The 55,382-nt window shown below is 72.5% G+C and carries 54 protein-coding genes and 1 pseudogene (1 of these 55 only partly in view); 29 read left to right on the forward strand and 26 right to left on the reverse strand.

Features of this window, described 5'->3' with window-relative positions:
- Positions 1–1,219 carry the 3' portion of a RelA/SpoT family protein gene (locus LWP59_RS14260; protein ID WP_144634266.1) on the forward strand. The gene continues 1,097 nt to the left of window position 1, outside the view, so only the last 1,219 of its 2,316 coding nucleotides appear in the window; its start codon lies off the left edge, out of view; the stop codon is at positions 1,217–1,219.
- Between the two features lie 85 nt (positions 1,220–1,304).
- The gene (locus LWP59_RS14265) at positions 1,305–2,078 is read left to right on the forward strand and encodes an enoyl-CoA hydratase-related protein (RefSeq protein WP_144634269.1); all 774 of its coding nucleotides are present in this window, start codon (positions 1,305–1,307) and stop codon (positions 2,076–2,078) included.
- A 1-nt stretch (position 2,079) separates the two neighbouring features.
- Here the strand turns inward: LWP59_RS14265 and LWP59_RS14270 are convergent, their stop codons facing one another.
- On the reverse strand, positions 2,080–2,943 hold the full coding sequence (locus LWP59_RS14270; protein WP_144634272.1) for a peptidylprolyl isomerase: 864 nt from the start codon (positions 2,941–2,943) through the stop codon (positions 2,080–2,082).
- Positions 2,944–3,068: 125 nt separating this feature from the next.
- Between LWP59_RS14270 and LWP59_RS14275 the strand changes: the two genes are divergently transcribed.
- Both LWP59_RS14275 and LWP59_RS14280 read left to right on the forward strand, forming a co-directional pair.
- On the forward strand, positions 3,069–3,647 hold the full coding sequence (locus LWP59_RS14275) for an MBL fold metallo-hydrolase (RefSeq protein ID WP_144634275.1): 579 nt from the start codon (positions 3,069–3,071) through the stop codon (positions 3,645–3,647).
- Positions 3,644–4,318, forward strand: coding sequence for a hypothetical protein (locus LWP59_RS14280; protein ID WP_144634278.1), 675 nt, complete (start codon positions 3,644–3,646; stop codon positions 4,316–4,318). The genes LWP59_RS14275 and LWP59_RS14280 overlap by 4 nt, the downstream gene beginning before the upstream one ends.
- Here the strand turns inward: LWP59_RS14280 and LWP59_RS14285 are convergent.
- Positions 4,290–4,610 (reverse strand): hypothetical protein, encoded by a 321-nt coding sequence (locus LWP59_RS14285; RefSeq protein ID WP_144634281.1) that lies wholly within the window; start codon positions 4,608–4,610, stop codon positions 4,290–4,292. The genes LWP59_RS14280 and LWP59_RS14285 overlap by 29 nt on opposite strands.
- Before the next feature lie 37 nt (positions 4,611–4,647).
- A complete protein-coding gene (locus tag LWP59_RS14290) occupies positions 4,648–6,108 on the reverse strand; it encodes a YibE/F family protein (protein WP_186383070.1) in 1,461 nt (486 codons plus the stop codon).
- A gap of 136 nt (positions 6,109–6,244) precedes the next feature.
- Here LWP59_RS14290 and LWP59_RS14295 point away from each other — a divergent pair, with 136 nt between their 5' ends.
- Positions 6,245–6,649 carry an SsgA family sporulation/cell division regulator gene (locus LWP59_RS14295; RefSeq protein WP_144634284.1) on the forward strand — a complete coding sequence of 135 codons (405 nt, stop codon included), beginning with the start codon at positions 6,245–6,247 and terminating at the stop codon, positions 6,647–6,649.
- 42 nt (positions 6,650–6,691) lie between these two features.
- Here LWP59_RS14295 and LWP59_RS14300 read toward each other — a convergent pair whose 3' ends face one another.
- Positions 6,692–8,797, reverse strand: coding sequence for a transglycosylase domain-containing protein (locus LWP59_RS14300; protein WP_186383071.1), 2,106 nt, complete (start codon positions 8,795–8,797; stop codon positions 6,692–6,694).
- A gap of 161 nt (positions 8,798–8,958) precedes the next feature.
- Between LWP59_RS14300 and sthA the strand changes: the two genes are divergently transcribed.
- Positions 8,959–10,371: a Si-specific NAD(P)(+) transhydrogenase gene (sthA, locus tag LWP59_RS14305; RefSeq protein ID WP_186383072.1), complete on the forward strand. Its 1,413-nt coding sequence runs from the start codon at positions 8,959–8,961 to the stop codon at positions 10,369–10,371.
- Between the two features lie 34 nt (positions 10,372–10,405).
- Here the strand turns inward: sthA and LWP59_RS14310 are convergent, their stop codons facing one another.
- The 3 genes from LWP59_RS14310 to LWP59_RS14320 are packed head-to-tail and all read right to left on the reverse strand — an operon-like array spanning position 10,406 to position 12,902.
- Entirely contained in the window at positions 10,406–11,122 is a 717-nt protein-coding gene (locus LWP59_RS14310; RefSeq protein WP_308431699.1) for a WbqC family protein, read from the reverse strand.
- Between the two features lie 13 nt (positions 11,123–11,135).
- Positions 11,136–11,789, reverse strand: a complete 654-nt coding sequence (locus LWP59_RS14315; protein ID WP_144634293.1) for a YdcF family protein — start codon at positions 11,787–11,789, stop codon at positions 11,136–11,138.
- 18 nt (positions 11,790–11,807) lie between these two features.
- Positions 11,808–12,902, reverse strand: a complete 1,095-nt coding sequence (locus LWP59_RS14320; protein ID WP_144634297.1) for a helix-turn-helix domain-containing protein — start codon at positions 12,900–12,902, stop codon at positions 11,808–11,810.
- Between the two features lie 345 nt (positions 12,903–13,247).
- On the opposite strand from LWP59_RS14320, the gene LWP59_RS14325 reads away from it, so the two are divergent.
- From LWP59_RS14325 to LWP59_RS14335, 3 genes are all read left to right on the forward strand, one after another.
- Positions 13,248–13,880 (forward strand): TetR/AcrR family transcriptional regulator, encoded by a 633-nt coding sequence (locus LWP59_RS14325; protein ID WP_229857404.1) that lies wholly within the window; start codon positions 13,248–13,250, stop codon positions 13,878–13,880.
- Entirely contained in the window at positions 13,877–14,791 is a 915-nt protein-coding gene (gene mmuM / locus LWP59_RS14330) for a homocysteine S-methyltransferase (RefSeq protein WP_144634303.1), read from the forward strand. The genes LWP59_RS14325 and mmuM overlap by 4 nt, the downstream gene beginning before the upstream one ends.
- Before the next feature lie 116 nt (positions 14,792–14,907).
- On the forward strand, positions 14,908–15,714 hold the full coding sequence (locus LWP59_RS14335; protein WP_144634306.1) for an SAM-dependent methyltransferase: 807 nt from the start codon (positions 14,908–14,910) through the stop codon (positions 15,712–15,714).
- On the opposite strand, the gene LWP59_RS14340 is transcribed toward LWP59_RS14335, so the two are convergent.
- The 3 genes from LWP59_RS14340 to LWP59_RS14350 are packed head-to-tail and all read right to left on the reverse strand — an operon-like array spanning position 15,711 to position 19,422.
- Positions 15,711–16,625: a UbiA prenyltransferase family protein gene (locus LWP59_RS14340; protein WP_186383073.1), complete on the reverse strand. Its 915-nt coding sequence runs from the start codon at positions 16,623–16,625 to the stop codon at positions 15,711–15,713. The genes LWP59_RS14335 and LWP59_RS14340 overlap by 4 nt on opposite strands.
- A complete protein-coding gene (locus LWP59_RS14345; RefSeq protein WP_144634312.1) occupies positions 16,613–17,857 on the reverse strand; it encodes a cytochrome P450 in 1,245 nt (414 codons plus the stop codon). The genes LWP59_RS14340 and LWP59_RS14345 overlap by 13 nt, the downstream gene beginning before the upstream one ends.
- The gene (locus tag LWP59_RS14350) at positions 17,857–19,422 is read right to left on the reverse strand and encodes a prenyltransferase/squalene oxidase repeat-containing protein (RefSeq protein ID WP_144634314.1); all 1,566 of its coding nucleotides are present in this window, start codon (positions 19,420–19,422) and stop codon (positions 17,857–17,859) included. Before LWP59_RS14350 ends, LWP59_RS14345 begins: the two co-directional genes overlap by 1 nt.
- 242 nt (positions 19,423–19,664) lie before the next feature.
- Here LWP59_RS14350 and LWP59_RS14355 point away from each other — a divergent pair, with 242 nt between their 5' ends.
- Positions 19,665–20,576 carry a proteasome assembly chaperone family protein gene (locus LWP59_RS14355; protein WP_144634317.1) on the forward strand — a complete coding sequence of 304 codons (912 nt, stop codon included), beginning with the start codon at positions 19,665–19,667 and terminating at the stop codon, positions 20,574–20,576.
- Positions 20,577–20,621: 45 nt separating this feature from the next.
- Here LWP59_RS14355 and LWP59_RS14360 read toward each other — a convergent pair whose 3' ends face one another.
- Positions 20,622–21,713 carry a glycoside hydrolase family 3 N-terminal domain-containing protein gene (locus LWP59_RS14360; RefSeq protein ID WP_144634320.1) on the reverse strand — a complete coding sequence of 364 codons (1,092 nt, stop codon included), beginning with the start codon at positions 21,711–21,713 and terminating at the stop codon, positions 20,622–20,624.
- 35 nt (positions 21,714–21,748) lie between these two features.
- Positions 21,749–23,125: a carboxylesterase/lipase family protein gene (locus LWP59_RS14365; protein ID WP_229857405.1), complete on the reverse strand. Its 1,377-nt coding sequence runs from the start codon at positions 23,123–23,125 to the stop codon at positions 21,749–21,751.
- A gap of 83 nt (positions 23,126–23,208) precedes the next feature.
- Here LWP59_RS14365 and hmgA point away from each other — a divergent pair, with 83 nt between their 5' ends.
- Positions 23,209–24,531, forward strand: coding sequence for a homogentisate 1,2-dioxygenase (gene hmgA, locus LWP59_RS14370; protein WP_144634326.1), 1,323 nt, complete (start codon positions 23,209–23,211; stop codon positions 24,529–24,531).
- A 7-nt stretch (positions 24,532–24,538) separates the two neighbouring features.
- Here hmgA and LWP59_RS14375 read toward each other — a convergent pair whose 3' ends face one another.
- Positions 24,539–25,174, reverse strand: a complete 636-nt coding sequence (locus LWP59_RS14375; RefSeq protein ID WP_229857406.1) for a type IV toxin-antitoxin system AbiEi family antitoxin domain-containing protein — start codon at positions 25,172–25,174, stop codon at positions 24,539–24,541.
- A gap of 264 nt (positions 25,175–25,438) precedes the next feature.
- Here LWP59_RS14375 and LWP59_RS14380 point away from each other — a divergent pair, with 264 nt between their 5' ends.
- Both LWP59_RS14380 and LWP59_RS14385 read left to right on the forward strand, forming a co-directional pair.
- The gene (locus LWP59_RS14380) at positions 25,439–26,218 is read left to right on the forward strand and encodes a VOC family protein (RefSeq protein ID WP_144634330.1); all 780 of its coding nucleotides are present in this window, start codon (positions 25,439–25,441) and stop codon (positions 26,216–26,218) included.
- Positions 26,219–26,220: 2 nt separating this feature from the next.
- Positions 26,221–26,730 (forward strand): sigma factor-like helix-turn-helix DNA-binding protein, encoded by a 510-nt coding sequence (locus LWP59_RS14385; RefSeq protein ID WP_229857474.1) that lies wholly within the window; start codon positions 26,221–26,223, stop codon positions 26,728–26,730.
- A 120-nt stretch (positions 26,731–26,850) separates the two neighbouring features.
- On the opposite strand, the gene LWP59_RS14390 is transcribed toward LWP59_RS14385, so the two are convergent.
- Together LWP59_RS14390 and LWP59_RS14395 are read right to left on the reverse strand one after the other, a co-directional pair.
- Positions 26,851–27,039 (reverse strand): hypothetical protein, encoded by a 189-nt coding sequence (locus tag LWP59_RS14390; protein ID WP_144634334.1) that lies wholly within the window; start codon positions 27,037–27,039, stop codon positions 26,851–26,853.
- Positions 27,036–27,326: a hypothetical protein gene (locus LWP59_RS14395; RefSeq protein ID WP_144634339.1), complete on the reverse strand. Its 291-nt coding sequence runs from the start codon at positions 27,324–27,326 to the stop codon at positions 27,036–27,038. The genes LWP59_RS14390 and LWP59_RS14395 overlap by 4 nt, the downstream gene beginning before the upstream one ends.
- 25 nt (positions 27,327–27,351) lie before the next feature.
- Here LWP59_RS14395 and LWP59_RS14400 point away from each other — a divergent pair, with 25 nt between their 5' ends.
- Complete coding sequence (locus LWP59_RS14400; protein ID WP_144634342.1) at positions 27,352–28,398, forward strand: hypothetical protein; 1,047 nt, start codon at positions 27,352–27,354, stop codon at positions 28,396–28,398.
- Here LWP59_RS14400 and LWP59_RS14405 read toward each other — a convergent pair.
- A complete protein-coding gene (locus LWP59_RS14405) occupies positions 28,395–29,156 on the reverse strand; it encodes an SDR family NAD(P)-dependent oxidoreductase (RefSeq protein WP_144634345.1) in 762 nt (253 codons plus the stop codon). The genes LWP59_RS14400 and LWP59_RS14405 overlap by 4 nt on opposite strands.
- Before the next feature lie 10 nt (positions 29,157–29,166).
- Positions 29,167–30,165, reverse strand: coding sequence for an acetamidase/formamidase family protein (locus LWP59_RS14410; RefSeq protein ID WP_144634348.1), 999 nt, complete (start codon positions 30,163–30,165; stop codon positions 29,167–29,169).
- A gap of 56 nt (positions 30,166–30,221) precedes the next feature.
- On the opposite strand from LWP59_RS14410, the gene LWP59_RS14415 reads away from it, so the two are divergent.
- The 13 genes from LWP59_RS14415 (at position 30,222) to LWP59_RS14475 (ending at position 44,637) form a co-directional block, all read left to right on the forward strand.
- Complete coding sequence (locus LWP59_RS14415) at positions 30,222–30,977, forward strand: IclR family transcriptional regulator (RefSeq protein ID WP_144634351.1); 756 nt, start codon at positions 30,222–30,224, stop codon at positions 30,975–30,977.
- Positions 30,978–31,029: 52 nt separating this feature from the next.
- Positions 31,030–31,977: a PDR/VanB family oxidoreductase gene (locus tag LWP59_RS14420; protein ID WP_144634354.1), complete on the forward strand. Its 948-nt coding sequence runs from the start codon at positions 31,030–31,032 to the stop codon at positions 31,975–31,977.
- A gap of 8 nt (positions 31,978–31,985) precedes the next feature.
- Positions 31,986–33,170, forward strand: a complete 1,185-nt coding sequence (locus LWP59_RS14425; protein ID WP_144634357.1) for a cytochrome P450 — start codon at positions 31,986–31,988, stop codon at positions 33,168–33,170.
- 22 nt (positions 33,171–33,192) lie between these two features.
- Positions 33,193–33,918, forward strand: a complete 726-nt coding sequence (locus LWP59_RS14430; protein ID WP_144634360.1) for a (Fe-S)-binding protein — start codon at positions 33,193–33,195, stop codon at positions 33,916–33,918.
- Positions 33,900–35,330 carry a LutB/LldF family L-lactate oxidation iron-sulfur protein gene (locus tag LWP59_RS14435; RefSeq protein WP_144634363.1) on the forward strand — a complete coding sequence of 477 codons (1,431 nt, stop codon included), beginning with the start codon at positions 33,900–33,902 and terminating at the stop codon, positions 35,328–35,330. Before LWP59_RS14430 ends, LWP59_RS14435 begins: the two co-directional genes overlap by 19 nt.
- On the forward strand, positions 35,323–35,937 hold the full coding sequence (locus LWP59_RS14440) for a LutC/YkgG family protein (protein WP_144634366.1): 615 nt from the start codon (positions 35,323–35,325) through the stop codon (positions 35,935–35,937). Before LWP59_RS14435 ends, LWP59_RS14440 begins: the two co-directional genes overlap by 8 nt.
- 151 nt (positions 35,938–36,088) lie before the next feature.
- Entirely contained in the window at positions 36,089–37,387 is a 1,299-nt protein-coding gene (locus LWP59_RS14445; protein ID WP_186383074.1) for a hypothetical protein, read from the forward strand.
- On the forward strand, positions 37,384–38,352 hold the full coding sequence (locus LWP59_RS14450) for a glutamate ABC transporter substrate-binding protein (protein WP_144634369.1): 969 nt from the start codon (positions 37,384–37,386) through the stop codon (positions 38,350–38,352). The genes LWP59_RS14445 and LWP59_RS14450 overlap by 4 nt, the downstream gene beginning before the upstream one ends.
- A complete protein-coding gene (locus tag LWP59_RS14455) occupies positions 38,352–39,548 on the forward strand; it encodes a serine/threonine-protein kinase (RefSeq protein WP_144634372.1) in 1,197 nt (398 codons plus the stop codon). Before LWP59_RS14450 ends, LWP59_RS14455 begins: the two co-directional genes overlap by 1 nt.
- On the forward strand, positions 39,545–41,722 hold the full coding sequence (locus tag LWP59_RS14460; protein ID WP_144634375.1) for a serine/threonine-protein kinase: 2,178 nt from the start codon (positions 39,545–39,547) through the stop codon (positions 41,720–41,722). Before LWP59_RS14455 ends, LWP59_RS14460 begins: the two co-directional genes overlap by 4 nt.
- A complete protein-coding gene (locus LWP59_RS14465) occupies positions 41,722–42,714 on the forward strand; it encodes a PP2C family serine/threonine-protein phosphatase (protein ID WP_144634378.1) in 993 nt (330 codons plus the stop codon). The genes LWP59_RS14460 and LWP59_RS14465 overlap by 1 nt, the downstream gene beginning before the upstream one ends.
- On the forward strand, positions 42,707–44,008 hold the full coding sequence (locus tag LWP59_RS14470; protein WP_144634381.1) for a vWA domain-containing protein: 1,302 nt from the start codon (positions 42,707–42,709) through the stop codon (positions 44,006–44,008). The genes LWP59_RS14465 and LWP59_RS14470 overlap by 8 nt, the downstream gene beginning before the upstream one ends.
- On the forward strand, positions 44,008–44,637 hold the full coding sequence (locus LWP59_RS14475; protein WP_144634384.1) for an FHA domain-containing protein: 630 nt from the start codon (positions 44,008–44,010) through the stop codon (positions 44,635–44,637). The genes LWP59_RS14470 and LWP59_RS14475 overlap by 1 nt, the downstream gene beginning before the upstream one ends.
- Positions 44,638–44,641: 4 nt before the next feature.
- Here the strand turns inward: LWP59_RS14475 and LWP59_RS14480 are convergent, their stop codons facing one another.
- Positions 44,642–45,292 (reverse strand): response regulator transcription factor, encoded by a 651-nt coding sequence (locus LWP59_RS14480; protein ID WP_144634387.1) that lies wholly within the window; start codon positions 45,290–45,292, stop codon positions 44,642–44,644.
- Entirely contained in the window at positions 45,267–46,463 is a 1,197-nt protein-coding gene (locus LWP59_RS14485) for a sensor histidine kinase (protein ID WP_144634390.1), read from the reverse strand. The genes LWP59_RS14480 and LWP59_RS14485 overlap by 26 nt, the downstream gene beginning before the upstream one ends.
- 141 nt (positions 46,464–46,604) lie before the next feature.
- On the opposite strand from LWP59_RS14485, the gene LWP59_RS14490 reads away from it, so the two are divergent.
- Positions 46,605–48,038, forward strand: a complete 1,434-nt coding sequence (locus LWP59_RS14490; RefSeq protein ID WP_144634393.1) for an ArnT family glycosyltransferase — start codon at positions 46,605–46,607, stop codon at positions 48,036–48,038.
- Here the strand turns inward: LWP59_RS14490 and LWP59_RS14495 are convergent.
- Together LWP59_RS14495 and LWP59_RS14500 are read right to left on the reverse strand one after the other, a co-directional pair.
- Positions 48,032–48,724 (reverse strand): MerR family transcriptional regulator, encoded by a 693-nt coding sequence (locus tag LWP59_RS14495; protein WP_222425439.1) that lies wholly within the window; start codon positions 48,722–48,724, stop codon positions 48,032–48,034. The genes LWP59_RS14490 and LWP59_RS14495 overlap by 7 nt on opposite strands.
- A gap of 186 nt (positions 48,725–48,910) precedes the next feature.
- Positions 48,911–49,798 (reverse strand): LysR family transcriptional regulator, encoded by an 888-nt coding sequence (locus LWP59_RS14500; protein WP_229857407.1) that lies wholly within the window; start codon positions 49,796–49,798, stop codon positions 48,911–48,913.
- 368 nt (positions 49,799–50,166) lie between these two features.
- On the opposite strand from LWP59_RS14500, the gene LWP59_RS40985 reads away from it, so the two are divergent.
- Positions 50,167–51,123 (forward strand): MFS transporter, encoded by a 957-nt coding sequence (locus LWP59_RS40985; RefSeq protein WP_373299419.1) that lies wholly within the window; start codon positions 50,167–50,169, stop codon positions 51,121–51,123.
- A 122-nt stretch (positions 51,124–51,245) separates the two neighbouring features.
- Here the strand turns inward: LWP59_RS40985 and LWP59_RS40990 are convergent.
- The 5 genes and pseudogenes from LWP59_RS40990 to LWP59_RS14530 form a co-directional block, all read right to left on the reverse strand.
- A pseudogene (locus LWP59_RS40990) lies at positions 51,246–51,635 on the reverse strand (bifunctional 4-hydroxy-2-oxoglutarate aldolase/2-dehydro-3-deoxy-phosphogluconate aldolase); the annotation flags it as partial.
- 38 nt (positions 51,636–51,673) lie between these two features.
- Positions 51,674–52,555, reverse strand: a complete 882-nt coding sequence (locus tag LWP59_RS14515) for a sugar kinase (protein ID WP_144634399.1) — start codon at positions 52,553–52,555, stop codon at positions 51,674–51,676.
- Complete coding sequence (locus LWP59_RS14520; protein ID WP_144634402.1) at positions 52,552–53,133, reverse strand: SDR family oxidoreductase; 582 nt, start codon at positions 53,131–53,133, stop codon at positions 52,552–52,554. The genes LWP59_RS14515 and LWP59_RS14520 overlap by 4 nt, the downstream gene beginning before the upstream one ends.
- Complete coding sequence (locus LWP59_RS14525) at positions 53,130–54,740, reverse strand: dihydrodipicolinate synthase family protein (RefSeq protein WP_229857409.1); 1,611 nt, start codon at positions 54,738–54,740, stop codon at positions 53,130–53,132. Before LWP59_RS14525 ends, LWP59_RS14520 begins: the two co-directional genes overlap by 4 nt.
- Positions 54,741–54,884: 144 nt before the next feature.
- On the reverse strand, positions 54,885–55,286 hold the full coding sequence (locus tag LWP59_RS14530) for a hypothetical protein (protein WP_186383075.1): 402 nt from the start codon (positions 55,284–55,286) through the stop codon (positions 54,885–54,887).
- Positions 55,287–55,382 lie beyond the last annotated feature (96 nt).

Consider the following 55,382-nt stretch of genomic DNA (forward strand, 5'->3'; position numbering starts at 1 on the left):
CCGCACCTACGAGATGCACCACACCGCCGAGTACGGCATCGCGGCGCACTGGCGTTACAAGGAGACCAAGGGCACGCACACGGGCAACGGCGTCGACATCGACGAGATGGCCTGGATGCGCCAGCTGCTCGACTGGCAGCGTGAGGCGGCGGACCCCGGCGAGTTCCTCGACTCCCTTCGCTACGAGCTCGCCGCACGCGAGATCTTCGTGTTCACGCCCAAGGGCGACGTCGTCACGCTGCCCGTCGGCGGCACCCCGGTGGACTTCGCCTACGCCGTGCACACCGAGGTCGGGCACCGCTGCATCGGCGCCCGCGTCAACGGCAGGCTCGTCGCGCTGGAGCGCAAGCTCGAGAACGGCGACGTGGTGGAGATCTTCACCTCGAAGGCGGAGAGCGCGGGCCCCAGCCGTGACTGGCTGACCTTCGCCCGCTCGCCGAAGGCGCGCGCGAAGATCCGGCAGTGGTTCGCCAAAGAACGCCGTGACGAGGCGATCGAGGCGGGCAAGGAAGCGATCACCAAGGAGATCCGCAAGGTTGGGCTGCCCATGCAGCGCCTGGTCACGGCCGAGTCCATGGGCGCGCTCGCCGCCGAGCTGCGGCATCCGGACATCAGCTCGCTCTACGCGGCGGTGGGGGAGAACCACACCAGCGCCAAGCACGTGGTGCAGCGGCTGGTCGCACTCATCGGCGGGGTCGAGGAGGCCGAGGAGGAGCTGGCCGCTCGCTCCACCCCGTCCACGGTCCACCGGCGGCGCGGCTCGAACGACGTGGGCGTCGTGGTCAAGGGCGCCGGCGACGTGTGGGCCAAGCTCGCGCGCTGCTGCACCCCGGTGCCGGGCGACGAGATCCTCGGTTTCGTGACCCGTGGTGGCGGCGTGAGCGTGCACCGCACGGACTGCACCAACGCCGAGGACCTGCGCAGCCAGCCCGAACGGCTGGTCGAGGTCGAGTGGGCGCCGTCGGAGAACTCGGTGTTCCTGGTCTCGATCCAGGTCGAGGCGCTGGACCGGCACCGGCTGCTCTCGGACGTGACCAAGGTGCTGGCCGACGAGAAGGTCAACATCCTGTCCGCGTCGGTCACCACCTCGCGCGACCGGGTCGCGGTCAGCCGGTTCGCCTTCGAGATGGGCGACCCGAAGCACCTCGGCCACGTGCTGAAGGTGGTGCGCGGCGTCGAGGGCGTCTACGACGTCTACCGGGTCACGTCGGCATCCTGATCGCTTCGTGACGGCGCGGGCCGCCGCCTTCGACGCGATCACAATCATGGGGACGCGGCCGGGACGGCGCTCTAGGGTCGTGTCCATGGCAGCAGGGCTGGAGTTCGCGCGCGACGGTGAGGTCGGCAGGCTGACGTTCGCGCGGCCGGAGAAGAAGAACGCGATCACCTACGACATGTGGTCGGCGATCCCGGAGGTCGTGGCGCAGGTCGAGGCCGACCCCGCGCTGAAGGTCCTCGTGCTCACGGGCGCCGGCGACGACTTCTCGGCCGGCGCCGACATCAGCGAGTTCGGGTCGCTGCGCTCGACCGCGGAGGGGGCGGCGGCCTATGACAAGGCCGTCGTGGGCGCGGTCTCGGCGCTGGAGGCCATGCGGAAGCCGAGCGTCGCGATGATCCGCGGCAACTGCATCGGCGGCGGCTGCGAGATCTCCGTCGCGTGCGACTTCCGTTTCACCGCACCGGAAGCGCGGTTCGGGATCACCCCGGCGAAGCTGGGGATCGTCTACGACTTCCTGTCCACCCGGCAGCTGATGTCGCTGATCGGGCCGGCGCACGCGCGGTACTTCCTGTTGTCCGGCCAGCTGATCGACGCGAGCAGGGCGCGGGAGATCGGCTTGGTCAACGACGTCTTCGGCGCGCTGGAGGACGACGTGGCCGCGTTCGTGGCCACGTTGTGCTCGCGCTCGCAGGCGTCGATCCGGGGGATGAACCGGATCATCGGGAAGATCCTCGCCGGACAGGCCGAAAGCGACGCCGAGATCGACGCGATCCGCTCGGCCGCCATCCACGGGGAGGACTACGCGGAGGGCGTTGCGGCCTTTTTGGAGCGTCGCCCTCCGCGCTTCACGTACCGCTGAACTACGCGTCGACCGTCGCCCCGGTGAACTTCACCGGGGTCTTCGGCGCGCCCGTGCCGTCCTGGCTCTGCGCGGCCGATGCCGGGTCGACGCCGTCGCGCGCGACCTTGTCCAGCACCTGCAGCCCGGTGTCCGAAATGGACCCGAACACGGTGTAGTCGGGGTCGAGCTGCGCGGTGCCGTAGACCATGAAGAACTGGCTGCCACCGCTGTTGGGCTGCGAGGTCTTCGCCATCGCGAGGACGCCGCGGCCGTAGGTCAGCTGGGGGAAGTTCTCGTCCTGCACGGTGTAGCCGGGGCCGCCCATGCCGGTGCCCGTCGGGTCGCCGCACTGCAGCATCTGCAGCCCGTCGGTGCCGAGGCGGTGGCACGCGGTGTCGGTGTAGAAGCCCTGGTTGACCAGGCTGAGGAAGCTGTTCACGGTGCAGGGCGCCAGCGCGCGGTCCAGCGTCACGGGAATGTCGCCCGCGGTGGTCTTGAGCGTGACGTTCACGGTGCCGGTCGACGAGACGTTCTTGCCGTTGGGGGCGGTCGCCTTCTTCGTGCTCTGCTGATCGGTCGAGGCCGGGTAGTCGCACGTCGTCGGGTTCGGCAGCGGGGTGGGCCGCTTGGCCTCGGTGACCCGCTCGGTGGGGATCTGCAGCGGGCTGCTCTCCGGGGTGCTCGCCGGCGCCGCCGCCGAGGTCGAGCTGTCGTCGCTGCTCCTGGTCGCGAAGAACACCACCAGCCCGGCGACCACGACCACCACGCCCACGGTCGCGCCGACGCCGATGATCTTGCGCCGGCGTGCGCGCTCGGCACGGCGGACGAGCTGCCGTTCGAGTTTGCGCTTCGCGGCCTCACGGCGTTGCTGGTTGGTCGCCACCTGCCCCCTCCAGAATCTGCTCGACTTCACCGATCGGGTGGCGGCAGTCTATTGGCACAGCCTGTGAGAACCCCGTACAGGGCCGGTTAGGGTGAATGCGCCGGACTTACTGGAGGTGTCTTTTCGTGCTCGTCGTCGGATTCGCCGCCGGCGCTTTCCGAGCGAACTGCTACCTGCTCGCGTCGGCGGCCGGTGCCCGCTGCGTCGTCGTCGACCCGGGGCAGGACGCCGTCGCGCCGGTGGAGAAAGCCTTGGGGGAGCACGGTTTGACGCCCGAAGCGGTGCTCGTGACGCACGGGCACGCCGATCACGCCGACTCGGCGGGCGCACTCGCGGACACGTACGGCATCCCGGTCTGGCTGCATCCCGCGGATGACGCGCTCGTCCCGATACCCACTTGTGATCTCGCCGATACGACCCTCGAACTCGCCGGGCTCGAGGTCCGTGTCGAGCACACCCCCGGCCACACTCCGGGATCGGTGGTCTTCCGTCTCGACACCCCGGAAGGGGGACGTCTCGTGCTCACCGGTGACACGGTGTTCGCCGGCTCCGTCGGCCGCGGCGACCAGCAGCAGCTGGCCGCCTCGGTGCGCGACACGCTGCTGCCGCTGGCCGACGACACCGTACTGCTGCCCGGGCACGGCGGCGCCACGACCATCGGGCGGGAGCGCGCCTTCCTGGCCGGCGGGGCGGTGGCCCGGTGACCGAGCCGAGCAACGAGTCGAAGAAGCCGACCCGGCCGCCGGAGCCGGAACGCCTGGCGCTGCACCAGGAAGACCCGGCGCTGCGCCGTCGCAGGCTCTTCTCGGGGCTGGCCGGGGTGGCGTTGTTCGCGGCCGCGTTCGGCGGGATCGGCGGGCTGGTCGGCGGCGAGGTCGTCGGCCTGGTCGTGGCCGCGGTGGTCGCGCTGCCGCTGCTGTACGTGGTGCTGTTCGCGGTGCGGCGGCGGATCTGGCTCGAGGGCACCATCGTGCTGGTCCGGACCTGGCGCACGCGGCGGGTGGACATCGTCGCGGCGAGCCGGATCGACCTGCTCGTGACGGATGTGCGGGGCATGCGGACGGTGAGCCTGCTGCTCAACGCCCGTCAGCGCGGCAGGACCGCGAAGCTCGACCTGGCCGTGTACGCCGGGACGGGCGGGCGCGAGCTCGGGGTCCTCGCCCTGCGCAGGCTGGCGAACGCGTTGATGAACAACTTCGAGGCCAACGGGATGGTCTTCTCGGAGCTGCTCGTGGCGCAGCTGCGGTCGGAGGCCCGCGGCGACGGCGCGGCCGACCGGCCGCTCTACCGGCTCGCCTCGGCGGCGCCGGCGGGACGGCTCGCGCAACGCTTCACCATGGACGCCGTCAGCCGCTTCGTGGCCCATCTGGACTGATCCCGCGGTTCACTGGGGTCCGGGGCGAGGCGGGCTCGGGAGCCTGGCCGTTGGCCGAAGCAGGGGCGGCCCCGGCCAGCCGGCGTTCGATCGCCGCGAGCTGCTCGCGGACGCTCTCCAGCTGGTACACGACCTCCGGCAGCTCCTGGGCGGCGAAGGTGGCGAGCCGTTCGATCTGCTTCACCGCGTCCCGCAGCTCCACCAGCACGAGCGTCAGCCGGGGCAGGCTCTGTACCGCCTTGACCGTGGTCCGGGCGGCGCGGGACAGGCGTCGCGGCAGTGCGAGATCCATCGCAAGACCCCTCTGTTCGCTTGCCGGACTTCGTACCTCACCTTCCGCGCGGCGGCGACACCGGGGCTGGAACCTGTGGCTGGTGCTCACTCCTGTGACTGCTGGTGCCGGTGGGGACCTTTTCCCTGCTCGCGATGAGCGCGGCGAGCACCGTGGTGACCGGCACGGCGGCCACGATCCCGACACTGCCGGCGAGCGTGCGGACGATCTCCTCGGCCACGTCCTGCGAGCCGAGGATCGTGCCCAGCCCCACGCCGGACAGCGACGAGTAGAGCATCACCGGCAGCGCGGCGCCCGCGTACGCCATGACGAGGGTGTTCACCGCCGAGCCCACGTGGTCGCGGCCGATGCGCTGGCCCGCCCGGTACAGCTCGCGCCAGCCCAGGTCCGGGTTGGCCCGCCGCAGCTCCCACACCGCGCTGGTCTGGGTGACCGTGACGTCGTCGAGTACGCCCAGCGCGCCGATCACGATCCCGGCGAGCAGCAGGCCGCGGGCGTCGATGCCGTGGCCCAGCGCGCCGATGAGCGTGGAGGTGCTGTCGTCGAGGCCGGTCAGCGACGAGGCGACGGAGAAGATCACCGACAGCAGCCCGATCAGCGCGAGGCTGGCCATCGTGCCCAGTACCGCGACCGAGGTCCGCGCGGAGAGCCCGTGCGTCACGTACAGCGCGACGAACATGATGACGCCCGCGCCCACGATCGCCACCAGCAGCGGGTTCTCCCCGGCGAGGATCGAGGGCAGCACGAACAGCACGAGCACGACGAAGCTCAGCACCAGGGCGCCGAGCGCGGCCACGCCCCGCCACCGCCCGAGCACCACCACGGCGATCGCGAACAAGGCGGCCAGCAGCGCGAGCGGCAGTCCGCGCTGGAAGTCGACGATCTGGTAGGAGCTCGGGTCCTTCGGCTCGCCGCCGTTGTAGGCCAGGACGACCTTGTCCCCGGCGCTGAAGCGCGGGGTGCTGGGCTCGATCGGCACGACGAGCTCGATCCTGCTCCCCGCCGCGGCACCGTCGCTCAGCGCGACGTCCACGGTCAGGCAGGGCTTCTCGTCCGGGGCGGGCTGGTCGCCGACGTGCACCTGGCCGGGCGCGAGGCAGGGGCCGCTCAGCGCGGTGGCGATGGTGCCGTGCACCGGCACGCCCTGCTGGTAGCTGCCGGCGGGTTTCGCCTTGCCCCACGGGTAGAGCACGAGCATGCCCGCCACCGCCGCCACCGCGATCGGCACCAGCAGCCAGATCAGCAGCAGGCGCACCCGCCGCGACGCGGGCTCCGCCGGGCCGTGCCCGTGACCGTGGCCATGACCGGTCACGGGGGCGGGGCGTTTCGCGGACGGCTTTGCCGCCGTCTTTGCCGCCGCCTTTGCGGGCGGCTTCGGGGCGGGCTTCGCGGCCACCGCCGGTTTCCGGCGCGGGGCCTGCGGCCGGGCACGCGCGGGTTCGTCGGTGACCCGGCGGATCGGGCCGGTCTCGGCGTCGGCGAAGTCGTCACGTACCACCGGGCTATCGTGCACAGCCCGCTCGGCGGGGGTGCCGCCGGGGAGGGCGCGCGCGAAATTCGTGTCCCGAACCCCGTAACGTCCGCTTCGCTCAGGCGTCTCTGTCCATGACAGCCCTGTTAACGGGAGGACCGCCGTGCGCACCGACGTCGTGGAACAGCATCAGTTCGTCACCCTCAACGGATGTGAAACCCCGGTGTTCTCCCGGTGGACCTACATCGCGGGCGACCCGTACGTCGTGAACCTCGCGTTCCGCACCGAGCGCGGCCGCTGGATCGAGTGGTGCTTCGCGCGGGACCTGCTCGTCGAGGGCCTGGTGGAGCCCGCCGGGCTGGGCGATGTGCGCGTCCGCCCGGATCTCGCCTTCTCCGGCGAGCTGCTGGTGATCGAGCTCGAGTCGCCCGACGGGTACGCCATCGTCGAGATGCGCCGCGAGGACGTCGAGCAGTTCGTCGACGGCACCCGCGAGGTCGTCCCGCTCGGCGCCGAGAGCGAACTGCTCGACATCGACGCGTTCATCGCGCAGATCATCGAGGTCTGACCGGCATTCATCCCGGCATGATCGGGTTGCATCCCGCCGCCGTCAGCTGCGTGCGTTGAGGTAGGCCGGGTCCGGCTGGGGGAGCTGGACGTCCGGCTTGCCCGCCAGCAGCTGGCTCATCGCGTGGAAGTACGGCGGCGCCGCCACCGTGCCACCGAACGCGCCGTGCCCGCAGTTGCCGAGGTGCACCGGCGTGCCGGGACAGATCTCCGCCGGGTGCGGCCCGTCCGCGAAGACCATCGACGCCACGGCGTAGTCGTCGACGCCACCGACGAACGCGACCGACTCGCTCTGCTGCGTCGTACCGGTCTTGCCGATGTCCGGGTGCGTCCAGCCCGCCGCCCGCGCCGCCGCGGCCGAGGTGCCGCTGATCGTGTCCTGGCTCAGCCCCGCCTCCAGCGTGTTCGCCAGCCCCGGCGGCACGACCTGCTCACACGCCTGCTGCTTGACCGGCACCGGCTTGCCGTCCCGGCCGGTGATGGACAGGATCGGGTTCGGCGGGCACCACATGCCGCCGCTCATCAGCGTCGCCGAGACGTTCGACATCTCCAGCGGGCTCACCGGGCTGTTGCCGAGGGTGAACGACAGCTTGTTCTGGAAGTACTGCGACTGCGGCTCGCTGTACTGCGGGTTCGACGAGCGGGGGTCCGGGATCGCGCCCGCGTCGTTGGTGTTGAGGGTGTTGCGCAGGCCCAGCCGCCGCGCCATGTCGAGCACCGCCGGCATGCCGACCTGCGACTCCAGCCCCACGAAGGCGACGTTCGGCGAGGTGGCCAGCCCGTCGCGCAGGGAGATCGGGTTCGGGTAGTTCGTCCCGTCGTTCTGCACGCAGTAGGGCGGCGTGTACCGGTTGGCGCCGGGCTGGGTGAAGCACTGGCCCGCCTGGTTGGGCAGCGGCGTGTTCAGCCCGGCCTTGCCGGTCTCCAGCGCCGCCGCCGAGGTGAAGATCTTGAACGACGAGCCCGCGCCGAACACGTTGCTGGCGTCGGCGACGATGTTGGTCGAGGTCTCGCCCTTGTCGGGATCGGTGCCGTAGTTGCGGTTCGCGACCATCGCGAGGACCTCGTGGGTGTTCTGGCCCGGCCGGATCACCGCGAACGCGTTCGCCACCCCGTTCTGCGCCGTGGGCACGTTGGCGTTCACGGCGTTCTTGACCGTCTGGGCCACCGCGGGGTCCATCGTGGTCTTGATCGTGTAGCCGCCGGTCTCCAGCTGGTCCGCGGTGAACCCGGCCTGCAGCAGGTAGTTTTCCGCGTAGGCGCAGAAGAACCCGGCGTCGTCCGGCGCGCCGAGGCAGGTGCTGGACGGGATGTCCGGGCCGTTCTCGAGCACGCCGAGCGGGCTCGCCTTGGCGATCTCGGCGTCCTTCTCGGCGAGCATCCGGTTGGTCACCATGTCGTCGATGACCGTGTTGCGCCGGTTCAGCGCCTCCTGCGGATACTTGTACGGGTTGTACGCGTTGGGGTTGTTCACCATGCCCGCGAGCAACGCGGCCTGCTGCACGTTCAGCTTGTCCGGGGTGGTGTGGAAGTAGGCGTGCGCCGCCGCGCCGACGCCGTAGATGTTCCCGGCGAACTCCACCACGTCGAGGTAACCGGTGAGAATGTCCTCTTTGGACTCCGACTGGCCCAGCTGCACCGCGATCTTCGCCTCGCGCAGCTTGCGGGCGAGGGTGTCGGCCTTGTCGGCGTACTGGGCCGCCTTGTCGCCTCGGTCCACCACGTTGATCAGGTAGTTCTTCACGTACTGCTGGGTGATCGTCGAGCCACCCTGGGTGCTGCCGCCCGAGCTGTCGTGCAACGCGGCCCGCACCATGCCCTTGGGGTCGACCCCGCCCTCGGACCAGAACCGCCGGTCCTCCACCGACACGATCGCCGCGGTCATCGTCGGCGCGATCTGGTTGTAGGCCACCGGCACCCGGTACTGGTCGAACAGCGTCGCGATCGGGTTGCCGTCGCGGTCGGTGACCGTCGTGACGAGCGGCTGCTGGCTCGTGGCCAGCGACGCGGAGATGCCGTCGACGGAGTCGCTCACCTGGTTCGACAGCACCCCCGCTCCCATCGCCACCGGCGCCAGTACGCCGGCGACCAGGACACCGGCGAGCGCGCACGAACCGAGGAATCGGGGCACATTACGGGAAAGCTGCACACCGGCGACCATAGTCAGCATTCGGTGAGACCCCTGTTGTGGCCTTTTCCATTACCGGCGCAGGGGCTGCTCTTGAACCTGTGGCCACCATTCCCATGGTTCGGTAAAGTTTCCGCCCGGCGGCCTTGCGCCGGGCGAGGCCGGATGACCAGGCTTGCCCGGTGAGCGAACACGACTACGACCTGATCGTCATCGGCTCCGGCCCGGGCGGGCAGAAGGCGGCCATCGCGGCCGCGAAGCTGGGCAAGCGGGTGGCCGTGGTCGACCGGCAGGACATGGTCGGCGGCGTCTGCGTCAACACCGGCACGATCCCCTCCAAGACCCTGCGCGAGGCGGTGCTGTACCTCACCGGGCTGAACCAGCGCGACCTCTACGGGGCCAGCTACCGGGTGAAGCAGGACATCACGATCGCCGACCTGCTCGCCCGCACCCAGCACGTGATCGGCCGCGAGGTGCAGGTCGTGCGCGCGCAGCTGCTGCGCAACCACGTCGACCTGCTCGCCGGCACCGCCCGGTTCACCGACCCGCACACGATCGCGGTGGAGGGCACCCATCGCGGCGACCGGCACGCGGTGACCGGGGAGAAGATCGTGATCGCCACCGGCACCCGCCCGGCGCGGCCGGACCAGGTCGACTTCGACGCGGCCCGGGTGCTGGACTCCGACGAGATCCTGCGCCTGGAGGAGATCCCGTCCTCGCTGGTCGTCGTCGGCGCCGGGGTGATCGGGATCGAGTACGCCTCGGTGTTCGCCGCCCTCGGCAGCCGCGTCACGGTGGTCGAGCAGCGGGAGCGGATGCTGGACTTCTGCGACCCCGAAATCGTCGAGTCGCTCAAGTTCCACCTGCGCGACCTCGCGGTCACCTTCCGGTTCGGGGAGAAGGTCGCGAACGTCGCCGTCTCCGACAACGCGACCGTGACCGCGCTCGTCAGCGGCAAGCGCATCCCGGCCGACGCGGTGATGTACTCCGCGGGCCGCCAGGGCATGACCGAGGAGCTGGACCTGCCCGCGGCGGGCCTGGCGGCCGACCACCGCGGCCGGCTGTCGGTGGACGAGCACTACCGGACCCCGGTGGAGCACATCTACGCCGTCGGCGACGTGATCGGCTTCCCGGCGCTCGCCGCGACCTCGATGGACCAGGGGCGCCTTGCCGCATACCACGCCTTCGGCGAGCCGGCGCACGAGATGAGCGCGCTGCAGCCGATCGGCATCTACACGATCCCGGAGGTCTCCTACTGCGGCGCGACGGAGGCGGAGCTGACGTCGTCCGCGGTGCCGTACGAGGTCGGCACGGCCCGCTACCGCGAGCTGGCGCGCGGCCAGATCGCGGGCGATTCGTACGGGATGCTCAAGCTCCTGGTGTCCACCACGAACCGGACGCTGCTGGGCGTGCACGTGTTCGGCACCGGCGCGACCGACCTCGTCCACATCGGACAGGCGGTGATGGGCTGCGGGGGCACGGTGGACTACCTGGTGGACGCGGTGTTCAACTACCCGACCCTGTCCGAGGCGTACAAGGTCGCCGCACTCGACGCGACGAACAAGATCCGCGCGCTCGAGCGGTTCGCGACCTGAGGGGCCGCGCGGCGGCGCTGCCGCGCGGTGCGGGCTAGACGGGAACGGCGGCGGTCAGTTCGTCGCGCAGCGCGGCGGAGCCGAGGGCGGCGAAGGCCCACAGCGAACTGAGGGTGCGCATCCCGTCCTTGCCGGCGAGCTCGGGCTGCGGCGGATAGCGCACGGTGAGCCCGCGCGCCGCGAAGGGCGCTTCGTCGAGGTAGCGGGCGCCGCCGCGGCCGCAGAGGTAGGTGTCGGCGCCGACCGCCGCGGCCAGGTCGGCCAGGCGCGCGGAGCGCTCGTCGCTGGAGAGCAGGGCGCTGCTGCGCACGACCTCGCCCCGCCAGCCCAGCTGGGCGAGCAGGGCCCGGGTGGACACCTCGGCCACGTCGGCGACGCGGTCGGTCAGGGCGAGGGCGGCGAGCACCTCGTCGACGGCGTCGCGGACGCAGGCCCAGTGCGGGCCGCGGCCGTAGTACTGCCGCACGAGCTGGGCGACGCGGCGCCGGCTCGTGTCCGGGTCGGCGAGGCGCAGCTCGGCGATCCGGCTGGCACGGCCCTGCGGACGGTGCACCGGCACGGTCAGCCAGCGCTGCGCCGCGGGGTCGTGGAGCGGGGCGAGGCGCGCGCGGTGCTGGTAGTCGCGGGCGTTGAACTGGACGTCGTCCAGCACCACCCACACGTCCGCCTGAAAGAGTTTCGCGAGTGTCGCGGAACGGGGAAAGAAATTCGGTTGATGGACGGCACAGGATCTCGGGTCGGTCACGGCCACGAGGCTTATTCGATCACAGCATCCGGCTCGAGAATCCGGCGGCCACCAGTCGCCGATAGGCGGCGTACACGGACGGGGGAATCTCCTGGGAAATCGCGAATCCCTGACCGGGATACTCGATGATCCGTTGAAGGTCGCCGATCATCATGTCGATCAGCTCCGTGCCGTGGTCACGGGCCTGCACGTACTCCGCCAGCGACAGCGGCACCGACGCGCACACCGGCTCGACGTCCGGCCAGACCTTGCGCGTCGTGGCGTAGGCGCGCCGCTCCATGTACGGCATCGACACGAGCATCACCGAATCGACGGAAATCCCCGCGGCACGCAGGACTTCACGCGAAAGGGTGATGTTCTCGCCGGTGTTCGTGGCACCCGGCTCGACGAGGATCGCGTCCTCGGGCACCCCGAGTTCGAGGGCGTGCTCGCGGTAGTGCACCCCCTCGCCGCGCGGGAACGTGTCGAACGTTTCGCGGCTGTTCGCCCCGCTGAACACCACGACCGGGAAGAGGCCGCGGTGGTACAGCTCGGCCGCGTGCGCCGCGACGCTCAGGTCGTTGCAGCCGAGCGCCACCGCGGCACAGCATTTCTTCAGGCTGTGCCCGAGCCGGTGATATCGCCAGATGGTTTCCGCATCCGTCCAGGTGCGATCGATGACTTCTTTCCGCATTCGTGCCGGTACCGGTTCTCACGCCTGCCGCTCGAAAGCGCGGCGAATTCCGTCGATACTCTGCAATTGGTGCAGCAGACCGAACCTGGTGGAAATGCGGGCGCACCGGTCGAGAATGGTGAGCCCGTTGCCCGCGGTCGCGCGGTCGGACAGCAGGATGTGCGCGTGGGCGGTGTCCAGGCGCACCTTCTGCAGCGGGGTGTCGTTGACGCGGTGGGTCAGCGCGACGTCGATGGCCTGGGCGGCGGCGCCGAGGTCGCCGGCCCCGCGGTGGGCCAGCGCGAGCTTCTGGTGGGCGACCGACCAGTCCTCGGGCTCTTCCATCGTCTCGAAGTCATGGATCGCGGGCACGATGTGCCGGGTCGCCGACTCGTTGAGCCCGCGCTTGCTCAGCGCCGTCCCGATCCACAGCCGGGCGCGGGTGCGGTCGTGCTCGCTCAGCCGCTCGTCGGCGGTGAGCGACTCGTAGTGGCGGGCGGCGGTCTCGAGCCGCCCCGCCATCTCCTCGAGCACGACGAGCTTGAGCTCGATCTGCGCCACCCGGCGCGGGGTGCCCAGCTCGGTGAAGACGCGCAGCGCCTTGCGGTAGGTCTGCTCGGCCGACGCCGGGCCGCGGATGACGCCCTGGTCCTGCTGCACGTCGCCGAGCAGGCGCAGCGAGCGGCCGTAGAGGTACATCCCGCGGGTGTCGTTGCTGTTGGGGTGGTAACGGCGTAGCCAGCGGTCCAGCAGGGTGCGGGCCAGTGGGAACTCCTGGCGGCCCAGCGAGGCCATCGTGCGGTCGAGGTCGTCGGACCAGGCGTCGTAGTCGTAGCCGGTCACCGGGGCCGGGGCGGCGGCGCCCTCGTCCGGCTGCCGGACCAGCACGTCGAACCGCCGCCGGGCGTCGGGGTCGGCGCGGGAGAGCGCGGTGTCGAGGATCGCCTGGGTGTCGGGCCGCGGCACGGTGGCGGTGCCACCGGACTCCCATTTGGCGACCGTCCGGGCCGCGACGCCGAGGTAGCCGGCGAAGGCGCGGACCGACAGGCGCAGGGCATGCCTCAGCAGCCGCGCCTCGCGCCCACTCCAGTGGTGCGCGGTCGCGGCGACCTGGTTGGGGTCCCCGGAGGCCACCCGATGAGGTTAACTCGCCAGAGGCGGTACAAGTACACCGAAAGTGCAACAGCAGTTCGTATGCGTGACGAATTCCATCGTTCAGCCTAGACACAGGCACTCGTCGCCGGGATGACTCCTTGTCCCGGGCCGATCCCCGGCGCCGGGTGCCGCCCCACCGCCGCGCGGCCGGCCGCCGCCGGTGGGGACGAGGTGTGGCCGGTGTGGTGTTGCCGCGGTCTGGTGCTGCGGAGACCGCGCAGGGGCGGCCTCCGCGACCAGGCAGTTCGCCGTCATCGACGTCCACAAAGGATAGAGTTGCCCGTTACCCGGCGGCCGGGTTTTCCCGGCATTACCATGGAACCCGTGACTTCCGGTGCGGTGGCCCCGGCCCGCAACGCCTTCCGCGAGCAGCAGTGGCGCGAGGCGCACGAGCGCTATCTCGTCTGTGCCCGGGCGGTTTTCGAGCGTCTCGGCTACCACGACGCCACCGTGGCGGACATCGTCGAAGCGGCCAACGGCAGCCGCGCGACGTTCTACGCGCACTTCCGGGACAAGGCCGACATCGCGGCCTGCCTGTTCGAGCGGACACTGCCCGCCGGTGCCGCGATCTACCGCCGGGTCACGGAATTCCCCGAGCCGAGCCGCGAGCTCGTGCGCGGGTGGCTGAACGAGCACGTGCTCGGGTTCTGGGTGCACTACCGGGTCGAGGTCGAGGCGGTCAACCACGCGATGGGCGCGGACCCGTCGGTCGCGGCGCGGCACTACCAGTGGATCGTCGGCGCGGCCCGTCAGCTGGAGCCCTTCTTCGTCGCCTGGACCGGGGCGGACGAACAGGTCGGGCTTACCCGCGCGTCGCTGCTGGTGCTCCAGCTCGAACGGCTGTGTTACCACTGGCTCGTGCGCGGCGTCGAGCACGACCGCGAGCGGATGCTCGACATCCTGGCGGACCTGTGGTTCCGGGAGCTCGTCCTGCTGCGCGCGGGCCCGCCGCGATGACCGTGCTGGACGGCGGGCTGGCCACCGAACTCGAAGCCCGTGGTCACGACCTGTCCGACGAGCTGTGGTCGGCGCGGCTGCTGGCCGACGACCCGGAGGAGATCGTCGCGGTGCACGAGGCGTTCTTCCGCGCGGGCGCGCGGATCGCGACGACGGCGAGCTATCAGGCGAGCTTCGCCGGGTTCGCCGCACGCGGCTTCGATGCCCGGCAGACCGTCGCGCTGTTGCACAGAAGTGTCGAGCTGGCCAGGAAAGCGGGCACCAGAGTGGACGGTCCGCGGTGGGTCGCGGCGTCCGTCGGACCATACGGCGCGACGCTCGCGGACGGTTCGGAGTACCGCGGCCGCTACGGGTTGAGCGTCGCCGGGCTCACGGCGTTCCACCGGCCGCGGGCGGCGGCGCTCGCGGAGGCGCGGCCGGACGTGCTCGCGCTCGAGACGGTGCCGGACGTCGACGAAGCGGTCGCGCTGCTGGCGGCGGTCGAGGGGCTCGGCGTGCCGGCGTGGCTGTCCTACACGATCGCCGGGGACCGGACGCGGGCCGGTCAGCCGCTCGCCGAGGCGTTCGCGGTCGCCGCCGGGCGGGACGACGTCGTCGCGGTCGGGGTCAACTGCTGCGACCCGGACGACGCCGCACGGGCCATCCCGGTGGCGCGGGAGGTCAGCGGCAAGCCGGTGATCGCCTACCCGAACAGCGGCGAGGAGTGGGACGCGGCGGGTCGCCGCTGGGCCGGCCGGTCCCGCTTCACGCCCGATCGGGTGGCCGGAGCCGATCTTGCGGGCGGCTGCTGCCGGGTCCGGCCGGTTGATATCGAGGCCCTCGCCGCCACTCGGGTGAGTGAAACGCCTGGTCACGCGCTGTCAGCACCGTTCGGCAGTCGGGGAGCCCCTTTCCCTCGATCGGTCGGTTGAAGAACTCCGACATACTCACCGCGCCATACCGCGGCAGATCGCAGTAGAATCGCTCACCTCGGTGACTGAAGATCAGCCCCGATCGGTGGAGCGGACCTCGAGGAGGCGTACCTGCAGTGGCATCGCCTACCGAAGCACCTGGCTTTGACGGCACCCGGCACCCGAGCATCGCGAGGATCAACGACTGCTGGCTCGAAGGTGCCAACCACGGCCAGGACGACCGGGAGTACGCCGGGCGCATCGAGCTGTGCGCCCCGCACATCCCCTACCTGGTCCGCGCCTCCAGGGCGCTGACCGGGCGGATGACCAAGTACCTTTTCGACCAGGGCGTCCGGCAGTTCGTGGACCTGGGCTCCGGCATCCCGACGCAGCGGCACCTGCACGAGGTCGCGCAGGCGCTCGACCCGCGGTGCCACGTCGTCTACGTCGACCTGGACCCGGCGGTCGTCAGCGACAGCCGGGAGATCCTCGCGGGCAACGACCAGGTCGCGTACCTGCAGGCCGACATCCGCGATCGCGACCTGGTGCTCGGCGAGCCCGCCATGCGCGCGCTGATCGACTTCTCCGAGCCGGTCGGGCTGCTGGCCATCGAGACGTTGCTCTACCTGCCGGACTCCGCCGACCCCGGGGCGCTCGTCGCCGCCTACGCGGACGCGCTGCCCGCGGGTAGTTTCGTCGGCCTGTCGCACTGCGGAGAGGACTCGCAGCTGCGCGAGGGGCTCGACATGTTCAGCCGGATGTTCGGGCAGCCGCCAGCGGTCACGCTGAGGGAGCGCGAGGAGCTCGAAGCGTTCTTCACCGGTCTCGAGCTCGTCGACCCCGGCGTGGTCCCGGTGCTGCTGTGGCATCCGCAGACCCAGGACGAGGTGGGCCGCAACCCCGAACTGGCGCACATGTACGCGGGCCTCGGCCGTAAGCGCTAGGCGACCAGCGGCACGACCGCGATCAGCACTTCGCCCAGGGTGGCCACGGGCAGGGTGCGCCTGAGCATGGTCTTCGCCCGCGGGGGAGTGCCCCGCAGTGCCGATGGCAGCTGTGCCAGTGCGAGCCCCAGGAACGCGGCATGGGCCGCGATGCCGAGCAGGCTCCATGCCCCGTAACGACGCCACAGTCCCCAGCCCAGCAGACCCAGCCCGGCGAGCATGATGGCGCAGGCGAGCGCGAGAGTGGGGGCCTGCCCGTACCGGACGGTCGGTGTGCGGATGCCGGTCGCGGTGTCGGCGGCTTCGTCGGGCAACGCCCACCACGCCGTCCGCCCGGTCGAGAGGACCCCGGCGCCGACGACGATCAGCCACACGGAGGCGGGTACCGCGGCTGTGACGGCCGTGTACCCGAGCAGGCAGGGCAGTCCCATCGACGCCACGCCGAAGGCGATCGAGCCCGCGAGCCCGCGACGTTTGAGCCGGGTGGGCTCGACGTTGTACAGCAGCTGGGCGAGCACGATGGCCTCGGCCGTGGCGAACGGTAGCCACCGCCCCCAGCCCACCCCGATGGCGAGGACCGCGGCCAGCGCCAGGATCATCTCCGCGCCAGCCCAGTTGAGCGCGCGAGAGGGCCCGAACCGTCCTGCCGCACCCGCGAGGTAGCCCTTTTCGGCGTGCTGCCGGTCGGTCGCCATGTCGACGGCGACGTTCAGCGCCAGCGGCGCCACGATGAGCAGCAGGTTCGCCGCGATCGCGAGCAGGGCGGGAGGGGCGAGCAGGCTCGCGAGGGTGGGATCGGCGAAGAGGCAGCCCCAAACGGCGTAGCAGACGTAATTGACCGGCAGCGGGAATTGCAGCCGGTGCAGGACGACGAAATCGCGGCACGCGGGTCGCGTGGCTAATCGCGGCACGAGAGAACCCTCATCCGCAATTTCGGCGAGGGCGCCATGGCGTGTCCCCGTAATTGCGGGACTCCGGCGGAGGGATTCACGCACCGTAATTCCCGCCGGCGCAGCAGCGCGGCCACGAGCATCCGGACCTCGAGCTGCCCGAGCTGGCTGCCCAGGCAGTGCCGGGTGCCGCCGCCGAACGGGAAGTAGCGGTCGGCGGGCACCCGCCCCCGCAGAAACCGGTCCGGGTCGAACCGGTGCGGGTCCGGAAAGGACTCCGCACGGTGATGCGCGAGGTAGATGCTCGGGGTCAGGACGGTGCCGGCGGGGAGCTCGTTCCCGTGGTGCGGACAGCTTTCGGGCAGCACCCGGTTCCCGGCGGCGGGAACCGGAGGGGTTATCCGAAGGGTCTCCTGTACCACCGCGTGCAGCACCGGCACCTGCTCGGCGGAGAACCCGTCGTCGCTCGTGGCCGCCAGCTCGGCGAGCACGCGGTCGCGCAGGGCGTCCTCGCGGTCCAGCCAGAACAGGGCCCACGCCGCCGTGGAAGCGGTCGTCTCGTGTCCGGCGAAGAGCAGGGACACCAGCTGGTCCCGCAACTCACCGTCGTCGAGATCCGGGAACGGGCCGTCGTCGGCGAGGAGCTTTCCGGCCAGTGTCGCGGGATTCTCCCGCGCGGCGGTTCTCGCGGTGGCCACCAGGAGTGCTTCGGTCTCCTTGTCCAGCAGGGGAAGACCGCCGCGAAGGTAGCGATAGGCGAGCGTGCGGTACCGCGAGCCCAGTGCCCGGTCCATCCACCGCGCGAACGGCACCAGCAGTTCGTCGTCCGCGTGTCCGAACACGATGGTGGCCATGATGCGAAGCGCGACCCGCCGGGTCCAGTCGGAGACCCGGATGGTGTCGCCGGGCCGCAGGCCATCGAGCGCCGCGTGCACGGTTCCCGCGATCACGGCGCGGTAGTCCCGCAGCTGGCGGCCGCGCAACGGGGTGCCCAGCACCCGCCGGTACGCCAGGTGCCGCGGGCCTTCCTGCCACAGCAGCGATCGCGGTCCGAGCAGCGGCCGGAACGACCGGCTGCCCGGATGGCCCAGGCGCTGATCGGCCCGGAAGAGCTCGCCGATCGCCGCGGGATCCCAGACCAGGTAACGCTGTTCGGGCTCCGTCCGCTGGGGCAGCGACCCCTGCGGCAGGTCGGCGTGCGCGTCGAGGAAGCGGAGGGTGCGGAAGGCCAGCTGGAACTCCGTGCGGTTCATCATGCCGTCCGTTCCGAGCGTTCGTCGTGCAGGCGGGCGATGCGGGCGGCGAGGAGCGGATGGGTGCCGGCCACGTGCAGCGCCGCGATGCTCTCCGCGCGGATGATCCGCGCGGGGGTGTAGAGATCCTTGTCGTGCCACAGCGGCGGGCACGGGGCGTCGCCGGTTTCGAGCAGGAACGCGCAGCCGCGCGCAGCCGCTTGCCCGATCGCGGGGTCCAGCCGCACCGCCTTGGCGCGCAACAGGATCTGCACCGCGTACGCGGTCTCCTCCCGCGTGCCGTCCCAGAAGCCCCAGGAACCGTTGGCGTGCTGGGTGTCCAGCACCCACCGCACCGCCTTGCGGGCCGCCGCCGTGCTCTCACCGCACGCTGCCAGCCCCACGACACAGGTCACGGTGGCGTAGTACGGCGACGCGTGCCACTTGTCGGTCCAGCTGCCGTCCGCGTGCTGCTGCCCGCACAACCACTCGGTCAGGCCCACCATCGCGTCCGCCGTGCGGCGGTCACCGCCGGGTTGTGCGGCGAGCGCCTGCAGGACGTGGGCGTTCGTCGTCACCGACGGTGTGCGCTCGTCGGGGAAGGTGCTGAAGTGCTGGTCGACGTGGTACCCCCACAGCGAGTCCAATGGATACGGCACGCCGAGGTTCGCCAGCGCGTGCAACGCCGTCGAGGTGTCGTCGGCGTCCGGGGGCAGGCCCGCGCCACCGGCCACACCGGACTCGCCGAACGCGGCACGCAGCCCGTCGACCAGCTCGGGCGCGACCGTGACGGGCAGGCCGACGTCGGTGAACGTGGCCAGCACCCAGGCGCGTTCGAACACGTCGAGCGGCGCGGCGACCGGGACCGGGCCGCCGTGCCGGGCCTGCACGTGCTCGAGGTAGCGCACGCCCGGATGCGGATTTCCTTGCGTCGCCTCGTTTCCGAACCAGGCCGCGGTCGCGGCGGGCGAGCAGCCCACGCCGAACCGGCCGGCCCGCACGAAGGATGCGCCCTGTGCGGCGGGACCCAGCATCTCCAAAGAGTGCCAGAGCTTTTCGGGCAGCGTGGCGCCCTGCTCGACCGCTTCCCGTAGCTGCAGGAGGATTTCGGGATACGTTCCCGGCGGACAGGGTAGCCGTCTTCCGTAACGCCAGATCTCCAATTCTGGCAACGGTTTCATCTCGAGTTCGGCGAGCCGGGTGTTGAGCGCGGCCACCAGCCACGGCACCAGTAGCTCCACGGCCACCGTGTCCGGCAGCGCGACCGGGCGCTCGAGCCGGTCGAACAACGCCTGCAGGCCCCGGGATACCGCTTGTCCCACTTGGGGATCCGCCGTCCGGGACAGCTCGGCGAACAGGGCTTCGGTCGCCGACAGCGTGGGCAGCAGGGCGTACTCGCCCGGCCCGCCCCAGCTTCCGTCGCGTCCCTGCTCGCGGAGGAGGAAGCGAATTCTGCCCTCGTGGCCGGCGAGGCGGGGTGCGAGGACGGCCACCCTGGCCGTTTCGTAGAGTGACGGGGAGAAGTCCCCGAAGGAATCCGCCGCCATCCCGGCGAGGAGTCGCTGAGCCAGATCCGCCAAATTCATTTCGCATCCCCCCGAAATCGCGGCGGCACGCTGTGTGCGGGAACCGCCGCGAACTTGCGGCTGTGTGACAGGGAGAACTTCAAAGTATCATCACAAGGTGCCAATAAGGTCGGGTTTCCTCCTTCCGGCCCAGTGTTTTGGTGCGGTAGGGGGGTTGCCCCTCGGCTGCCCGTCGCGGGATGAATCCGCCGCACCAGTACGTTCATCCTGGAGAAGGACAGCTCGAGGCGACGCAGGAGGCTATGGTGTTCGATCCGGAGGAGCTCTACGAGGTGGACTCGGAGCTTCCCGAGCTCGCGGGTGCGGTGCTGCTGCACCAGCTGGACGGGTTCGTGGACGCCGGCATGGCGGGCAAGTCCGTCTCCGAGCACCTGGAGTCCCGTCTGGAGCACACCGTCGCCGCCCGGTTCGACGTGGACCGGCTGCTCGACTACCGCGCCCGGCGCCCGATGATGACCTTTGCCGCGGACCACTGGGAGAGCTACGAGGACCCGGAGCTGGTGGTACGGCTGTTCCACGACGAGGCAGGCACGCCGTTCCTGCTGCTCACCGGCCCGGAGCCGGACCACGAATGGGAGCGCTACGCCTCGGCGGTGCGCAGTCTCGTCGAGCGGTGGGAGCTGCGGATGGTGGTGAACTTCCACGGCATCCCGATGGGCGCCCCGCACACCCGGCCACTGGGGGTGACCGCACACGCCACGCGGGCCGAGCTGATCGGCGAGTACCAGGTGGTGCTCAACCGGCTGCAGGTGCCGGGCAGCGCGGCCGCGCTGGTGGAGTTGCGGCTCGGGGAGGCAGGGCACGACGCGGCGGGGTTCGCCGCCCACGTGCCGCACTACCTCGCGCAGTCGCGCTACCCGGGCGCGGGCCTGACGCTGCTGGGCTCGATCTCGCGCACGACGGGCCTGTCCATCCCGGACGAGGCGCTCGTGGAGTCCGCCCGCCGCACCGACGCCGAAATCGAGCGCCAGGTGTCCGAGTCGGCGGAGGTCGCCGAGGTCGTGCGGGCGCTGGAACAGCAGTACGACACGTTCGTCGAGGCGATGGACAAGAAGAACCTGCTCGCCGAGGAGGCCGCGCAGATGCCGACGGCGGAGGAGCTGGGCGCGGAGTTCGAGCGGTTCCTGGCCGAGCGCCAGGACCGCGGCGAGTAACGCGGCGTCAGGCAGGAGCCGTCCGGCGCGGGGCCGCTGTGCCGCTCAGAGTCCGTTGCGCAGGGCCGAAACCCGGTCCACCGCTGCGGTGAAGTCCGCCTGGTCCAGCCCACCCGACTGGACCGCGCTCACCAGGGCGTCCGCGGCCTCGTCGCCCTGGGCGACATCGCGGGCGGAGCACAGGATCAGGTCCATCCCGGCCGAGGCGGCGGCCACCGCGCGCTGACCCGTGGTGCCGAACGCCTGCAGCGAGCCCGCTTCGAGCGCGTCGGTGATCGTCACCCCGGCGAAGCCCAGCCGTTGCCGGAGCTCCTGGCGGACCACCGCCGGCGACAGCCCGGCGGGATGGGCGCGGTCGAGCGCCGGATAGGTCGCCCACGACACCATGACCAGCTTGACCCCGGCGGAGAACGCCGCCGGATAAGGCGTTTCGTCGACGTTCCGCAGGGTCTGCAGCGGCACGTCGAGGGTCACCGGCGCGGTGTCGGTGTTCTGGTCCGTGGCCGCGGAACCCAGCCCGGGAAAGTGCTTCGCCGTGGCCGCGACGCCGGTCTGCTGCTGCGCGCGGACGAACGCCTCGCCCAGTGCCGCCACCTCCGCCGGGTTCTTGCTGTACGAGCGGCCGTAATGGTCGTCGAAGTCGCCTTCCTGGCGGTAGACGTCGAGCACCGGGGCGAGGTTGACGTTCATCCCGACGCCCTTGAGGTTCTGCCCGGCGCCCGTGCCCGCCTGCGTCGCGGCGGCGGGCGGGTCGGCCGCCTGCCCGACCTGTTTCTCCGACAGCGTGGGCTCGCCGGGCAGCCGCCGCACCTGGCCACCCTCCTGGTCGGTCATCAGCAGCAACGGCGCGTGCACCGGGCTCTGCGCGTTGGCGTCGTCGAGCTGCTTGATCACGCCCGCGATCTGCGCGCTGCCGGAGATGTTCTCGCCGAAGAAGATCACGCCCGCCGCTTCGCCCGCGCGGATGCGGTCGAGCAGGCTCTGCGGTGGCGTCAGGCCCGGATAGGAGTAGATGACGCGCTGGCCGGCCTGCTGGCGCGGGGAAAGCCCCTGCGCGTGCGGGGTGCCGGTCAGTGCGAACAGCCCGCCGAGCGCGATGGCGAGCACGACTTGCAGCCAGCGGCCGGGAACTCCCATGGCACAACCTTCGGATGTCGGCGGCGGGGCGCCCGTCACCCTACTCCGGCGGTGCGGCCGAGGCGAGACTCTCGGTCCGGACCAATTTCCGCCCAGGTGTACCCGAACGGCGCGCGTGGCGAATGTCGTTGCCAGCCAAGGAAAGGCTCACCGGTCTTCGCGAAGGAGAGCCACGCGCCACGCAATGCGCGCCCGAGTTCGGCCATACCGTCCCATTCCACGCCGGCGAGCATGGGCGCGCCTGCCCACGCTTCGCGGTCGCCCAGCAGGAACGGCAGCTCGATGCAGTGGCAGGCGCCGAACCCGGAAGCCGGCGCGGCCCAGTCGAACCGGTAGGTGAACACGCGCCCGCCCGCCGCGGCGAGTGCGTCGGCGAACCGCCGTGACGGCGCGTCGAACATCCAGCGGGTGATGGCGGTCTTCGCCGCGGCCGTGCCCGCGCCGCCGAGGAACGGGATCGCTTCGAGCTGCGTGACTCCCGGTTTCCCGTTGAGGAACGTGTTCATCTCGGCCCTGGTGGTGCCGATGATGACGTCGACGTCGCGGGCCCGCCGCACCGCGGCCGGAAGCCACCCGGCGACGCCGGGCAGCGGGTCGGTCTCCGCTACCGGGCAGAACGGTGGCACCGAGTACAGCCCGCCGGGGCCCGCCGCGCGGACGATCGCCTGCTGCTGGGCGGCCAGGATCTCCCCGATGCCCGCGGTGCGCGGATCGGTGCGCAGCGCCCGCGTGAAGTACCGGGCGACCCGCCGCGCCCGCGCGGGCTTCGCGATCTTCATCGCCATCGGCGCGCTCTGCAGGATCGCCCGCCGGAACAGCCCGTCGGCCGCGGGCATGGCCATCAGGCAGGCGATCGAGTGCGCTCCCGCCGACTGCCCGAACAGTGTGACCTGCCCGGGATCGCCGCCGAAGCGCTCGATGTTGTCCCGCACCCACCGCAGTGCGGCCAGCTGGTCGAGCAACCCCAGGTTGCCGGGGGACACGCCGTCGAGCTTGAGGTAGCCGAGCGCGCCGAGCCGGTAGTTCACCCCGACGAAGACCACGTCGCCCTCGGCGGCGAGCCGCTGCCCGTCGTAGAAGGCGAGCGACCCGGCGCCGGTGACGTAGGCGCCACCGGGAAGCCACACGAGGACCGGGCGTTTGCGCCCGTCTGCGGCGGGGGTGACGATCGTGAGGTTCAGGCAGTCCTCGCCGTGGCGCAGGCCCTCCTCGGGCATCCCGGTGACCGAGCCGATCCGGAACGGCGGCTGCGGGCTGATCTCGCCGTGCTCGGTCGCGTCCCGGACGCCGGTCCAGGGTTCGACGGGACCGGGCGGGGCGAACCGCGCCGCCCGCGCGTACGGGACGCCGCGGAACACGGTCAGCCCGGACTCCGCGACCGCTCCCCGGAGCTCACCGCTCGAGATCGTCACCACGGCACCACTCTAGATCGACCCGGGTTGACCGGGCCGGGGCCGCGCAGCAGGCTGGAGGCGAGAGGACGGGGGTGTGTGCGATGACCGGCACGATCGAGTCCGGGACCCGGACGGGCAGCAAGCTCGGCTATTCGGCCGGCTTCGGCAACGAGCACCACAGCGAGGCCGTGCCGGGTGCGTTGCCGGTCGGCCGGAACTCGCCGCAGCGCGCGCCGCTCGGGCTCTACGCCGAACAGCACAGCGCGACCGCGTTCACCGAGCCCCGTGCGCACAACCGCCGCAGCTGGGTCTACCGCATCCGCCCGTCCGCGGCGCACCCGCCGTTCCTGCCCCACGCCGACGGGATGCTGCGCAGCGCGCCGGTTGCCGACGGCGTCGCCGACCCGAACCGCCTGCGCTGGAGCGCGCCGCCGCTGCCCGAGGAGCCGACGGACTTCGTCGACGGGCTGTACACCGTCGGCGCCAACGGCGACGTCCTGCAGCGGGCCGGCATCGGCGTGCACTGGTACCTCGCGACGAAGCCGATGGACGACCGCTACTTCGTCGACGCCGACGGCGAGCTGCTGCTGGTCCCGGAGCTGGGCGGCCTGCTGCTGCACACCGAGTACGGCCGGCTGCGGGCCGACCCGGGCGAGGTCGCGGTGATCGGGCGCGGCGTGCGGTTCCGGGTCGAGCTGCCGGACGGGCGGGCGCGCGGGTACGTGTGCGAGAACTACGGCCGGCCGTTCGAGCTGCCGGAGCTGGGCCCGATCGGCGCGAACGGGCTGGCCAACGCGCGCGACTTCCTGTACCCGGTCGCGGCGTTCGAGGACCGCGAGGAGACCGTGCAGGTCGTGCAGAAGTTCGGCGGCAGGCTGTGGGCCGCGGACTACGACCACTCGCCACTGGACGTCGTGGCGTGGCACGGGAACCACGCGGCCTACAAGTACGACACCGCCCGGTTCAACGTCATGGGCACGGTCAGCTTCGACCATCCCGATCCGTCGATCTACACGGTGCTGACCTCGCCGAGCGACACCCCCGGGCAGGCGAACGCGGACTTCGTCATCTTCGCGCCGCGCTGGCTCGTCGGCGAGGACACCTTCCGCCCGCCCTGGTACCACCGCAACGTGATGAGCGAGTTCATGGGCCTGGTCAAGGGGGTCTACGACGCGAAGGCCGAGGGCTTCGAGCCGGGCGGCGCGAGCCTGCACAACATGTGGTCGGCGCACGGGCCGGACGCCGAGACGTTCGCCAGGGCGAGCGCGCAGGAGCTGGTCCCGCAGAAGATCGACGACACGCTCGCCTTCATGTTCGAGACCCGCTGGCCGCTCGTCACCACCGAGCAGGCGCGCTCGGCCGCGCACCGGCAGCCGTACTACGACTCGGTGTGGCGGGACGTCCGCCGGCACTTCGCCCGGTGAGGCTTCCTCAGACCTGCAGCAGGATGCGGTCCAGCGCGCCGAGGCGGCGCTGGGCGCTCGCGAGGCTGTAGAGGATATGCGGGTCGGCCTTGTCGAGCAGCGCGGTGATCCCGTCCTCGGCGAGGTCGGGCCTGCCGCCCAGCTGCGGGTACGCCGCCAGGTCGAGCAGGGTCTGCTCGATCGTGGTCACCCAGCCGGAGCCGAGCGTGCTGGTGTGCCGTTCGATCTTCAGCCGCCGCGGGTCGCGGCGCACGAACGAGACGGTGGCCTCGCGGTCGGCCAGCCGCAGGGACGGCCGGTTGCGGGTGGTGGCGACGACGGCCACGCCGGGCGAGGTCTCGAAGGCGCCGTGCGCGTGTGCCGCGGACAGGCCCATCAGCGCGACCGAGCGCGGCCCGTCGTCCGCGGCGGCGATGCCCCACGCCACGGACTCGAGGTCCGGCTGCCAGGACTGGCCGATCCGGTCGCTGGGCACCACCGCGTAGTAGCCGGCCGCCACCCGGTGCAGCAGGCCGCTTTCGGCCAGCCGGGCGAGCCCGGCGTGCCGCGGTGCGCCGCTGTCCTCGTCCTCCTGCGCGGGAACCACCCGGACCGCGCGGCGCAGCAGGGCGGGCAGCAGGTCGATCATCACTTCGCGTGTCATGTCCATCACCCTCGGTTGAGGGTACGGACGGTCCGGCGGGACTGACAAGTAACCGGATGGACGAACTTCTCGTCACTTCCCGCTGTCGTGCCGCGCTTTCGCGCCACCCCGCCAGTCCACAGTGGAGCAGAACGGGGGTGCCGCGGCCTCGGCCGCCGTCACCGGCGGATCACCGATAGAGGCCTTTAGGCCCTAACCGGAACCCGGGTCGAAAAGCGATTCTCGACGGGGAGGGCGTGGCGTGGAACCGAAAGAGGTGCTGCAGTGGTGGAGAAGACGGGGTACGAGCCCGGCACACCGTGCTGGGTCGACCTGACCACACCGGACGTCGAGGGGGCGGCGCGGTTCTATTCGGGGCTGTTCGGCTGGGAGGTGGTGGACCAGGGGCCCGAGTTCGGCGGGTACCGGATGTGCCACCTCCGGGGCAGGCCGGTGGCCGGACTGGGCCCGGCCCAGGATCCGGGGATACCGCCGAACTGGACGAGCTACGTGTCGGTCACCGACGCCGATGTCGCGACGAAGGCGATCACCGCCGCGGGCGGGCAGGTGTTCGTCGAGCCCATGGACATCCCGGGTTCGGGCCGGATGGCGATCTTCGCCGACCCGGCGGGCGCGGCCTTCGGGGTGTGGCAGGCCGGCGAGTTCGCCGGTGCCGGGCTGGTGACCGAGCCCGGCGCGCTGTGCTGGAACGAGCTGATGACCCGGCATCCGGAGGCGGCGAACAGCTTCTACCAGGCGGTCTTCGGCTGGGAGCCGGAGCGGCAGGCGATGGGCGAGGCCGACTACACGACGTGGAGCCTGGCCGGGCAGCAGATGGCCGGCATGATGCCGATGGACGACAACTGGCCGCCGGAGGTGCCACCGCACTGGCTGGCCTACTTCGCGGTCGAGGACGCCGACGCCACCGTGGCCGACGCCGCCGGGCTCGGCGGGCAGGTGAGCGTGCCGCCGACGGACATCCCGGTGGGCCGGTTCGCCGTGGTCAGCGACCCGGCGGGCGCGGCGTTCGGCATCGTCAGGATGAACCCGACGACCACCGATTGACCGTGGGCAGCCAGGCGACGGGCGATTCGGCGACAGCATCGACCCAGCCGGAGTCCCCGCTGGACCGGCTCGCGCGCGGCGCCGCCACCGGGAACCCGGAGTTCGTCGGCAGGCTGCTGGCGGAGGTCGCGCCCGTGCTGGTCCGCTACTGCCGGGCGCGGCTGGGACGGCGCGGCTCGTCCTATCGCGAGGCGGACGAGGTGGCCGCGGAAGCGGGGCGGGCGGTGCTCGCCGCCGTGCCCGGCTACACCGGCGGGCCGTTCCTGCGCCTGCTGTACTCGGTCGCGACCAGGACCGTCGACGAGCTCGTGCCCGGTGGTCCGCCGGTGGGTGCGGCGTCGGACCTGATGGGCCTGCTGCCGATCCTGTCGCCGCTCGACCGGGACATCGTGCTCCTGCGGGTGGCGACGGGGCTCTCGGCCGCGGAGACCGCGATGGTGCTGGACCTGACGCCGGGGCAGGTGCGGGTCGCACAGCACCGGGCGCTGACGAGGCTGCGCTCGATGCTGTGAGACCCCGCTGCTCGGACGCCGAGGGGGCGTCCGAGCAGGGCCTTGCCGGGTGGCGGCGTGTCACGACACCGGGTGGGGCCGACGCCGTCATCATGACGAGCGCGGGCCCCACCGCCGAGGTCAGCGTCGCGGGTCGCCGGCCTCCGCGTCCGCGGGGTCGTAGGGCAGGAACGACGTGCCCAGCTTGGCGGCCCAGCCGACCGTCAGCAGCTCGCCCTCGGCGCCGGTGGGGGTCCGGGGCAGGAAGCCGATGTCGGCCGGGGTGCCGAACGCGACGGTCAGGAACCGGATGGGCTCTTCGACGCTCATCGGGTCAGCGCCTTCCGCACGGCCTGCTCACCCAGGACCGGGTCGTTCGTCGGGTCGTCGTGCGGGACCACGGTGGGCGCGAGCTTCGGCGCGGCGCCGGGGGCCGGCGCCATCGGGTCGGCTGGCGCGGCCGAGTGGTAGTCGGGGAAGTGGGCCTGGTAGTCGATCATCGACTGGACGATCTCCGGCTCGGAGAACCGCGGCCCCCAGAACTGCGCCGACACCGGCAGCCCCTGCACGGCCGACCCGACCTGCGGTCCGAGCGCGCCGACCACGACCAGGCTCACCGCCGAACAGCAGTACCAGGTCGGCGTGGACTACATCGCGGGCTTCTTCCGGCTGGTGATGGGGCACGAAACGGCGTTCTCGCCCATGTTCGACGGCGGCACCGCGACCGTCGGCACGGCCACGGTGCTGCAGGAGAGCCAGACACCGTCGTCACAGCGCCTCGACGTCGCGCCGCTACAGGCCCCGTCGGCGAACGTGCGGCAGCCGTTCGGCCAGTACTGCGCCAGCATGGGCGGGCGGTCGCCGCAGAGCGGGCGGCCCTCGTGCACCGGTTCCACGGCCACGGCGCACTTCCCGTCGTTCACCCCGGCCAACTACGGGACCAACGTCACCGCGACGCCGTTGCTGCACCTGAGCTGGACGTCACCGGCGACGATGAGCATCGAAGTCCCGAAGGGACAGTCCAATGTGGCCAGGTACGACGCGCTGACGATGCGTGCCGCGCTCGACGACGTCAGTGCTTCGGCGGAGCTGACCCTGACCGTCGTGGACGGCGCCGGGCACACGCGGTCGGCGGCGGTGTCCGGCCTCGGCGATGCGCTGGACCCGTTGCCGGGCAGCGGAACCCTGCTGCCGAAGACGTGGCTGCAGACCGTGCGGTGGCCGGTGTCGCAGCTGAAGCAGGTGAACACCCACGACATCCGGAAGATCCTGGTCTCGACCGCGAGCCCGTCGGGCGGGGTCTTCCTGTCGGACGTGGCGTTCCAGAGCTTCGCGGCCGGCGCCGGCGGACCGAGCCGGCTGCCACGGGTGTCCATTGTGGGCAGTGCGGCCGGCGAGGGCGACGGCACGGCCACGGTCACCCTGCAGCTGTCCGGCCGCAGCCGCGAACCGGTGACGGCCGGCGTGCAGGCGCTGGCCGGAACCGGGACTCAGGTCGCCAACGCCGCCCAGCAGGTGGTCATCCCGCCGGGACGGCTGACCGCGCAGGTGCGGATCCCGCTCATCGACACCGTCACCGAGGCCACGGCCGACACCGTGTACAAGGTGTTCGTGGTCGCGGCGACGAACGCGGTGGTGGGCCAGGACTTCGCCCACCTGACGGTGCACGACGACGAGGCGCGACCCTAGAGCTGGACCCCGCGGGTGAGCGCGCCGTCGACGACCACGTTGGTCCCGGTGACGAAGCTCGCCCGCGGGCTGGCCAGCATCACGATCGGGTAGGCGATCTCCGCGGGCTCGGCCATCCGGCCGGTCGGGTTGAGCGCGAGCGACTCGTCGAACAGGGCCGGGTCGCCGTCCTGGATCTGGTTCCACACGCCGCCCTCGAAGAGGGTGTTGCCGGGGCAGACGCTGTTCACCCGGATTCCCTTGCCCGCCAGCTGATACGCCTGTGCCTGCGCGTAGTGCACCAGTGCGGCCTTCATCGAGCCGTACGCCGCATGGGCGAAGTCGATCTCGCGGGCGGACACGCTCGACACCACCGTGACCGAGGGCGCGGAACTCTGTTCCAGGAACGGCATCGCGGCCTCGACCGTGCGCACGGTGTGCATCATGTCGACCTCGAAGCTCGACCGCCAGTGCTCCTCCGTGGGCCCGATCGCGAGCGCGCTGACGTTGGTCACCACGATGTCCAGCCCGCCGAGCGAATCGGCGGCGTCGGTCACCCAGGCCGCGAGCGACGGCCCGTCGCCGACGTCGACGGCGCCGCCGATGACGTTCGCCCCCTTGGCGGTCAGCTCGGCGACGGCAACCTCCACATCGGACTCGGTGCGCGCGCAGAAAGCGACTGAGGCGCCCTCCGCGGCGAGCCCCTCGACGATCGCGCGGCCGATTCCCCTGGTGCCGCCCGTGACGAGCGCCCGGAGTCCGGCGAGCTGAAGGTCCATGGCGGTCTCCCTAGAGTGTGCCGGCTTGGTCCTTGAGGTAGCGGTGCATCCCGCCGAAGGCCTCGCCCGGTGGCAGCAACCGCTTCGCGACCTTGGTCACGGCGCTGTAGTTCGCGTCGACGACGTTCGCCAGCGGCGCCTCGCTGATCTGCGTGAGCAGCTGGTAGGCGTCGAGGCGGTGCAGGCCGTACAGCTCGTGCAGCCAGTCGATCATGCCGACCTGGCTGGCGCGCCAGGCGTCCTCCAGCGGGCGCGACGAGCCGACCACGACGTAGTGCGAGTCCTGCTCGATCCGGGGCCACAGCGGCGCCCCGCCCTTGATCAGCTCCACGATGAGGGTCACGTTCATCGCGCCCTCGACCGCCGTGCCGCAGGACTCGCCCTCGCCCTGGCGGTAGTGGCCGTCGCCGACGGAGAACAGCGCGCCTTCGACGTTGACCCCGAGGAAGCAGGTGGTGCCCGCGCGCATCTCGGGGGTGTCCATGTTGCCGCCGAACACGTCGGGCACCAGCGACGTGCGCACCTCGCGCCCGGCGGGGGCGACGCCGACGGTGCCGAGCATCGGCTCGACCGGCAGGTCGAGGCGCAGCTCCCCGTGCAGCGCCTCGAACACGACGACCTCGCGCTCCCGGTCGAGCTGGTAGATCCAGGTCAGCTCGGGCAGCGGTTCGTGCAGCAGCGCCGTGCGGTCGGTGGCGGTGAGGCCGCCGAAGAACGGGATGGTCGCCGACGCGGCCCAGTCGCGCGCCGGTTCCAGCTCGACGAAGTGCAGGGCGAGGGTGTCACCGGGCTCGGCGCCCTCCACGTAGAACGGGCCCGTCTGCGGGTTCACCTCCCGCATGTCCAGCTTCTCGCTCGGCCGGTCGTGCGGGCTCTGCAGCCGCCCGCCGAACGCGTCCTCGGTCCACAGCCGCAGCGCGGTGCCGGGCGCGATCCGCATGATGGGGTCGACCCCGCCGAAGGTCCAGGCGTACTGCTCGCGTTCCGGGGTGAACTCGACCACGTCCATGAAACGATCATTCCCGCGGGCGGGGGGCCGCACAAGCCCTGACGCACACTGAGGGCGTGACGAAGGAGTCGGTGCTCGGCCGGATCGTGCGGATCTTCGAGGTGTTCGGGACGGACACCCCGGCGGTGAGCGTGTCGGAGCTGGCCCGGCGGGCCGACCTGCACGTGGCGACCGCGTCGCGGATGGTCGAGCAGCTCGTCGGGCACGGCTGGCTGCAGCGCGACGCCGACCGCAAGGTCCGCATCGGGATGCGGCTGTGGGAGCTGGCCTCGCGCGCCTCGCCGGCGCTCCCGCTGCGCGAGGCGGCCATGCCGTACATGGAGGACCTGCACGCGGTCGTCCGGCACCACACCCAGCTCGGCGTCCTCGAGGGCGACGAGGTGCTGTTCCTGGAGCGGCTGTCCACCCGGCACGCGGTGGTCAACCTGACCCGCATCGCGGGGCGGCTGCCGCTGCACGTGTCGTCCTCGGGCGAGGTCCTGCTCGCCCACGCCCCGGTGGAGCTGCAGGAACGCGTCCTGGCCGGTCCGCTGCGCGGCTACACGCCGAACACGGTCACCGACCCCAAGGTGCTGCGGGCGCGGCTCGCCGACATCCGGCGCGACGGGTTCGCGTGCTGCGCCGGCTACGTCGACGAGCGGGCGACCGGGATCGCCGTGCCCGTCCGCGGGCCGGGCGGGGGCGTCGTCGCCGCGCTGAGCGTCGTCGTGCCCAACGACGCGAACGCGCGCAGCCAGATCCCCGCGCTGCGGGCCGCCGCGCTCGGCATCGGGCGGGCGATGGGTCTCTCACTGAGTGAGAATCGGCTGTAGCCGCCCGGGCCGTCGCCGCATCCTCGGGACATCCCGTTACCGAGGAGCATCGATGACGATGACGACGGTCGACCTCCGGGTCGTCGAGAAGTCCCCGGCCGCCGAGGGGGTCGTGACCCTCACCCTGGCCCATCCGCGGGGACAGCGCCTGCCGGACTGGGCACCCGGCGCGCACGTGGACCTGGTCCTGCCCGGCGGCCTGGTCCGCCAGTACTCGCTGTGCGGGGACCGCTGGGACTCCCGCGCCTACCGCGTGGGCGTGCTGCGGGAACCCGTGAGCCGCGGGGGTTCGGTGTTCGTGCACGACGAGCTGTCACCTGGCGACACCGTGTCGATCGGCGGGCCCCGCAACAACTTCCCGCTGGTCCCGGCCGAGCGCTACCTGTTCGTCGCGGGCGGCATCGGGATCACCCCGCTGCTGCCGATGGTGCACCAGGCCGACCTGCTCGGCGCGGACTGGCGGCTGGTCTACGGCGGGCGGACCCGCCGGTCGATGGCCTTCCTCGACGAGCTGGCCCGTTACGGCGACCGCGTGCACGTGTGCCCGCAGGACGAGTACGGGCTGCTCGACCTCGACCACCGGCTCGGCGAGCCCGACTGGGGCCGGAAGGTCTACTGCTGCGGACCGGAACCGCTGCTCGCCGCGGTGGAGAACCGGTGCGCGCAGTGGCCCGCCGGTCTGCTGCGGACCGAACGGTTCGTGCCGAAGGAGCAGAGCGCGCCCGTGCGCGCCGAGGCGTTCGAGGTCGCCCTCGCCCGCAGCGGCCGCGCGGTCACCGTCCGGCCGGGACAGTCGGTGCTCGACGCGGTCGCCGGGGCCGGCGTGAACGTGCTGTCCTCGTGCCGCCAGGGCACCTGCGGCACCTGCGAAACCGGTGTCGTCGACGGCGTCCCCGACCACCGCGACTCCATCCTCGACGACGCCGAGCGCGCCGCCGGGGACTGCATGTTCCTCTGCGTCTCCCGTTCCCGTTCCGACCGCCTGGTACTCGACCTGTGAGGACAGCCATGATCGACCCGTTCTGCCACGAGGTCCTCGAAGATCCGCTGCCGATGCACGCCGCGCTGCGCGACGCCGGGCCGGTCGTCCATCTGGACCGGTACGACGTCTACGCCATGGCGCGCTACGAGCAGGTGCACGCCGCGCTGACGGACTGGCAGGGCTTCCAGTCCGCGGCCGGGGTCGGCCTGAGCAACTTCCGGGCGGAGAAGCCGTGGCGGCCGCCGAGTCTGCTGCTCGAAGCCGACCCACCGCGGCACGACGCGCCCCGGGTGGTGCTGTCGAAGATCCTCGGCCCGCGTGCGCTGCGGAAGCTGCGGGAGGCGTGGTTCGCCGACGCCGAGGAGCTGGTCGAGAAGGCGCTGGCGGACAGCGAGTTCGACGCGGTGACCGCGCTCGCCGAAGCCTTCCCGCTGCGCGTCTTCCCCGACGCCGTCGGCATTCCGAAGGCCGGTCGCGAGCACCTGCTGCCCTACGGCGACCACGCGTTCAACGCCTTCGGCCCGGCCAACGACCTCGTCGAGAAGGGACAGCCGCGGGTGGCCGAGCTGTCGGGCTGGGTCGACAGTGTCTGTGCCCGCGACGTCCTCGACGGCGAGGGGTTCGGCGCGCAGATCTGGGCCGCGGCCGACCACGGCGACATCACGCACGAACAGGCGCCACTCGTCGTCCGGTCGCTGTTGACGGCCGGGGTCGACACCACGGTGCACGGGCTGGCGGCCGTGCTCTACGCCTTCGCCACCCATCCCGAGCAGTGGGACCGGCTTCGGGAACAGCCCGGCACCCTCGCCCGGGTGGCCTTCGACGAGGCCGTGCGCTGGGAGTCGCCGGTGCAGACGTTCTTCCGCACCGCCACCACGGACATGTCGGTCGGCGGGGTCACGATCCCGGACGGCAAGAAGATCCTGATGTTCCTCGCCGCGGCGAACCGCGACCCGCGCCGCTGGGCGGACCCGGACGCCTTCGACCTGTCCCGCGACCCGTCCGGCCACGTCGGCTTCGGCATGGGCATCCACCAGTGCGCCGGCCAGCACGTGGCGCGCCTGGAGGCCGAGGCCCTGCTCACGGCGCTGGCCGCGCGGGTCGAGCGGTTCGAGCTCGCCGGCCCGGTCCGCCGCCACCACAACAACACCCTGCGCGCGTGGGGTTCGCTGCCGATGCGGGTCTACCGGACCGGCGGTGCCGCTGGTTGAAACCACCACTAGAGTTCCGCGCATGACGGTCAGGGTCGCGCTGTTCGCCACGTGCCTGGGGGACACCCTCTTCCCGGAGACGTGCAAGGCGGTGCTGCGGCTGCTCGAACGGCTCGGCTGCGAGGTGGACTTCCCGCTCTCGCAGACCTGTTGCGGGCAGATGCACTTCAACACCGGCTACCGGGACGAGACGGTGCCGCTGGCGCGGCGGCTGGGGGAGTCCTTCGCCGGGTACGACGCGGTGGTCGCGCCGTCGGGGTCGTGCGCGGCGATGGTGCGCGACATCTACCCGAAGCTGCTGGACTCCGACCTGCCCGGGCGGATGTACGAGCTGTCGGAGTTCCTGGTGGACGTGCTCGGCGTGACCGACGTCGGCGCGTACTTCCCGCACCGCGTGACCTACCACCCGACCTGCCACTCGCTGCGGATGCTCGGCGTCGGCGAGCGGCCGCTGAAGCTGCTGCGCGCGGTCAGGGGGCTGGACCTGGTGGAGCTGCCCGCCGCGGAGTCCTGCTGCGGGTTCGGCGGCACCTTCGCGCTGAAGAACTCCGAGACGTCCACGGCGATGCTCGGCGACAAGATGCGGTACGTGCTCGATACCGGCGCAGAGGTGCTGACGGCGGGCGACAACTCGTGCCTGATGCACATCGGCGGCGGCCTGTCGCGGCTGCGCGCGGGGGTGCGGACCGTGCACCTGGCCGACATCCTGGCCTCGACGGAGGAGGAACCGTGGCTCGCAACCCGGTGACCTGGCTGGGCGTCCCGGCGTTCCCCGAGGCCGCGCACGAGGCGCTCGCGGACTCGCAGCTGCGGCGCAACCTCCGCCACGCCACGCACACCATCCGGGACAAGCGCACCCGTGTCGTGTCCGAGGTGCCGGACTGGGAGGAGCTGCGCCGCGCGGGCGAGGTGATCAAGGACGACGTGCTGGCGAACCTGGACACCTACCTGGAACGGCTCGAGGCGGCGGTGACCGCGCGCGGCGGGGTCGTGCACTGGGCGCGCGACGCCGCGGAGGCCAACGAGATCGTGCTGCGGCTCGTGCGGGAGGCCGGCACGGACGAGGTCGTGAAGGTCAAGTCCATGGCCACCGCGGAGATCGGCCTCAACGAGGCGCTCGAGGCCGGCGGCGTGACCGCGGTCGAGACCGACCTCGCCGAGCTGATCGTGCAGCTGGGCCACGACCGGCCCTCGCACATCCTGGTGCCCGCGATCCACCGCAACCGCGCCGAGATCCGCGACATCTTCCGCCGTGAGATGCCGGGCGCGCCCGCGGACCTGCCCGCCGAGCCGCGGGCGCTGGCCGAAGCGGCGCGCAAGCACCTGCGGCAGAAGTTCCTGACCGCGAAGGTCGCGGTGTCCGGGGCGAACTTCGCCGTCGCCGACACCGGGTCGATCATGGTCGTCGAGTCCGAGGGCAACGGGCGGATGTGCCTGACCCTGCCGGAAACGCTGATCACCGTGATGGGCCTGGAAAAGCTGGTGCCCTCCTGGCGGGACCTCGAGGTCTTCCTGCAGCTGCTGCCCCGGTCCTCGACCGCGGAACGGATGAACCCCTACACCTCGGTGTGGACCGGGGTGACGCCCGGCGACGGGCCGCGCGAGTTCCACCTGGTGCTGCTGGACAACGGCCGCACCCAAACACTCGCGGACCCGGTGGGGCGCCAGGCGTTGCGGTGCATCCGGTGCTCGGCCTGCCTCAACGTGTGCCCGGTGTACGAGCGCACGGGCGGACAGGCCTACGGCTCGGTCTATCCCGGCCCGATCGGCGCGATCCTCACCCCGCAGCTGGTCGCCGACCCGCACGACAAGCAGGCCGCTTCGCTGCCGTACGCGTCTTCGCTGTGCGGGGCCTGCTTCGAGGTCTGCCCGGTGCGCATCGACATCCCCGAGGTGCTGACTCATCTTCGGGCGAAAACCGTTGCGGCGAAACCGAAAACCTCGCCCGAAAAGCTCGCGATGACGGCGCTGGGCAAGGTCTTCCACGACCCGCGCAAGTACGAAGCCGCCCAGAAGGCGGGCTCGCTCGCGCGGTACCTGGTGCCGGGCGGGAAGATCACGAAGCTGCCGTGGCCCGGCTCGCTGTGGACCGACTCGCGGGACGCGCCGCTGCCCGCCCGCGAGAGCTTCCGGACGTGGTGGAGGAACAACCGTGGCTGACGCGCGAGCGGAGATACTGGGGCGCGTGCGCACGGCACTGCGCGACCGTCCCGCGCCCGGGCCGGTGCCGCGGGCGTATGCGACGAGCCGCGACCATCCCGACGTGGTGGGCCTGGCCGCCGAACGCATCGCCGACTACCGCGCGGAAGTGCGCCGGATCAGCGAGGAGCAGCTGCCGGAGTTCGTCGCGGAAACCCTGCGCCGGCGCGAGGTCCGGACCGTCGTCGCGCCCGCCGGGCTGCCGCGCGAGTGGCGGGTCGAGGGTGTCCGGTGGCTGACCGACGAGCCGCCGCTGACCGTGGACGAGCTCGACGCCGCGGACGGCGTGCTCAGCGCCTGCGCGGTCACCATCGCCGAGACCGGCACGATCGTCCTCGACGGCGGCCCGGGCCAGGGCCGCCGGGCGCTGACCCTGGTGCCCGACTACCACCTGTGCGTCGTGCGGGCCGCGCAGATCGTGGCCACCGTGCCCGAGGCAGTCGCCCGGCTGGAGCCGACGCGCCCGCTCACGTTCATCTCCGGGCCGTCGGCGACGAGTGACATCGAGCTGGACCGGGTGGAGGGCGTGCACGGCCCTCGGACGCTCGACGTCCTCCTGATCGAGTAATTCGATTACGTATAGGCACCAATGTTGCCGCGAACCGGGCTCAACCGTTAACGCGATCGGGTGAGTCGACGATTGTTGCGGGCACAGACCTGGTTTCCCGGGGGGAGGGTGCCGCAGTGGGGGACGCAAGCACGTCACCGGTGGGCCGCGGATGACCGCCATCCTCAGCAGCCGGCCGGTCCGGGAGGCCGGGGCGCTCGCCCGGACCACGCCCGGCGTGCTGACCGCGTTCGCGCTCGTGCTCGTGGCCGCCGCGCTTCTGGCCGGGCTGTTCACCTCCCTGAGCGTGCAGCGGCGGGGCCAGGCGATCGACGATCTCGCGACCCGCAGCGGCCCGCTCACCGCCGCCGCGCAGGAGATCTATCGTTCGCTGTCGGACGCCGACGCCACCGCGACCGGTGCGTTCCTCGCGGGCGGCCTGGAGCCGGCCGCGACCCGCCAGCGCTACGAGGCCGACATCGCGCAGGCGGCCAACGCCCTCGCGATCGCCGTCGCGGCACGGGAACCGGCGGACGTGACGGCGGCCGGCAGCCCGCTGGCCACCCTCGCCGGGCAGCTGCCGGTCTACACGGGCCTGGTCGAGACCGCGCGGGCGGACAACCGGCAGGGCCTGCCGCTGGGCGCGGCCTACCAGCGCGAGGCCTCGAACCTGATGCGCACCCGGTTGCTGCCCGCCGCGCAGGCGCTCTACGGCGGCGAGGCGGACCAGCTGGCGGCCGACCAGGACAGCGCGAGCAGTGTGCCGTGGGCGGAGATCCTGCTGGCGCTCGTGGTGATCGGGCTGCTCGTGGCGGCACAGGCGTTCCTGCGGCGGCGCACCAACCGCGTGCTCAACGCCGGGCTGCTGGTGGCCACCGCGGCCACGGTCGTGTCCCTGCTGTGGGTGCTGGTCGCGACGACCTCGGCGATGAAGGACGTCGGCGACAGCCGCAGCGACGGCTCCGCGCAGGTGGACCTGCTCGCCCAGGCCAGGATCGCCACGCTCAACGCCCGTGCCGACGAGACGCTGACCCTCGTCGCCCGTGGGGCCGACAGCAGTTACCAGGACGACTACGTGAAGGTCACCGGGCAGCTGACCGGCCTGCTCGACCGCGCGCGGGCGGCGGCGACCGACCCGGAGGTGGGCCGGCGGGTGACGGCCGCCGCCGCGGACGCCAAGGCCTGGACCCTCGCGCACACCGGCATCCGCGCCGCCGACGACCAGGGCGACTACGTGCTGGCCGTGCAACGCGCGACCGACGCCGACCCCACCGGCGCCGCCGGGATCTTCGACCGCCTCGACGGGGATCTGCGGGATGCCATCGACCGCACCCGCGACACCTTCGGCGCCGAGGTGAACGGCGCCAGCCGCAGCCTCGCCGGTGCCATGGCAGCGGTCACCGTGCTCGCGGTGCTGGCCGCGGCGGGCTCCGCGGCCGGGATCTGGCGACGGCTGAAGGACTACCGATGAGACGAGCCCTCGCACTGGCCTTCGCGGCGCTGACCCTCACCGGCTGCGCCACGGTGACGACCACCCCCGTGCCGACCGTGCCCGCGCAGGTGCCCACTCCCGGCGGGGCCGCGCCCGCCGCGGCCTCGGCGCCGGCCGCCGCCCAGCAGTGCGGCGACGTGCTGGCCAGCCTCCGCCCGCTCAGCCCGATGCCCGCGCCCGGGCAGCCGCCGGCCGGCTCGACGATGGCGAAGATCGCGCAACGCGGCAAGCTCGTCGTCGGGGTCGACCAGAACACCCTGAACATGGGCTTCCGCGACCCGTTCACCGGGCAGATCCAGGGCTTCGACATCGACATGGCACGTGCGGTCGCGCAGGCGCTGTTCGGGAACCCGGACGCGATCCAGCTGCGCGCGCTGACCTCCGACCAGCGGGTGCCCGCGCTGCAGCGGGGGGACGTGGACCTGGTGGTGCGCACCATGACGATCACCTGCGACCGGCGCGCCCAGGTGCAGTTCTCCGCGGAGTACTACGAGGCGCAGCAACGGATCCTGGTGAAGCGGAACTCGGGCATCGGCGGGCCGGAGCAGCTCGGCGGGAAGCGGGTGTGCGCCACCAAGGGCTCGACCTCGCTGGCCACCGTGCAGGCGCTGCCCGCGAAACCGGTGGCGGTCGGGGTCGCCGACTGGACCGACTGCCTGGTGCTGCTGCAGCAGGGACAGGTGGACGCGGTGTCGACCGACGACGTCATCCTCGGCGGGATGGCCGCGCAGGACCGCTACACCGAGGTCGTCGGCGCGTCACTGGCCGCCGAGCCGTACGGGATCGCGGTGCCGAAGGGCCAGGACGACATGGTGCGGTTCGTCAACGGCGTGCTCGACCAGGTGCGCGCGAGCGGCACCTGGGCCGCGTCCTACCGGCACTGGCTGGACGACCTGCTGCCCGGTCCCGTGCCGGCCCCGCCGGCCCCGCACTACCGGGACTGATGCGCGTGCTGGACCCGGAGCAGGCCGACCGCGCGCTCGCGGAGCTCGGCGAGGAGAGCGACCGGATGGCCGAGGCGCTCGTCGCGATGGACGGCCATCCCGGGCAACGGCTGCTCGGCGGCGCGGACCTGACCGGCGTGACGGCCCGCCGCTGGGCGGAGGCGAGCGCGGCGATGAGCGTGCTGTGGGAGCAGTTCGCACGCCACCGCGAGCTGGTCGACCGCGCGCGGGAGGTGCGGGCCCGCCGGGCCCGGCCGGGCCCGGCGGAGCTGACCGAGCTGACGTCCCTGCTGACCGGCGCGGTGGTCGAGCTGAACGCGGAGCGGCTGCCCATCGAACGGCGGAGCCTCACCGGTCCTGCGGTCGTCACCGAGACCGTCACGCTCACCGAGCTCGTGTCGATGATGAAGAGGTCCTATTCGACCGTCACCGAGGTGCTCGCCGCCGCCGAGAAAGCCTGGCACGCCACGGTGGAACAGCTCGACCCGCTCGACACGCAGGTGCGCACGGCCCAGGCGCTGGCCGGGTCGCTCCGCGTCGAGGAGCCCCGGCTGAGCGAGCTGGCCGGAGAGCTGGCGGCGCTGCGGCGGACCGCACTGGCGGATCCGCTCGCCGCCGGCGTGCACCCGCCCGGGCGGCTCGCGGCGGAAGTGGCGGACCTGCGGGCCGGGCTCGACGAGCTGGTCGCGGCCCGCGACGGGTTCGACGACCGCCAGTACGAGCTGGAGGCCGTCGTCGACCGGGTGGCCGGGGTCGAGGCGGAGGTCCGTTCGGTGCACGCGACCGTCCTGGAGAAGATCGCCGCACCTGGGCTCGAACCGCCGGGCAACCGGGCCCCGCCGTTGCGAGCGCGGCTGACCGAGCTCGCCGACCTGTGGCGCGCCAAGCGCTGGCGGGCCCTCTCGGCCGCGCTGGCCGAGCTGGACCGCGACGCCCGTGCCGCGCTCGCGGACGCGCGCGCGCAGCTGGGCTTCGCCACCGGCCTGCTCGACCGGCGGCTCGAACTGCGCGGCCGCCTGGACGCCTACCGCGCCAAGGCCCGCCGGCTCGGGCACGTCGAAGACCTCGAGCTCGCCGGGCTGCACGCGCGGGCCTACGAGCTGCTGTACACGATCCCGTGCGACCTGCCCGCCGCGACGATCGCGGTCGGGCGGTACCAGCGAGCGCTGCGGGAACACGGGAAGGAGCGACGATGAGCGCCTGTCCGCGCAGCGGCTGCGACGGCCGGATCGACGAGGACGGCTTCTGCGACGCGTGCGGCCTCGAAGCCCCGCAGGCCGGCCTCGGCCCCGCCACGTCCTCGACGGGGTTCTCGGCGCCCACCAGCGTTTCGTGGAGCACCCCGGTGTCCGCGTCGTCCTCGCGGCCGGCCCGCGGGTCCACGCGCTCGGCGAGCCGGAACCTGCTGGGGCGCGGGGTGATCGACGTGCCGAACGTGCCCCGGCGCGACCCGCGCGAAGCCGTGCTCACCGATCCGCAGGTGCCGGAGAACAAGCGGTTCTGCAGCGCCTGCGGCGCGAAGGTCGGCCGGGGCCACGACGGCGAACCCGGTCGCGTCGAGGGGTTCTGCCCGCAGTGCGGGCACCGCTTCTCGTTCACCCCCAAGCTTTGCACTGGCGAGCTGGTGCACGAGCAGTACGAAGTGCTCGGCTGCCTCGCGCACGGCGGGCTCGGCTGGATCTACCTCGCCGCCGACCACCGGGTCGCCGACCGGTGGGTGGTGCTCAAGGGCCTGCTCGACACCGGGGACGCGGACGCGATGGCGGCCGCGATCGCCGAGACGAAGTTCCTCGCGCAGGTCGAGCACCCCTCGATCGTGCGCATCTACAACTTCGTGGAGCACCGCGGCACCGGCTACATCGTGATGGAGTACGTCGGCGGCACCTCGATCAAGGACCTGGTCAAGCAGCGCCGCGAGCAGGGCGAGCCCACCGCGTGCCTGCCGATCACCCAGGCCATCGCCTACACCCTGGAGATCCTGCCCGCGCTGGGCCACCTGCACGCCAGCGGGCTGGTCTACTGCGACTTCAAGCCGGACAACGCGATCCAGGTCGAGGACCAGCTCAAGCTCATCGACCTCGGCGCGGTCCGGCACTGCGCCGACTCCGACAGCCCCATCTACGGCACCGCCGGCTACCAGGCGCCGGAGATCGGCAAGCAGCTGCCCTCGCCGGTGTCCGATGTGTACACGGTGGGCCGGGCGCTCGCGGTGATGACGTTCCCCTTCGACTTCCACCACGCCTACCGCGACACGCTGCCCCCGGCCGACGAGGTGCCGCTGCTGGCGGAGTTCGAGTCCTTCCACCGGCTGCTGCTGCGCGCGACCCACCCCGACCCGGGCCGGCGGTTCGGCTCGGCCGAGGAGATGCGCGACCAGCTCGACGGGGTGTTCCGTGAGGTCGCGGCCACTTTGGACGGTCAGCCGCGGACTCGCGTGTCGACCGAGTTCACCCCGGAACGACGCACCTTCGGGGTGCGGGGCAGGCCCGCGCTCACCGACATCGCGGCGGCGCTGCCGGTGCCGCGGGTGGACCTGACCGACCCCGGCACCGCGTTCCTGGCCACGCTCGCCGAGACCGGCCCGCAAGCGTTGGTCGCGGAGCTGTCGGACGCACCGGTGCAGGGCGTGGAGATCAAGCTCCGGCTCGCGCGGGCGCAGATCGACGCGGGAGATCCCGGTGCGGCAAGGAAAACGATCAACACGGCGAAGCTCGCGCCGGGGGACTGGCGCGGCGAGTGGTACCGCGGGATCGCCGCGCTCGCCGACGGCAAGCCACACCAGGCGCGGCAGTCCTTCGAGGCCGTGTACGACCTCGTGCCCGGCGAGACCGCGCCGAAGCTCGCGATCGCGGCGTGCGCGGAGGCGGCGGACGAGGCCGGTGACGCCGATCGGTACTACCGCACGGTGTGGCGGGCCGACCGCACCTTCATCAGCGCGGCCTTCGGGCTGGCGCGGGCCATGCTGGACAAGGGAAACCGGGCCGAAGCCGTCGACGTGCTGGAGTCGGTGCCGGAGACCTCCAGCCACTACCTCGCGGCCCAGCTGGCCGCGATCAGGGCGCGCACCGCCAGCACCGGACTGTCCGAAGAGGACCTGGTGACGGCCGGCGAGCGGCTCTCGCGGCTGGAGCTGGACGAGTACCGGCGCGCGCAGGCGTCTCGTGACCTGCTGCGCGCGGCGCTGGACTGGGTGGGCACGAACACGAACGGAGGCGGTGGAACGGTGCTGGGCTGCCGGCTGAGGGAACAGGACCTGCGAAAGGGGCTGGAGACGTGGTATCTGCGCCTCGCGCGCCAGGCGACCGGCCGGCTCGAGCGCATCGCGCTGGTCGACGAGGCCAACCGGGTCCGGCCGAGGACCTGGTTCTGATGGCGGCCGTCTCGTGCCCGGAATGCGGGCAGCCGGCGCACGCCGAAGACCGGTTCTGCGAGAGCTGCGGGCTGAGCCTGCTGCTGCGGCGGACCCCCGAGGGCGGTCCGCAAGGCGCCCGCCGCAGCACCTGCGTGAGCTGTGCCGGCCGGGTGGACGCGGAGGGCTTCTGCGAGCGGTGCGGGCGCGCGCAGCCCGCGCCGCGCGACCGGATGGAGTTCGACTTCGGCGTGGTGGCGGGGGTGAGCGACCGCGGCCGGGCGCGGGTGCGCAACGAGGACTCCATGGCCTGCGCCGTGGTGGGACCGGAAAGCGCGCCGGCCGCCGTCGTCGTGGTCGTCTGCGACGGGGTGGGTTCGACGGAACGGGCCGACCAGGCCGCTCAGACCGCGGTGGACGCCGCGCTGGCCCGGATCGTCGACTGCCTGCAGGCGGGCAAGGACCCGTATGAGTCCACTGTGGACGGGTCCGCCGCGGCGTTCGAGGCGGTGGAGCTGCTCGCCGAACCCACCTCGCCGGACCTGGCCCCGTCGTGCACGCTCGTGTCGGCGGTGGCGACCGAGGAGGGCGTCACCGTCGGCTGGATCGGCGACAGCCGCGCCTACTGGCTCGCCGGTGCGGACTCCCGGCAGCTGACCACCGACGACACCCTGCACGCACAGCTGGTCGCGGCCGGGCTGAGCGACGAGGAGGCCTCTGCCGAGGCGAACGCCCACGCGCTCGCCCGCTGGGTGGGCGCGGACGCCGAGCCCGGACTGCCGCACGTCGTCGGGGTGCCGCCGGACGAGCCCGGCACGCTCGTCGTGTGCAGCGACGGGCTGTGGAACTACCTGCCCACGGCAGAAAGCATCGCCGCCCGGGCGAGCGGGTCGCCCGCCCGGGTCGCCGCGGAGCTCACCGCGGCCGCCCTCGAGCTCGGCGGCGGCGACAACATCACGGTCGTCGCCGTGCCGTACCCCTTCCACAGCCGCAGGAGCGCAGGCGATGAGTGATTTCGAGGTCGAGGTCTACCAGAACGAGTACCTGCCGCAGGGCGCGGCCGAGGTCAACGCGGTCGTCACGGTCACGTCGCGCGGCGGCGGCGCCCCGGCGGGGGACACGCCCGCGGCGGAGGTGCTCATCGTCGACTGCTCGGGCTCGATGGACCATCCGCGTACCAAGCTGGCCGCGGCGAAACGGGCCACGGGGGCGGCCATCGACACCCTGCGCGACGGGGTCGCGTTCGCCGTCATCGCCGGTACGGACAATGCGGAGCTGGTGTACCCGCCGCGGCTGGGCATGGTGCCCGCGGACGCGGCGTCGCGCGCCGAGGCCAAGCAGGCCGTCCAGCGGCTGCGCGCCGACCGTGGCACGGCGATGGGCGAGTGGCTGCTGCTGGCGAAGGACGTGTTCGCCACCCAGGCGGGCGCGCTGCGGCACGCGATCCTGCTGACCGACGGCAAGAACGTGCACGAGCGGGCGCACAAGCTCGACCGGATCCTCGGCGAGGTGGCCGGGCAGTTCGTCTGCGACTGCCGCGGCGTCGGCACCGACTGGGAGGTGCGCGAGCTGCGCAAGATCGCGGACGCGCTGCTCGGGTCGGTGGGCATCGTCGCCGAGGCCGAGGACCTCGAGGCGGACTTCCGGGAGATGACTGCCGCCGCGATGGGCAAGGAGGTCGCCGACGTGGCGCTGCGGGTCTGGACGCCGCAGGGCGCGACGGTGAAGTTCGTGAAGCAGGTGGAACCGTCGCTGCTGGACCTGACCGCGCGGCGGGAGGAGTCCGCGCCCCGCAGCGGCGACTACCCGACCGGCGCCTGGGGGTCGGAGAGCCGCGACTACCACGTCTGCGTGCGGGTGCCGCCCGCGGCGGTGGGCGAGAAGATGCTCGCCGCGCGCGTCAGCCTCGTCGCCACCGGCACCGGCGAGGTGCTCGGCAAGGGGCAGGTGCTCGCGGTCTGGACCGACGACACGGCGCTGTCGACGAAGATCAGCCCCGAGGTCGCGCACTACACCGGGCAGGCGGAGCTGGCGGCGGTGATCGAGGAAGGACTGGAGGCGCAGCGCAAGGGCCAGATCGAGACGGCGACGGCGAAGCTGGGCCGGGCGGTGGCGCTGGCGAACTCCTCCGGGCACGAGGACACGGCGAAGCTGCTGGCGAAGGTGGTGGACGTGGTCGATCCCGTGCGCGGCACGGTGCGGCTCAGGCGCCAGGTGAGCGCGGTCGACGCGATGACGCTGGAGAGCCGGTCGCAGGTGACCAAGCGCGTCGGCAAGGGCTCCGGTGAGGCCGGGGGTGAGCACTGATGCCGGTCTGCCCCCAGGGCCACGACTCGGCCGACGACGAGTTCTGCGACGTGTGCGGGCTCGCCTTCGAGCAGGCCGCACCGGCGTCCGTCGCCGAGCGGCCGGCGGCGCGCCCGTGCCCGTCGTGCGGAGCCCAGCTGGACGGCCGGTTCTGCGAGGGCTGCGGCGCGGACTCCCTCGCCGCGCCGGTCGCCGTCCCCGCCGAGCCGGAACCGGTCGCGCAGACGGCGGCCTGGTCGGTCGTGGTGTCGGCCGACGAGCGCTACTTCCGCGCGGTGAAGGCCGAGGGCGGCCCCGACGCCGACCCGATCCAGTTCCCGCCGTTCTGCCCCGAGCGCCGGTTCCGCCTCGCAGGTGCGCAGATCGCGATCGGGCGCCGCAGCCACACCCGGGGCATCACGCCGGACATCGACCTGACCGGGCCGCCCGAGGACATCGGCGTGTCGCGGCTGCACGCCCTGCTGGTGCCCGCGGACGAGGGCTGGTCGGTGGTGGACATGAACTCCGCGAACGGCACCTACCTCAACTACTCGCGCGACGGGCTCAAACCGAACACCCCGCGCCCCCTCGCCGAAGGCGACCGCATCCACCTCGGCGCGTGGACGACGCTGACCCTGCACCGGGAGTGAGGCATCACGACGCCGCGAGGCCCGCTTCGTGGGCCAGCAGGCCCGCCTGGGTGCGGTTGGTGCAGCCGAGCTTCGTGAGCATCCGGGACACGTAGCTCTTCACCGTCGCCTCCGACAGGTGCAGCCGGTGGGCGATGTCGGCGTTCGAGCGGCCTTCGCCCAGACCCGCCAGGACCTCGCGCTCGCGTCCGGTCAGGGCCGAGACCAGCTCGCGGGCGCGGCGGGCGCGCTCGTCCCCGTCGGCCGAGGTCGCGACGAGGCGGCGGGCCGCGTCGGGGGAGAGCACGGTGTGCCCGTCGGCCGCGACCCGGACGAGGTTGATCAGGTCCTCCGGCGGCGTCGACTTCACCAGGAAGCCCGCCGCCCCGGCGCGCAGCGCCCGCACGACGTAGGTGTCGGCGTCGAAGGTGGTCAGCGCGACCACGGCGGGCGGGCCGGGCAGCCTCGTGATCCGCTCGGTCGCGGTGAGCCCGTCCACGCCGGGCATCCGCAGGTCCATCAGCACCACATGCGGGCGGTGGCGCACCACGGCTTCAACCGCTTCGGCGCCGTCCTGCGCCTGCGCGACCACCTCGATGTCCTCGGCCGAGCCGAGGATGGTGCGCAGGTGCGCGCACACCATGGGCTCGTCATCGACGACGACCACCCGGATCATGCCCTGCGCTTCCTGCCGTGGGAACGTACGCCGGGAGTATGGCATCCACCCGGAACCCGCCGCCGGGTTCGGGTGCGGCGCGCAGCCGCCCGCCCACGAGGTCCACCCGCTGCCGCAGGCCCAGCAGCCCGGCCCCGCCGCCGGTGGGCGCGAGCGCCGGGTCCGGCTCCCGCGTCGCGGCGCCGTTCTCGACCCGCAGGTGCACCCCGTCGCCGGTGTAGCTCAGCTCGACCCGCACCCACGCGCCCGGCGCGTGCTTGCGCACGTTGGTCAGCGCCTCCTGCAGCACCCGGTAGGCGGTCCGGCCGACGGTCGGCGACACCGTTCCCGCCGCGCCGTCCACCACGTAGTCGATCCGCATGCCGGCCGCCTCGGACTCGGTGACCAGCGTGCCCGGGTCCGGCGCGGGAGCGGGTTCCCGGGTCCGCCCTTCGCCCTCCCCGTCCCCCTGCAGCACGCCGACCAGGTCACGCAGCTCGCGCAGGGCCTCGGCGCCGGCGGTGCGGATGTCCTCCGCCGCCGAGGAAACCCCCGGGTCCTTCGTGGACACCCCGAGCGCGCCCGCGTGCAGCACCATCAGGCTCAGCCGGTGGGTCACCACGTCGTGCATCTCCGCGGCCAGCCGCCGCCGCTCCTCCGCGCGAGCCTGGCCGGCGATCAGCCGCTGTTCCCGCTCCGCGCGCTCGGCCCGGTCCCGCAGCGACTGCAGCAGTTGCTTGCGGGCGACGGTGTAGAGGCTCAGCGCGGCCGGGGTGATCGTCGCGAGCAGTCCGAACGGGAGGGTGTCCCACCGCGGCTCCCACGGCCGGGACGCGAGCACCGCGAGAACTCCGATGTACAGCAGCGCTTCCGGTCTTCGCAGGGTGCGCACGAGGTTGCCGCTGACGACGGCGACCGCGGGCGGGACGGTCATCAGCGTCAGCGGGTGCACGGGGGAGAGCAGGCCGGGGGCGAGCTCGTCGGAGGCGAGGATCGCGAGCGAGACGGCGATGAAGTACCACGCGACCAGCCGTGGCGTGCGCAGGACCAGCAGCAGGGAAAGGTCGCCCACGAGCAGCGGCACGATCCCGGCGTGGTGCTCCGACCCGGCCTCGTACAGGGTCAGGTCCAGTGCGGCGAACAGCAGTGCGAGCACTGTGAGGATGACCATGTCACGCCTGCTCGCCCGCATTCCCGTCACGGTAAGGGACGCCGCGACCGCGCGGAAATCGACGAAAGTTGCGGATCCCGGGCGCGGTGTCCACTTTCGTCGCCCCGGTCGACGACGGATCGCCCTGCCGCGCGGCACCGCTCCTGCGCTGTCCTGGAACACATGACCACTTCCGAGACGCTGCCGCGGTTCGCGCGGTTGCCGGTGCTCGCCATCGCGGCGGTGGCCGGGGGGCTGTTGCTGTGGACGAGCACCCGGTACGGGCACGGGTTCGACGAGACCTACTTCGTGATGGCCGGGCGGAACCATCCGGCCTGGGGGTACTTCGACCAGCCACCACTGGTGCCCATGCTGGCCGCGGGACTGGACCGGCTGTTCCCGGGCTCGCTGCTCGCGCTGCGGCTGCCGGTGACCCTCGCCGCGGTCGGCGGGATCGTGCTCACCGCGCTCATCGCCCGTGAGCTCGGCGGCCGTCGCGGCGCGCAGGCGATGGCGGCGGCGTTCTACGCGATGTCGGGCACGATCACGATCAGCCACTGGCTCGCGACCTACTCGCTCGACCCGGTGTTGTGGACGCTGGTCGCGTGGCTGCTGGTGCGCTGGGTCCGCCGTCGGGACAGCGACCGGCCGCTGTTCTGGGCCGGGGTGGTGACGGCGGTCTCGCTGGAGGTCAAGTTCCTGATCCCGGCGTTCTGGGTGCTCGTCCTGCTCAGCGCGCTGCTGCTCGGCCCGCGGGAGCTGCTGCGCCGTCCGGCGCTCTGGCAGGGGGCGCTGGCGGCGGTCGCGGCCACCGTGCCGACGCTCGTCTGGCAGGCCCGCCACGACTGGGCCTACACCCGGATGAGCCAGGTCGTCGCGGCGGAGTCGCCGGGGTACTGGGGTTTCCTGCGGGACGGGCTGCTCTCGGCCGGCATCGGCGTCGGGGTGCTCGCCTTCCTGTTCGGACTGTGGTCGCTGCTGCGGTCGCCGAGGCTGCGCGACTGCCGGTTCCTCGGGCTCGCCACCGTCGCGGCGATCGTGGCGTTCCTGCTCCTGCAGGGCCGGGCGAACTACGTGTTCGGCTTGTTCGCGGTGCCCTTCGCGGCCGCGGCCACCGAGCTGGCGCGCTACCGGTTCGCGCGGTGGAAGTTCGTCTGGCCCGCGTTCGCGCTCTCGGCCGTGACGGCGCTGGTGGCGCTGCCGGTGTACCCGTTGTCCACTGTGGACAAGCTGCCCACGTCCTGGGGACCGTTCACCATCGGCGCGGCCTTCGCGCAGGGGGAGCGCCCGGTCGAGCAGCTCGGGCAGCTGATCGCGGGCAGCTACGCGTCGCTGCCGCCCGAGGTGCGCGCCCACACGGCGGTCTACGCCGAGATCTACCCGTTCGCGTCCGCCGCCGAGTACCAGGGCATTCCCGTCTACAGCGGCCATCGCGCGTACTGGTACTTCGGCCCACCGCCGGAGGACGTCGACAACGTCCTGTTCGCCGGGTTCGATCCGAAGCTGCTCTCGCCGTACTTCTCGCGGACCACCACCCTCGTCGACGGGCTGATGTGGCTGGAGACCGGCCGGACGAAACCGTGGGCGCAGTTCTGGCCCACCCTGCGCACTCAGTGATCGAGGTAGGCCGACAGCGCCGCTGACGCGCGCAACCGCCGCAGACTGCGCCGGTTCAGCTCCTGCTCGCGTTTGGCCAGCTCCGCCCGGACCCGCTCGGGACGGCCCTGCGGGCCCAGCTCGTCGAGCACCGCGCGCACGGTCGGGAACGGGTAGTTCCCGCGCCGCAGCAACGCGACCACCTCGGCCTTCCGCAGCTCCGCCGGGCCGTACACGCGGTAGCCGGTGCTGTGCTCGCGCTCGGGCCGGAGCAGGCCGCGCTGTTCCCACACGCGCAGCACCGGGGTGCGCACCCCGACGGCGTCCGCGACCTCGCCGATCCGCAGCGGGCGCCGCTGCCGCGGCACGACCGGGGGCGTGCCGACGGTTTCGAACGCCCCGAGCACGCGGGCGATGTCCGCGCGCTCCCGGCTCAGCTCGGCATGGCTCGCGTCGACCGTCTTCAGCACCGTCTCCAGGTCCCCGGCGTGCACGGCCCGCATGATCACGCGGGTGCGCTCCCAGCCGTGTCCCTCGGCGAGCTGCCGCACGATCAGCAGCGCCTCGGCGTGCGTCTCGGTGAACAACCGGTATCCGCTGGCCGTGCGCTCGACCGGCGGCAGCACGCCCAGCTCGACGTAGTTGCGGACCTGTTGCACGGAGACGCCGGCCATCCTCGCCAGATCGGTGATCCGCAGCTTCGCCACACGGCCAGCCTAGCGCTTGTTCCGCTGGTTGAGACTTTTACCAAACTCATTTGGGATCGATCAGGAAAAGCCTCGACAGGCACTCCGATAAACAATTAAAGGCAACGCTGTACCGTCCGAAATGGACACAGCGCGCTGGTACGCCGGGTGCCCGCCGAGGAGGATCTCGCCGGGCGCGGGAAAAGCTCAGCCCCTGACCGATCGCCGCAGCTCGGCCATCAGGGCCAGCGCGGGCCGCGACAGTGGCCGCGACGCGGAGCCGGCCAGGGAGACGTTCCAGCTCAAGGGTTCGCCGAGGACGGGGACGACGACCAGGTCGGTGAAGCTCGCGGCCACGGTGCCGGGCAGGAAGGCGGCGACGTGGCCCTGCCGGATCAGCGCGGCCGACGTGGCGTAGTCGGGTATCTCCAGTGGGACCGACCGGTGGTAGCCCAGCCGGTCGAACGCGATATCGGCGACATCGCGGGTGCCCCAGCCCTCGGGGAAGTCCACGAAGATCACCTCGGCGAGGTCGTCGAGCCGCACCCCGGTGGCGCCCGCGAGCGGATGACCCGGCCCGCACACCAGCCGCAGCCGCTCCTCGGTCAGCACCTCCACCGTGAGCCCGGCAGGCGGCCTGCGCGGGAAGGACGCGAGAGCCACGTCGATCGTGCCGTCGAGCAGCGCGTGGACGTGCCCCCGCGAGCCGGACGGCGAGTACAGCACGCGAACCCGCACCGCCGGGTTCGCGCGGTGGAAGCGGCCGAGCACGCCGGCCACGTCGATGCCCGATGTCGAGAGCATGCTGCCCATCACGACCGAGCCGTGCAGCTCGCCGGACTGCTGCTGGACCGCGTCGGAGGCCGCGCGGGCCGCCGCGAGCGTGGCGCGGGCGCTCGGCAGCATCGCGGACCCCGCGTCCGTCAGCGCCACGTGCCGGCTGTCCCGGTCGAACAGCGCCGCGCCGACCTCCCGTTCGAGCGCGCGGATCGCCGTCGAGACCCCGGACTGCACGACGCGCAGCCGCCGCGACGCCTTGGTGAAGCTCAGCTCCTCGGCCACCGCGACGAAGTACTCCAGCTGTCGCAGCTCCATCTCATCAATCTATTCCAGTGATAGCAGCATGCGGAAACATTCGTTGGACGTGATCGATCGGGACGCGGAGAGTGAAGTGTGGAAACGGGGACAGAAGGGATCTTCAGTGACGACGACAGCGGTCACCCGCGCGAGCACGCCGGTGCTGGGCTCCCGGCCGCACGGCCGGGGTTTCTGGCTGGTGGCCTGCACCTTCGCGGTGACCATGGCGTTCTCGGCCGCGCCCGCGCCGCTCTACGTGCTCTACCAGGCCAAGGACGGGTTCGGGCCGTTCACGGTGACCCTGGTCTTCGCCGCGTACGCGGCCGGGGTGGTCGCGAGCCTGTTCCTCGCCGGCCACGTGTCGGACTGGGCCGGGGCGGCGGCGCGTGCTGGTGCCCGCGGTGCTGGTCAACGTGCTCGCGGCGGTGATCTTCCTGAGCTGGTCGTCGGTGCCGGCGTTGCTGGTGGCGCGGTTCGTGTCCGGCATCAGCATCGGCATGCTCACCGCGACGGCCACCGCGCACCTGACCGAGCTGCACCTGGCGGCCCGCCCGGACGCCTCCCGTGCCCGCGCGGACCTCGTCGCCACGGCGGCGAACCTGGGCGGGATCGGCCTCGGCCCGCTCGTCTCGGGGCTGCTCGCCCAGTACGCGGGCGACCCGTTGCACGTGCCCTACCTCGTGTTCCAGGCGCTGATGCTGATCGGCGCCGTCGCCATCGGGCTCGCGCCGGAGACGGTCGAGGCGAGGCGCGTGCGGTACCGGCCGCAGCGGATTTCGGTGCCGCGCCCGGCCCGCGGCCGGTTCTACGCCGCGGGCGCCGCCGCACTGGCCGAGTTCGCGGTGTTCGGGCTGTTCACCTCGCTCGCCCCGGCGTTCCTGGCCAACGTCCTGCACGAGCACTCGCACGCGCTGGCCGGGGTCACGTCCTTCGCGGTGTTCGCCGCCGGGGCGCTCGCCCAGATCCTGTTCGCCCGCGCGGGGTTGCGCCGGCAGCTGGGGTACGGGCTGACCCTGCTGGTCGTCGGCGTCGTCCTGCTGACGATCGCGGTGCAGCTGCCGAGCCTGGTGTTGTTCCTCGCCGGCGGGGTGCTCGCCGGGGGCGGCGCGGGCGCGGCGTTCAAGGGCTCGGTCAGCATCGTGCTGTCGGTCGCCCCGCCCGCCGGGCGCGGCGAGGCGCTGGCGGGGCTGTTCCTCGCGGCCTACGTCGGACTGGCCGTGCCCGTGCTGGCGCTGGGCCTGGCGACCCAGCTGGTGTCGCTCCAGGTGGCGCTCGCCGGGTTCGCGGTGCTGCTGCTGGCGATCCTGGCCCTGGTCAGCCGCCGCCTGTTCGGGGCGGCATGAAACCGGTCAGCGCCGACCCGAGGGCCACGACCGAGGCCCCGGCCTCCAGATAGCTCCCGGCGTTCGCGGCGGTCATCCCCGCCGGTGGCGACGAACCGGGCTTCGGGGAACGGGCCGCGCATCGCGGCGAACCAGCCGGTGCCCAGCACCGAGGCGGGGAACGCCTTGAGCCAGCGCAGGCCGAGCCGCTGCGCCCGCTGCACGTCGCTCGCGGTGGCGACGCCCGGCAGGTGCGGCAAGCCGGCCTCAGCGCTGGCCACCGCCAGCTCCGGGTCGAGGCCCGGCGCGACCGTGAAGGCGGCGCCCGCGCGGACGGCGGCCCGGAGCCGGTCCGGGGTGGTGACGGTGCCCGCGCCCACCGGCCGTCCGTCGGCGACCGCGGTGGCGGCCTCCAGCGCGGCGACCGCGCTCTCGTCCTGCACCGGCACCTCGACACCGCGCACGCCCAGCTCCCAGGCCGTGCGCGCCAGCTCGACGGTCCGGGCGGCGTCGTACCCACGCAGGATCGCCATCAGGGTCTGGCCCGCGAAGGCCTCGGTGAACCAGTCGTTCACAGCGCGCCTCCCGGGACGAAGTCGCCGGTGCCGCCGAGCGCCCTGGCAGCGACCCGGTGCCCGTCGCGCAGGCAGGTGGCGGGGTCGAGGCCGCGCAGGACACCAGAGAGGTACCCGGCGGCGAACGCGTCACCGGCGCCCACGACCTCCACCACGTCGACGGGCGGCGCGGGCGCGAATGTCCGCTGTGGACCGTCGAACTCGGTGGCGCCATCGGCCCCGTCCTTGACCACCAGCCGCGCCGAGCTGATCAGCTTCCGGACCTCCTCCGGCGTCGCGGCGTCCCACAGCGTCTGCGCCTCGTCCTGGCCGACGAAGACGATGTCCGCCCGGTTCGCCAGCTCCAGCAGCACCGGTCCCGCCGCCGCGGCGGACCACAGCGCGGGCCGGTGGTTCACGTCGAACGAGACCGGCCCGTCGCGGTCGAGTGCCGCTTCAACGAGCGCGCGGCAGGAGGCGGACAAAGCGGGTGTGATCCCGCTCAGGTGCACCAGCTTCGCGTCGCCGATGGGCATTTCCGCCAGGTCGCCGGGCGAGAGCCGGGACGCCGCCGAGCCCGCCCGGTAGTAGTGCACGCGGGTGCCGCCCGCGCCGGGGTCCTTGAAGTACACACCGGTCGGCGCATCCTGGTCCACGCGCACCCACCGCACGTCGACGCCGTGCCCGGCGATCGCGTCCACCAGCCGCCGTCCCAGCGGGTCGTCGCCCACCCGGCCGGCCCAGGCGCTGTGGTGCCCGAGGTCGCGCAGGTACAACGCGACCGTCGACTCCGCGCCCCCGACGTCGAGCCGGAAGAGGTCCGCCTCGGCGAGCGGTCCCGGCTCCACCGGCGTCACGAGCACCATGGTCTCACCGATGCACAGCACTTCCGGTGTCATCCCAGGAACCTCGCACGCAGGTCCGGCCGCAGGAACGCGGCGGGGGAGGCGATCGACAGGCCGCCGTCGACGGGCAGCACGGCGCCGGTGACGAAAGACGCGCGCGGGGACGCGAGGAACGCGACCGCGTCGGCGACCTCCCGTGGAGTTCCGGTGCGGCCCAGGGGATAGCCCTCGGTGACGCCCGGGAGGTCCGCGGACCCGATCATGCCCGGCGCGACCGCGTTGACCCGCACCCCTTTCGGGCCGTACTCCAGCGCCAGCTGGCGCACCAGACCGTCCAGTCCGGACTTGGCCGCCGCGTAGCCGGGCAGGCCGGGCGCGGCGAGGAAACCGTTCACCGAGGTGACCGCGACGGTCGCGCCGCCGCGGGGCATCACCCGGAGCGCGGCGCGCGCCGGGTAGCATGCAGCGTCGAGCGTGTTCGCGATCGCCGCGCGCCATTGCTCGTCCGTCGCCCCTGTGGCGGCGGCGACCGGCTGCGCCGCGGCGGCGAGCACCAGCTCACCCGCGAAGGCCTCCGCGATGGCGATCCCGATCGCGGAGCCGCCGCCGATCACCAGTACGGTCCGGCTCACCGCGGGCCCCCGCGCCACGACGGCAGCGCCAGCTCGTCCAGCACCTCGTCGAGCGCCTTCGCCGTCACCGGCTCCAGCGGCCGCGCGGGCAGCCGCACCGCGGCCGAGCCGATGATCCCGCGGCGGCGCAGCACCTCCTTGTGCACCGCCCACGCCTGGCCGGGCCGTACCCCGAGGTGGATGAGCGGGAGCATGCGGGTGAACGCCGCGCGCGCCTCGGCCCGGCGGCCGGCCGCGAGGTCGTCGAGGATGCCGCGCAAGAGGTCGGTGAACTCGCATGCCGGCATGGTGCCCACGGCGCCGTTGTCGTACTCCTCGATCAGCGCCTGCGCGTTCTGCCCGCCGAGCACCGTGAGCCCGGTGCCGCGCACCGCGGCCACCTTGGCCGGGGTCGGCGGTGCCTCGACCTTGATCGACGTGATGCCCCCGACGCCCGCGAGCGCCGACACGGCGGCGACGTCGATCGGGACACCGGTGACGCTCGGGGCGTTCTGGATCATCACCGGCACCCCGGCCTTGTCCGCGACCTCGGCGAAGAACTCGACGACCTGGCCCGGCCCCGGCTTGGCCAGGAACGGCGGCAGCACCATGACCTGGTCGGCGCCGCCGGTGGCCGCCGCGTGCGCCTGTTCGAGCGCGGTCACCGTGCTGGTGCCGTTGACCCCGGCGATCACCGGCACCCCGGGCCCGGCCACCGTGCGGACCTCACGCAGGATCTTGGCGCGTTCGGCCGTGGTGAGAGCGAAACCCTCGCCGGCCATCCCGAAGACCGCGGGCCCGTCGGCGCCCGCGGACAGCTGGGACTCGACCAGCGACCGCAGCGAGGCGGGGTCCAGCTCGCCGCCGGCCGTGAACGGGGTCGCCAGGATGGGGATGAGCCCGGTGGGCGTGTCCGGCACGGTGTCAGCTCTCCTTCGCGAGGGTGGTGACCAGGTCGGCGTCGACCTCGATGCCGAGGCCCGGCCCGGTGGGCAGCCCGAAGCCGGCCGGGCCTGCCGTGAGCGGGGTGCGCAGGATGGTCTGCGCGACGGGGACGGGTCCGGCTGGTACTCGAAGTACGGTGTGTCGGCGCCGGCCGCCGAAACGTGGATGCCCGCGGCGAGGGAGACCCCGAGGCCGACCGAATGGTGGCACACCACCGGGACGTGGTACGCGGACGCGATGTCCACGATGGACATCGCCTCGGTGATGCCGGTGCGGGCGACGTCGGGCTGCGCGAGCCGCAGCGCCCGGCGGCCGAGCCAGTCGGCGAACTCGTAGCGGTTGCGCATCGCCTCGCCGACGGCCACCGGGGTGGTGATCCGGGCGGCCAGCTCCTGGTGCCCGGCGACGTCCTCGGGCACGAGCGGTGCCTCGAAGAACAACGCGCCGCGCCGGCCCAGCTCCTGGCCCAGCTCGACGGCCTCCCCGATCCGGTAGGCCCGGTGCGCGTCGACGGCGATCTTCATCGCCGGGGCGGCGGCCGCGACGGCGTCGAAGGTCGCGAGGTCCGCCTCGACGCCCTTGCCCGCGGCGAGCTTGACCTTCGTCGCGCCCTTCGCGGCCCAGTCGGCGGCCTGTGCCGCGCACTCCTCGTCCGTGGGCTTGAGCAGGGCGGAGACGTACACATCGACCGTCCCGGCTGTCGGTCGTCCGCAACGGACAGATGTCCACCGTGTGTCCACCGTGCACGCGGACCACACCACCGGCGGCTGGTCGAGCGGACGCGGTGAGGTTCGTCGCAGTCGCGTAGCCGGGCCCGGCTCTTCCGCTCAGCGCATCCGCGGCCGGGGCGGTGGCTGCTGCCGCCGCGGCGGCGGGGGCGGTGCGGCCGCCGGGTTGCGCCGCGGCGGAGGCGGCGCCTGCCGCCGCACCGGGGGCTGCTGCTGCCTCGCCGGCTCCTGCCGCGGGGCGGGCTGCCCCGCGGGCGGCGCGGCCGGAGCACGCCGGGCGTCGGCCGGGGCACGACGCGCGGCCGGGGGCGGGGTCGGCTCGCGCCGGTGCACCCACACCTCCACCGCCACGATCAGCAGCGCCAGCACGGCCATGGCGATCGCACCCGGGATGAACCCGCTCACCCCGCACAGGCCGGCCAGGGCCAGCGCGGGGATGATCGCGCACAGGCTGAACGGGTCGATGCGGGACAGGGAGTAGCGGGACCTCGGCTGGCCCATGGTGCTACCTCCTGTGGCCTGGGGCGGGACGATCAAGCCCGAAGTGTACCCGGGCGGGGGACCGGCCTCGCCGGGATCGGCCTCGAACCGGCCGCC

The sequence above is a fragment of the Amycolatopsis acidiphila genome, from assembly GCF_021391495.1.
GTDB lineage: Bacteria > Actinomycetota > Actinomycetes > Mycobacteriales > Pseudonocardiaceae > Amycolatopsis_E > Amycolatopsis_E acidiphila.

Excerpts from the sequence above, each read along its gene's own strand:
- LWP59_RS14265 (WP_144634269.1), top strand. The coding sequence starts at position 1,305 with ATGGCAGCAGGGCTGGAGTTCGCGCGCGACGGTGAGGTCGGCAGGCTG.
- LWP59_RS14285 (WP_144634281.1), bottom strand. The coding sequence starts at position 4,610 with ATGGATCTCGCACTGCCGCGACGCCTGTCCCGCGCCGCCCGGACCACG.
- LWP59_RS14315 (WP_144634293.1), bottom strand. The coding sequence starts at position 11,789 with ATGCGGAAAGAAGTCATCGATCGCACCTGGACGGATGCGGAAACCATC.
- mmuM (WP_144634303.1), top strand. The coding sequence starts at position 13,877 with ATGACCGTGCTGGACGGCGGGCTGGCCACCGAACTCGAAGCCCGTGGT.
- LWP59_RS14345 (WP_144634312.1), bottom strand. The coding sequence starts at position 17,857 with ATGAACCGCACGGAGTTCCAGCTGGCCTTCCGCACCCTCCGCTTCCTC.
- LWP59_RS14350 (WP_144634314.1), bottom strand. The coding sequence starts at position 19,422 with ATGAATTTGGCGGATCTGGCTCAGCGACTCCTCGCCGGGATGGCGGCG.
- LWP59_RS14355 (WP_144634317.1), top strand. The coding sequence starts at position 19,665 with ATGGTGTTCGATCCGGAGGAGCTCTACGAGGTGGACTCGGAGCTTCCC.
- LWP59_RS14360 (WP_144634320.1), bottom strand. The coding sequence starts at position 21,713 with ATGGGAGTTCCCGGCCGCTGGCTGCAAGTCGTGCTCGCCATCGCGCTC.
- hmgA (WP_144634326.1), top strand. The coding sequence starts at position 23,209 with ATGACCGGCACGATCGAGTCCGGGACCCGGACGGGCAGCAAGCTCGGC.
- LWP59_RS14375 (WP_229857406.1), bottom strand. The coding sequence starts at position 25,174 with ATGACACGCGAAGTGATGATCGACCTGCTGCCCGCCCTGCTGCGCCGC.
- LWP59_RS14390 (WP_144634334.1), bottom strand. The coding sequence starts at position 27,039 with ATGAGCGTCGAAGAGCCCATCCGGTTCCTGACCGTCGCGTTCGGCACC.
- LWP59_RS14405 (WP_144634345.1), bottom strand. The coding sequence starts at position 29,156 with ATGGACCTTCAGCTCGCCGGACTCCGGGCGCTCGTCACGGGCGGCACC.
- LWP59_RS14410 (WP_144634348.1), bottom strand. The coding sequence starts at position 30,165 with ATGGACGTGGTCGAGTTCACCCCGGAACGCGAGCAGTACGCCTGGACC.
- LWP59_RS14420 (WP_144634354.1), top strand. The coding sequence starts at position 31,030 with ATGACGATGACGACGGTCGACCTCCGGGTCGTCGAGAAGTCCCCGGCC.
- LWP59_RS14425 (WP_144634357.1), top strand. The coding sequence starts at position 31,986 with ATGATCGACCCGTTCTGCCACGAGGTCCTCGAAGATCCGCTGCCGATG.
- LWP59_RS14430 (WP_144634360.1), top strand. The coding sequence starts at position 33,193 with ATGACGGTCAGGGTCGCGCTGTTCGCCACGTGCCTGGGGGACACCCTC.
- LWP59_RS14445 (WP_186383074.1), top strand. The coding sequence starts at position 36,089 with ATGACCGCCATCCTCAGCAGCCGGCCGGTCCGGGAGGCCGGGGCGCTC.
- LWP59_RS14450 (WP_144634369.1), top strand. The coding sequence starts at position 37,384 with ATGAGACGAGCCCTCGCACTGGCCTTCGCGGCGCTGACCCTCACCGGC.
- LWP59_RS14455 (WP_144634372.1), top strand. The coding sequence starts at position 38,352 with ATGCGCGTGCTGGACCCGGAGCAGGCCGACCGCGCGCTCGCGGAGCTC.
- LWP59_RS14460 (WP_144634375.1), top strand. The coding sequence starts at position 39,545 with ATGAGCGCCTGTCCGCGCAGCGGCTGCGACGGCCGGATCGACGAGGAC.
- LWP59_RS14465 (WP_144634378.1), top strand. The coding sequence starts at position 41,722 with ATGGCGGCCGTCTCGTGCCCGGAATGCGGGCAGCCGGCGCACGCCGAA.
- LWP59_RS14470 (WP_144634381.1), top strand. The coding sequence starts at position 42,707 with ATGAGTGATTTCGAGGTCGAGGTCTACCAGAACGAGTACCTGCCGCAG.
- LWP59_RS14475 (WP_144634384.1), top strand. The coding sequence starts at position 44,008 with ATGCCGGTCTGCCCCCAGGGCCACGACTCGGCCGACGACGAGTTCTGC.
- LWP59_RS14480 (WP_144634387.1), bottom strand. The coding sequence starts at position 45,292 with ATGATCCGGGTGGTCGTCGTCGATGACGAGCCCATGGTGTGCGCGCAC.
- LWP59_RS14485 (WP_144634390.1), bottom strand. The coding sequence starts at position 46,463 with ATGCGGGCGAGCAGGCGTGACATGGTCATCCTCACAGTGCTCGCACTG.
- LWP59_RS14490 (WP_144634393.1), top strand. The coding sequence starts at position 46,605 with ATGACCACTTCCGAGACGCTGCCGCGGTTCGCGCGGTTGCCGGTGCTC.
- LWP59_RS14500 (WP_229857407.1), bottom strand. The coding sequence starts at position 49,798 with ATGGAGCTGCGACAGCTGGAGTACTTCGTCGCGGTGGCCGAGGAGCTG.
- LWP59_RS14515 (WP_144634399.1), bottom strand. The coding sequence starts at position 52,555 with ATGACACCGGAAGTGCTGTGCATCGGTGAGACCATGGTGCTCGTGACG.
- LWP59_RS14530 (WP_186383075.1), bottom strand. The coding sequence starts at position 55,286 with ATGGGCCAGCCGAGGTCCCGCTACTCCCTGTCCCGCATCGACCCGTTC.